A 56646-nucleotide genomic window follows, 5' to 3' on the forward strand; every position below is an offset into this window, starting at 1 on the left:
GCGCCTGGAGCAGATCATGCGGCGGATCCACAACCGCTGCCTGGTCACCGCCGAGGAGTACGGCCAACCCGGCAACTACGTGGCAGGCGCGAACATCGCGGGGTTCATCCGGGTCGCCGACGCGATGCTGGCACTGGGCCTGGTCTGACATCGATGTGACGCGCGTCACAAACTGTCACGCCCCGGCGCCGGCCGGTGTCTAGAGGGCATGACTGATTTCAACGCACGCACAGAATCCACCGCCCACACCCGCGTCGTCGTCCTCGGCGGCGGCTACTCCGGAATCCTGGCGGCCAACCACCTGCGGATGCGCGCCGACGTCGACGTCACGGTGGTCAACCCCAGACCGAAGTTCGTCGAACGGATTCGGCTCCACCAGCTGGTGGCCGCCGGTTACGACGCCGGAGTCGACTACGGCACGCTGCTCGGCGAAGGCATCCGGCTCGTCGTCGACACCGCGACGCGCATCGACACCGCCGCGCGCACCGTGCGTCTGGCGTCCGGGCGCGAACTCGACTACGACTACGTCATCTACGCCGTCGGCAGCACCGGCACGGTGCCGAAAACCATCCCCGGCGCGGCCGAGTTCGCCTACCCAATAGCGGAATTCGAGCAGGCACAGCGACTGCGCACCGCACTGGAGCGGTTGCATCCCGCAGCACCCGTCACCGTCGTGGGGGCAGGACTGACGGGCATCGAGACCGCCTCGGAACTCGCCGAGCAGGGCCGCAACGTGACGCTGGTCTGCGGCGGGCGCCTTGCACCGTCGCTGTCCGAACCTGGCCGGCGCTCCACCGCCAAGGCGCTTGCCAAGCTCGGCGTGACGGTCATGGAGGCCGACGTGGTCACCGAGGTACGCGCCGGCGCGGTGGTTTTCGCCGACGGAGCGGTGCGCCCGAGTGCGATCACCGTCTGGACCGCCGGGTTCGGTGTTCCTGAACTCGCGGCGGCGAGCGGACTGCGTACCGACGCGATCGGTCGCCTCATCACCGACGAGACACTGACGAGCGTGGACGACGAGCGTATCGTCGCGGCCGGTGACTGCGCGGCTCCGTCAGATCAGCCGCTGCGGATGTGCTGTGCCACGGCAACGCAACTCGCTCCGCAGGCGGCGAATACCGTGCTGAGCCGCATCGCGGGCACGACGCCCGCCGCATTCGAGTACGCGTACACCGGATCCTGCATCAGCCTGGGGCGCCGCACCGCGACGCTGCAGTTCACCCGCAAGGACGACACCACGGTGGACGTCTACCTCGCGGGTCGGGCCGTCGCCAAGTTCAAAGAGGCGGTCTGCAAGGGCACCCTGTGGGCGATGCGGCGCTCGGCGCGCAAGCCGGCCTGGACGTTCTGGCTCAAGGGCGGCCCCCGTCCCCAGCAGCCGGTTCCCGCTGCGAAGGTGGTCACGTAGAGGTGACCACCACACCGGGAGACCATGCCGAGCGGTTCACCGTCCTTCGGCCGCTGTTGTTCACGATCGCCTACGAGATCCTGGGCAGCGCAACCGAATCCGACGATGTGCTGCAGGACAGCTATCTCCGCTGGGCCGACGTCGATCTGAGCACCGTGCGCGATACGAAGTCGTATCTCGCGCAGTTGGTGACCCGCGAGGCGCTCAACGCGCTGCGCGCCAGGTCACGTCGCCGCGAGGAGTACATCGGTCCGTGGCTGCCGGAGCCGCTGTTACTCGAGTCACGCGATGCATCTTCTGATGTCGTGCTGGCCGAATCGGTGTCGATGGCGATGCTGGTGCTGCTCGAGACGCTGACCCCCGACGAGCGCGCGGTGTTCGTGCTGCGTGAGGTATTCGGCTTCGAGTACGACGAGATCGCGGGCGCGGTGGGCAGATCCGCGTCGACCGTGCGCCAGATGGCGTACCGCGCCCGTGAACACGTCCACGCGCGGCGAAACCGCTTCGGCCCGGTAGACGAACAGCGGACCGAGCAGATCACCGAACAGTTCCTGGCCGCGGCGGCCACCGGTGACATCGACGGCCTGATGTCGCTACTGTCGCCCGGGGTCACCTGGACCGCGGACCACGGCGGCAAGGCCACCGCGATTCGCAGGCCGGTCGTCGGCGCCCGCAGGGTGGCCGCGCTCATGGCACGGCTGTTCGAGGTGGCCAAACAGACACCGGAGATGCGCTTCGAGACGGCGGTCTACAACAGTGCGCCCGCATTCGTGGTCTACACCGGCGATCACCTCGAGGGACTGTTCGTGTTCGAGGTGATCGAGGACAAGATCACCAACCTCTACGCCATGCGTAACCCGGACAAGCTGGCGGGCATCACGATCCCCCGCAGCATCAGCCGTCAGTGACCTCTGCCACATTCGCCGTCGAGATGTCACACTGCGGGGATGCCCGGTGTCTCGAGGTCAGACCGGCTCTGAGCCGAACCGCCACCCCGGCGGCCGCGGCAGGCCGGATGACCCGAGGAGATCGAAGATGACCGAGCCCAGCACCCACGTCGTTGTGATCGGCGGCGGTTACGCCGGCGTGATGGCCGCCAATCGCCTCGCCCCGCACGCCCGCGTGACGCTGGTGAACCCGCGTGCCGAGTTCGTCGAACGGATCCGCCTGCACCAGTTGGTCGCCGGCAACGACGACGCTGTCGCCGACTACTCGGCCGTGCTGTCGCCCGCCGTGCAGATCGTCGTCGACGGAGCTTCACGGATCAATGCGGCCGCCCGCACCGTCACGCTGACGTCCGGTGCGTCGTTGCCCTACGACTATCTGGTGTACGCCGTCGGCAGCACGGGCACCGTTCCGGCGGCGGTGCCGGGGGCCGCCGAATTCGCCTACCCCCTCAGTGAATTGGAGCAGGCACAGCGGCTGACCGCGCGGATGGCCGACGTTCGGCAGTCGGCGCCGGTTGTCGTGGTCGGCGGCGGGTTGACCGGGATCGAGACCGCGGCAGAGCTGGCCGAGACGGGTCGCCCCGTCACGCTGGTGACAGATGTCCTCGGGCCTTCGCTGGCGGCCAGCGGGCGCCGATCGGTGGCCAAGCGGTTGGCCAAGTTGGGCGTCGTCGTCGTCGAGGGCAGCGCCGTCGCGGAAGTCACGGGCGACCGGGTCGTGGTGGCCGACGGCCGCGAGGTGCCGAGCGCGGTGACGGTGTGGACCGCCGGATTCGGCGTGCCGGGTCTGGCCGCCGCCAGCGGCCTGGCCACCGACGAGCTCGGACGGCTCCTCACCGACGAAACGCTGACCAGCGTCGACGACGTGCGCATCGTGGGCGCAGGAGATGCGGCTTCACCGTCGGACGTGCCGTGGCGCATGAGCTGCCAGGCCGCCCTTCCGCTCGGCGCGCAAGCCGCCAACACGGTGCTGGCGCGGCTCGCCGGACAGGACCCCGCCACCGTGAACCACGCGATGGCCGGGCAGTGCATCAGCCTGGGCCGCAACGCAGGTACGTTCCAGTTCGCCGACGTCGATGACACCCCACGTCGGTGGTACATCGGCGGTCGCACCGGTGCCCTGGTCAAAGAGCAGGTGTGCCGCTTGACGTTGAAGTGGATCCGCGGCGAGGCCGACAAGCCGGGCTCCTACACCTGGAAGACGAACCCGCGCCGCGAGCACGTGGTGGTGTCGGCACAGAGTGAAAAGTCGGCGATCCGATGAGCGACACGGGTGACGAACACGCCGAACGGTTCACGGTGCTGCGTCCGCTGCTGTTCACGATCGCCTACGAGATCACCGGCAGCGCAACCGAAGCCGACGACGTGCTGCAGGAGAGTTACCTGCGCTGGGCCGAGGTGGACCTCGCCAAGGTGCACGACACCAAGGCCTACCTCGCCCAGCTCGTCACCCGCCAGTCGCTCAACGCGCTGCGCGCACAGTCGCGGAGGCGCGAGGAGTACGTCGGCCCGTGGCTGCCCGAACCGCTGCTGCTCGACGCACATGACCCGTCATCGGATGTCGTTCTCGCCGAGTCGGTCTCGATGGCGATGCTGGTCGTGTTGGAGACCCTGAGCCCGGACGAGCGCGCGGTGTTCGTGTTGCGCGAGGTGTTCGGTTTCGGACACGACGAGATCGCCGAGGCGGTGGGCAAGTCGGCGGCGGCCGTGCGACAGATGGCGCACCGAGCCCGCGAACACGTGCAGTCGCGGCGGAAGCGGTTCGAGCCCGTCGATCCCAAGGTGTCGATGGAGATCACGGAGCGGTTCTTCGCGGCCGCGTCCTCCGGTGACGTCGATGCGCTGCTCGAGATGCTGACCGATGACGTCCAGTGGACCGCCGACTCGGCGGGCAAGGTCAGCGCGGCGCGGCGGCCGGTGGTCGGTGCCGACAAGGTCGCGCGGGTGCTCATCGGGCTGGTGCGGGTGGCGGGCGAGGCCGGCCGGGTGGAACCGGCGATGTACAACAACGCGCCCGCGCTCAAGCTCTACTTGGGCGACCACTTCGAGGGGCTCATCAACCTCGAGATCACCGATGGCCGGATCTCGCACTTCTACGTGATGCGCAACCCGGACAAGTTGACCGGGGTGGAGATCCCGCGGGAAGTCACGCGGAGCATCTGACAAGCTGAGTCGGTGCGCATCGACCTGCTCGGCGACCTCGGCAGCGCCCAAGCGGTTCTGCGCGCCGTCGGATACGCCGCGGCCGATCGCGGGCTGGCGCCACCTGCCGCGCTGATCGGCGAGTGGTTCGGTTCGGGCGCGGTCATCGCCCCGACGGTCGATGTCGCGCCGGTCGACGCGTCGCGTGCCTTCGACATTCCCTGCGGGTCGGGTGATGGCGAGGCGGTCGGGGGCGGCTGGTTCGGTTTTCTGTCGTATCCGGATGCGGCGGCCGACGGTCTCGGTCCGCGGATTCCCGAGGCTGCGGGCGGCTGGTCCGACTGCGTGCTGCGCCAGGACGGCGACGGGCGATGGTGGTTCGAAAGCCTCTCCGACGCAACGCTTCCCGGGTGGGTGGCCGACGCGCTGCGGGTGCCGGTCGAGCCACGGCCGTCGTACGTCGAGTGGGGCGAAGCCGATCGCGGTGCGCATCGCCGGGGGATGCTGGACTGCCTCGACGCGATCGCCGCCGGGGAGGTCTACCAGGCGTGCGTGTGCACGCAGTTCCGCGGCCGACTGGAGGGCTCGCCGCTCGACTTCTTCGCCGACGCCGTGCACCGCACGTCGCCCGCGCGTGCCGCGTACCTCGCGGGGACCTGGGGGGCGGTGGCGTCGTTGTCGCCGGAACTGTTCCTGCGCAGGCGCGGTGAGCACATCGCGTCGAGCCCGATCAAGGGCACACTGCCGCGTTCGGCCGATCCGGACGCGCTGCGCGGCTCGGTCAAGGATGTCGCCGAGAACATCATGATCGTCGACCTCGTGCGCAACGACCTGGGCCGCGTCGCCGATGTCGGCACCGTCACGGTCCCCGAGCTGCTGGTCGTGCAACCGGCGCCCGGGGTGTGGCATCTGGTGTCGACGGTGTCCGCGCGCGTGCCCGTCGACGTGCCGATGTCGACAGTGCTCGACGCGATGTTCCCACCGGCGTCGGTGACCGGGACACCCAAGACCCGGGCGCGCCAACTGCTCGAGCAGTGGGAACCGGTCAGGCGGGGAATCTATTGCGGCACAGTCGGGCTGGCGTCTCCGGTGGCAGGGTGCGAACTCAACGTGGCGATCCGGACAGTGGAGTTCGACGCGGCAGGTAATGCGGTGCTCGGCGTCGGCGGCGGTATCACCGCGGACTCGGATCCGGACCGCGAGTGGGAGGAGTGCCTGCACAAGGCGGCACCGATCATCGCATCACGTACGCGACCGCAGCACCGCGTCGTAGAGCTCACGACGTGACGGCGAGCCCGGGTTCGCCGCGACCACGTCGGCGCAGGCGTCCTTGACCCGCGCGCCGTCGTCGACCAACTTGTGGACCGCGGCCACCAGGGTCTCGAGGTCCGCTTTCGGGACGGCGCCGGCCAGCACGACGGTGATCTCGCCGAGCACCCCGTCGGCGGCCCAGTCGGAGAGCTCCTCAAGCCGGCCCCGGACGATCTCCTCGTGCGTCTTGGTCAGCTCCCGGCACACCACGGCGCGGCGGTCCGGCCCGAGCACCTCGACTGCGTCGGCGAGCGTGCCGGCCAGCCGGCGGGGCGACTCGAAGAACACACAGGTGCGCTGCTCGGTCGCCAACGTCATCAGCCACGTCTTGCGGGCGGTCTGCTTGCGGGGTGCAAACCCCTCGAAGCAGAACCTCTCGGCCGGTAGCCCCGAGACCGCCAGCGCCGTCGTCACCGCCGACGGGCCCGGCAGGCAGGTGACCGGCAGCCCTGCCTCGATGCACGCCGTGACCAGGCGATAGCCGGGGTCGCTGATCAACGGCATCCCGGCGTCGCTGACCATCAGCACCGTCGCGCCTGCCCGTATCCCGTCGAGCAGGCCCGGGATCCGCGACGCCTCGTTCTGGTCGTAGAGGCTGACCACCTTCGCGGTCAGCCTCACCTCCAGCGACTGGGCCAGCGTGCGGACCCGGCGGGTGTCCTCGGCGGCGATGACGTCGGCGCTGCCCAGCGCGCCGACCAGCCGCGCCGAGGCGTCGGAGGGCTGGCCAAGCGGCGTGGCGCCGATGAGCAGTCGTCCGGGGCTCATGCCGACAGCCTACGATCGCTCTCGTGACCGCCCCCGCCACCAAAGCGCCGCGCGCGGTCCCGGTCATCAGCCCAGCGCCGCAGGTGCCCGCCGCGGACTTCGGCCCGGTAGACCGGCTGCAGGGCTGGGTGATGACCGCCGTCATCGGCACGCTGGCCGCGGTGACGCGGTTCCTCAATCTCGGATCGCCGACCGACGCCGGCACCCCGGTCTTCGACGAGAAGCACTACGCGCCGCAGGCCTGGCAGATGCTGCACAACCACGGCGTCGAGGACAACCCGGGCTACGGCCTGGTGGTGCACCCGCCGCTCGGCAAGCAGTTGATCGCGATCGGCGAGGCGCTGTTCGGCTACAACGGGCTGGGCTGGAGGTTTTCCGGCGCCGTGTGCGGCGTGATCGTCGTGGTCCTGGTCGCGCGGATCACGCGACGCATCAGCCGTTCGACGTTGGTGGGTGGCATCGCGGGGCTGCTGGTGATCGCCGACGGGGTCAGCTTCGTCGCCTCGCGGACCGCGCTGCTCGACGGGTTCCTGGTGACGTTTGTGGTGGCCGCGTTCGGCTGCCTGATCGTCGACCGGGACCAGGTGCGCGAGCGCATGCATATCGCGCTGTTGGAGGGCCGCATCGGCGAGACGGTGTGGGGGCCGAGGCTCGGGGTCCGGTGGTGGCGGTTCGGCGCGGGGGTTCTGCTCGGATTGGCCTGCGCCACAAAGTGGTCGGGCGTGTACTTCATCGCGTTCTTCGGCGTCATGACGATGGTCTTCGACATTCTCGCGCGGCGTCAGTACCGCGTCCCGCGACCGTGGCTGGGCGCATTCCGTCGCGATCTGGGACCGTCGCTGTACGCGCTGGTGCTCATCCCGTTCGGGGTGTACCTCGCGTCGTACACGCCGTGGTTCGCCTCGGAGACGGCCATCAACCGCCATGAAGTCGGGCAGTCGATCGGCCCGGACAGCGTGTTGCCGATCCCCGATGCATTGCGCTCACTGTGGCACTACACGCATGCCGCGTACCGGTTTCACTCCGGCTTGACCAACGCCGACGGAAACCATCACCCGTGGGAATCGAAGCCGTGGACATGGCCGATGTCGTTGCGCCCGGTGCTCTATGCCATCGACAACCAGGACGTGCCCGGGTGTGGCGCGCAGTCGTGCGTGAAGGCCGTGATGCTGGTCGGCACGCCCGCGATGTGGTTCCTGGCGGTGCCGGTGCTGGGCTGGGCGGTGTGGCGGGCATTCATCAAGCGCGACTGGCGTTATGGCGTCGCGCTGGTGGGCTACAGCGCGGGCTTCCTGCCGTGGTTCGCCGACATCGACCGCCAGATGTACTTCTTCTATGCGGCGACGATGGCGCCGTTCCTGGTGATGATGATCGCGTTGATTCTCGGCGACATCTTGCACAAGCCGAACCAGAACGCCGAACGCCGAACGCTCGGGCTGATCGCGGTGAGTTGTTATATCGCGTTGGTGTTGACGAACTTCGCGTGGATGTACCCGATCCTGACCGGCATCCCGATATCGCAGAACACCTGGAACATGCAGATCTGGCTGCCGTCCTGGCGTTAGCCGTCGCCGCAGAAGCCACGCTAGTCGGCTCTCGGACACTAGTTGTTTTCGCGAAACACACACGAGGGTCGCAGTCGACGAGTTATCCACAGCCCTGGTGTAGATATCGCGAATCGTGAGTCGACTTGTCAGTGCGCGCACCCAGCATCGGCGCATGGAACGAGCATTTCTCGGCAACGAACTACTTGAGGGCGGTCTCACTCGCAGCCAGCTACGCTGGCGCTACAGGTCTGTTCACCCCCGCGTATACGTGCCACGGGCCGCCTTGCCATCGCTCCAGCTCGAGGCGCACGCGGCTTGGCTCTGGAGCAATCGGCGGGGCATCGTCGCCGGGCGAGCGGCGGCTTCACTTCATGGAGCCCAATGGGTCTCACCCGGAACGGTGATCGACTTGATTGGCCCGCGTGAGCGACTCAGATCAGGTGTGGTCGTTCGGAATGAACGGATCGATTGGGATGAGATCTGCACGATCGGTGAACTCGCAGTCACCACACCGGCTCGCACAGCGCTGGATCTGGCTCGACACCTGCACCGCGACTTAGCCGTAAGGCACCTCGACGCATTAGCGGCGGCGACCGGCGTGAAGGTGGACGACGTAGCGCCGCTCGTAGAGCGGTATCGCGGTTGGCGGGGGATGAAGCGCGCTCGCATCGCACTGGACCTGATGGACGGCGGGGCTCAGTCGCCGAAGGAGACGTGGCTGCGCCTCCTCGTCCTGGACGCAGGGTATCCACGGCCTCGCACACAGATCCGAGTGTGCGACGGTGCCGCCGAGGCTTTCCTCGACATGGGTTGGGACGAGCCGATGATCGCGTTGGACTATGACGGTGAGCAGCATCAGACCGACCGACCTCGATTCGTTCATGACATCGGACGCAACGCGATGGTCGAGAGTCAGGGTTGGCTCGACATCCATGTGGTCAAGGAGCACAGCCGCGGCTTCACGCTGCACCGGCTACGGGAAGCCGCTGAGCGTCGCGGATGGTCTCCGCTCGCGAGGCGTACACCAGGGTCGTGAGAGACGGCAAGCTGACGGCCCTGGTGTACGTCTCGCGAAACTGCAGGTGCTACAGCGGGTCGCGGCCGGCCGGGCACGACATACACCGCGGGCCGCCGCGGCCGGTGCCCAGTTCGGAGGCCTGGATCGGCAGCACCTCGATACCGGCATCCGCCAACCGAGCATTGGTTTCGACGTTGCGCTCGTAGGCGACCACCACACCCGGCGCGAGCGCCAACGTGTTGTTGCCGTCGTCCCACTGCTCACGCTCGGCCGTCACCGGATCCAACCCCGTGGCGATGACGCGTAACCGGTCGATACCCATCGCCGTCGCGGCGGCGTCGATGAACGGCACCTCGTCGTCGATACGCACTCCGCCGTTCCCGTCACGATGAATCGTGAACGCCGACAACGAGTCCACGACCGGTGGGTACATCACCACCGCGTCGACGTCGACCATCGTGCACACCGTGTCGAGATGCATCTGCGCTCGCGACTGCGCGATCGGCACCGCGAGCACGGTGTAGGCCAGGTCGTCGTCGAACAGGCTGCGCGCCAACGCTTCCGCCCCCGCCGGCGTGGTCCGCTCCCCCACCCCGACCGCCACCACACCAGGCGCGAGCAGCAGCACGTCTCCGCCCTCGACCGGCGCCGACCGCGACTCATAGGCCCGCCGAACACCGAGGAATCGCGGGTGATGCGCGTAAATCACGTCGGTCAGCGAGGTCTCGCGCACCCGCGCCGGCAGCGCCAGCGACGTGATCGCCACTCTCGGGCCGATCCAGAACGACGAGTCGCGAGTGAACAACAGATTCGGCAGCGGATCGATGACGAAGTCACCCCCGTGATGCATCCGCCGAACCAGCGACAGCTCCGCACCCGAGAGCGGCAACTCGTTGAACGTCATACCCGCCATCAGCACATGGGCCAGCGGTGCGGGCTCCAGCGCGCGAAGGTACGCCGAAAGTTCCTGCGCCAGCGGCAGACCCAGCCGTCGTGGATCGACCGCCGCAGCGATCCCGTGCATCCGCGCCGCGCCACTGTGCGACAACGCCTCGGTCAGCAGATCGGCCAGCAGCATCACCTCGACGCCCCGCTCGACCAACAACGCGGCGAACGCGTCGTGTTCGGCCTGAGCCCTGGCCACCCACGGCAACCCGTCGAACAACAGCGCATCGTTGTTGCGCGGCGTCAACCGCTGCAACTCGGCGCCGGGCCGGTGCAGGATGGCCGCAGTCAGCCGACCCACCTCGGAGTCGCAGCCCAACGTCACATCTAGCACCGTAACCCGCAACCCCACCTCAACTATGGTTGATGTTATGGAGTTGATTCACGAGCTGACTCCCGGCGAGATGTCCGCTCGCAGCGGTGTCGCGGTTTCGGCACTGCACTTCTACGAGCGCGAAGGCCTCATCCACAGCAGACGCACCTCGGGAAACCAGCGCCGCTATGCCCGAGAGACGTTGCGCCGGGTCGCGTTCATCCGGATGTCGCAGCGGCTCGGAATCCCCTTGTCCCGCATACGAGAAGCACTGGCCACCCTGCCCGACGACAGGGTGCCCACGAGTAAGGACTGGGCCAGGCTGTCGGCGGGCTGGCGCCAAGACCTCGACGACCGCATCCTGCACCTGCAACGCCTGCGCGACAATCTGACCGGCTGCATCGGCTGTGGCTGCCTGAGCCTGAAGACCTGCGCGTTGACCAACCCCGGAGACGTCCTTGCCGAACAGGGACCTGGCGCGGTGCGGCTCTGATGCATCGAACGCTTGTGCGATAGAATCGCGGCCATGGAGCTGGCGCTGCAGAGCTCGCTGTTCGAGCACGCCGAACGCCGCCATCTCGGCAACGGCGCCTGGATCGACTTTCGATCCGGGTGGTTGGACGATGCCGACTCGCTGTTCACCGAGCTCTCCGAGGTCATCCCGTGGCGTGCGGAGAGCCGGCCGATGTACGACCGCGTCGTCGACGTCCCGCGCCTGGTCAGCTTTCACAACCTGGTCGATGACCGGCCGCCGCATCCACGGCTCAAACAACTTCGTCGTCGCCTCAACGACACCTACGCGGGTGAACTCGGCGAGCCGTTCACCACCGCGGGGCTGTGCCTGTACCGCGACGGCAACGACAGCGTGGCCTGGCACGGCGACACCGTCGGTCGCAGCAGCACCGAAGACACCATGGTCGCGATCATCGGGCTGGGCGCGACCAGAACGTTCGCGCTGCGGCCACGCGGCGGGGGCAAGTCGCTACGGCTGCAGCATGCGCACGGCGACCTGCTCGTGATGGGCGGGTCGTGTCAGCGCACGTGGGAGCACGCCATCCCCAAGACGACGCGCCCCGTGGGCGTCCGGATCAGCATCCAGTTCCGTCCGCACGACGTGCGCTAGGCCCTGACCGCTTTCACCGCCGTGACCAACAGGTCGCGAGCGCGCTGCGTGTCGACCTTCGCGACGGGTTTGTCGGGCAGTACCAACGGGTTCGCGGTGACGATCACCAGGAACGGTCCGAAGCTGGCGAGGTAGTTGTAGAGCTCGCCGGTGCGCGGCTTGCCGTCCACCGTCGTCTGCACCACGCGGTGGGTTCCCAGCGTCTGCGCACCCTCGATCTGGGGCGCCTCGACGACCTCGACCAGCCCGCGCATCGCGCCACCCGCGAACCCGACCTTGCGACAGTTCTCGGCCGGCGCATTGACCGACGCGGTTTCGGACGTCTCGACGGCGATCGTGATGAACCGGTTGCCGTCGCCCTCAGCCGTCGTCGCCGCCATATTGCCCTTGGCGCCCGCCGGAACCATCTGCTGATTGGCGAACGACGCACAGTCGGCTGGCTCGAACTTCACGCCCTCGGGCAGTTCCTGGCGTGCCAACAACCGCGGATCGATACCGGTCGGCCCGACGTCGGTGACCTTGAAGTCGGGTCCGAAGCTGGTCCGAACATCCTTGACGCGCCCGATGTCAGCGCGCGACAGGTCGTCGCTCGGTGGGGCGTTCCCACACGCGGTCAGCGCAGCGGCGCACGCCACCGCGACCATGGCCCTCTTCGACATCGCCGCACAATGTACCGGGCAACGACGGCTCAGCCCCGTAACGCGGACACCGTTTCGGTCATCAGATGGGCGGCGAAATCCGAACCGAGTTGTGGATTGGGCGAACCGGGGTCGGTGACGACGGCGACGAAGGCGACATGGTCACCCAGGTAAGCCGTGACGGTTTCAGCGCGCGACAGGGTTTCGGTGCCGCCTTCCACGACGGTTCTGCTCGACGTCGCCATCGCGATCGTCGACGCCCCGTCGATGGCCGGGGCGGGTTCGAGGGTGACGGTGCCCGTCGTGCGTCCGCCCGCAATGGACCAGCGCGCGCACTCGTCGATCACCGCCGGGTCGAGCTCTCCCGGTGCGGCGGCGACGACGGCGTACACGATGCCGCCAGGCCCCGACGCGGACCAGCCGTCGGTGCGGGTTGCCCCCGCGGCGGGGTCGGCCAATGCGGCACATCGCTCGGGGTCGGTGGTCCACTGCGCACCGTATCCCCACGCGGTGATCGGGCCGACGGCGCCGACGAGGTCGGTCACCTCGTATCCGGCCGGCAGCGCAGTGCGCGCGCGATCGATTCTCGCCGGGTTGACTTGTGCGGGCTCCTCGGACGACGACTGGTCGGCAGGAGACGAACCGGGATCGGTTCCGCACGCGCCCACGCAGATCATCAGCACCGCCGCGGCCGCGACGATGCAACGATCCGCGGCCCTTCGGCGATCAACAAGTGGGGACATCGACCCTCATGATTGGAGGCTGTCATGGGTGCTCTTCGGAGTGTGGCAGCAACAGCAGCGGCGGCGGGCGCCATTGTGGTGCCCGCGGGTCTTGCGGCCGCACAACCGGTGCAACCGGGTGACGCGCCGCGCACGATCGCCGAGTTGGAGGACCAGGGCTACGACGTCGTCATCGATCGGGTCGGCAGTGGCCCGATCAACGAGTGCATCGTCACCAGTGTGCGCAACCCACAAGAAGTCACCCAGACGTTCGCGGTCGGCAAGGGTGAAGACCGCGAGTTCATCACGGTCGTGGTGAGCAGATCGATCACCGTCTCGCTCAACTGCTCCCGCTGACACGTCAGGCAGCGGCGTCCTTTGCGTCGGACTCGCCGCCCGTCTCACCGCCGGCAGGCGTGCTGTCCTTGGGCTCTGAAACCGTCTCAGTGCTGCTGGCCTCGTTGCGATCCGGCCGACTCGCGGGCGAGGGGCCCAGCCGCACCGGTTTGTCGAACGAGATCGGTCCGCGCAGCTTCGGCAACTTGGGCAGCTTCGGCAGCTTGGGAAGCGCAGGCTTGAACCCCACCCTGGGCGTCTTGCCGGTGACGGCACCGTTTCCGGTCGTCTCGGCGCTCGTACTGTCGACGCCCTCCTGGACCATTACTTGCTCGCGGAGGTTCGTCGTCGCACCTTCGTCGCCGGTCGGTGGCGGGTTCTCGACAACCTGAATCGTCGTGTCTTGAACCAGAGGAGCCTGGCCGAGTTGGTCACCCGAGGGTCCGGTGTCACCGGCGACGGGCGTTAGGCCGTCGGCGACGACGGTCTGCTCGCTTCCGTTGGCGTCTCCCGCGTGCGCCCACGACATCCTCGTCACGGTGTTGTCTTCGACCGTCGTCGCGGTGCTGTCTTCTGCTGGGTGCGTGGGCAATTCGGGTCCGCCGACACCGAAGGGGCTGGTTGTCTCCTCGGTGCCCAGCGGGCGGTCCCCGGAGACCTCCTCGATCGCGTCGTCGAGGCCCGTCGGGATGGATTTCACCAGATTGATCGCCGTGGCGATCGGGTTCCGGAACGGCAGCAGACCCACCTTCGTCGCGACACCCGGGTTCACGTCGCGGGCATAGGCTCCCTCGATCAGCACCCGAAGCGGTGCATCCAGCGCCGTCAGGATCGGCGACGGCACAAATGCTTCGAATGGCATCAGGATCGGCAGCCGTTCGGCCGGATACAGGTAGTAGTCGGTGTCGCCGTAAGAGCCTTGATAAACGGCATCGTCGAAGTTCTCGTTCTGCAGATCGCCGTGCAGATAGTAATAACTGGCCAGTGAGTTGGCGATGGCCAACACGTTGGTGAGGCTGGCGGGTGCGTCGCCTCCGAGAAGGTCGTACTGTGCCGCGGCGTCGACCGACGGCATACAGGGACCCTGATCGCAACTGTCCGTAGGTGTTGAGCCGTAGAAGGTGATGCCGATGATCGGGATCGTGAGGCCTTCCGGGCCGCGCGCAAGGATGCCGCCGTTGGGGCGCATCGGATTGGCCAGCAAAAAGAACGAGGTCTCGGGCGCCGCGTCCCCGGGATTCTCCGGATCTCTCGGATCAGCAATCAGTTCCCTTTTGACCAGCGAAGCCACCACCGCACTCTGCGAATAGCCGAAAATGACGTAATCCTCATACGCGGACGGGCCCGCGGCCACCGGTTCTTCGGAGTCGACGTCGTAACTCGCCTCTTCGTTGTAAACGCAGGCCGAGTTCCCGCGAACACACCCCTCCAGGCTCTCCACGCCTTCGGCGACCGAAGCGTCGAAGGTCTGGCTGCCGAACACCGGGAAGAACGCCGCGGGGTAGACGACCGCGTAGACATCACCGTCGACCTCGTCGATAGGCGGGATGTCGGGACTGATCGTTTCCGTGCCCGAGGCCGGGTTGATGAATCCCAGGACAGCGTTGCTCAAGTACTGGCTGATGTAGGCGGGGTCATCCGGGGGCGAGGTCAACGGGTGTTCAGTCCCGCCCATGATCAAAGCGCTCGCCGCCAGCTGAACCGCCGTTGCGGTCGTCCACGCCACCGCCACGGCGATCGCTGCGAATACCGCCAGAACCATCGCCCCCAGCGAACGCAGTGTCGTCTTCAGTCGAGCACCCTGCCCCCGCATCGCGTCTCCCTTTCACCCCTCGCCGCTGCTACGCAGACACCTCGTCACAGCTAACCACGCGGAGACGCCGTAGCAAAATATTGTTCCGAACGGCAACATTGGTGTAACCGCTGTTACGCGCGTTTTCCACTGCAAATGCCGAACGGCGGCCGTAGGCTACGGCGCAGACCGAACCGATGGAGGAGCAAATGGGCACGTCTATGAGAGCCGGCGTCATCGCGGTCGCGGCCGTGGCACTCGGCCTTGGCCTTGCCGGCTGCAGCTCTGACACCGAGGGCGAGGCGACGTCCGAGACGACGACCTCGGAGGAAGCGACCACATCGGAAACCAGTGCCTCACCCGCACCCACCACGTCTCCTCAAGCCCAAGGCGCCAATTACACGATCGTCGACTACATCCGCGAGAACGACATCACGGAGACCCCCGTCAAGCGCGGCGACCCCGCTTCGCCGACCATCGATTTGCCGATTCCGCCCGGCTGGAGCGACGCCGGACCACGCAAACCTCAATGGGCTTATGCCGCAATAGTTTCCGATGACCCGGCCATGGCACAAGACCCCCCGACCATCATCGCACTGGTGTCGAAGCTGACCGGCAACGTCGACCCGGCGAAGATCCTCGAGTTCGCGCCCGGCGAGATCATGAACCTACCCGGATACGAAGGCGCACAGGAAGGCTCGCCGTCCACGCTCTCCGATTTCGATGCGGTGCAGATCGGCGGCACATATACCAAAGACGGTGTCCTGCGGGCGATCGCCCAGAAGACCGTCGTTATCCCCGGCCAAGACGGGCTGTATGTCCTGCAGCTCAACGCCGACGGTCGAGAGGACCAGATGATGGCCCTGATGGACGCGACGTCCGTCATCGACGAACAGACCAAGATCACGCCCTGACTCAGGCGCGCGACACCGCCGACGCGGCCATCACCTGATCGGGCGTCGGCCGAACCCCGGTATAACGCTCGAACTGCTCGGCGGCCTGCAGCGCGATCACCTCAGCGCCGGTGATCACGCCGAGGCCCGCCTCGCGCGCGGCTGTGATGAGCGGTGTCTCCGACGGCATCGCGACCACATCGAAGACGGTGTGCGCGTTGGCGATGGTTTCACTGCCGAACGCCGTCCCGTTGGCCTCACGCCCACCGGCCATCCCCACCGGAGTGACGTTGACCAGTACGTCCGCGGTGTGCGCGCCGACCTCGGCGAGGTAGTCGTAGCCGAGCCGGTCGGCCAACGAACGACCGGTTTCAGGATTCCTGGCCACGATGGTGCCGTGGTCGAATCCGGCGTCGCGGAACGCGGTCCCGACCGCACTGGCCATCCCCCCGCTGCCGTAGATGAGCACGGACTGTGCCGGTTGCAAACCGTGTTCGGCGATAAGCCCCTGCACCGCAAGGTAATCGGTGTTCGAGGCGGTGAGCCGACCGTCGTCGTTGACGATTGTGTTGACGGCGCCAATGGAGCGAGCCGACTGCTCGATGTCGTCGACCAGCCCCAGCACATCCTGCTTGAACGGCATCGACACCGAGCAACCGCGGATGCCCAACGCCCGCACTCCCCCGATCGCAGCGGCGATATCCGTTGTGGTGAAAGCCTTGTAGATGAAGTCCAGGCCGAGCAGGTCGTAGAGGTAGTTGTGGAACCGGGTGCCGATGTTGCTCGGCCGACCCGCCAACGAGATGCACAGCCTGGTGTCCTTGGACAGCGGAACGCGCATCAGCCGACCGCCCGCACGACCTGAGTGACCATATCGCCGATCTGCCTGGACAGTTCCGTCGAGAACGGCGGATTGGTCGGGCGCGGCACGTCGATGGTCGTGGTGACCACTCCGAGGTCGTCTCGCTGCCAGTGTGCGCCGTGGCGGGTGAGGATGGTTCGCATGGGATAGTTCTCGGCGAGTACGCGCGCGGTAAAACGTTGTACGCCAAGGCCTTTCGCCGCGATCGCGAGCGCCCCCATGAGAAACGATCCGATACCTTTGTTCTGGTATGCATCGGCGACGGTGAACGCGACCTCGGCGACGGCCGGATCCGCTTCGTCGCGAACGAGCCGCGCATCTGCGACCACCGGTCCGTCGGGACCGTCGGTCATCACCCACACGAAGTGGTGTTCGTAGTCGACCTCGAACAGGTAGCGCATCAACGACCTGCTCGGAACGAGCATCGATTGGAAACGCCGGTACAGCGTCTCGCTGGAGAATTCGACGGGACCCCTTGATGTCCGTTCGTTGTCGCCCGGCAGCACCGGCCGCAAGAACAACTCCGTTTCGTCACGCATGCGGACCGAAACGGGGCTGACGTATGCGGCGAGGCGCTGTCGGGCAGTGCTCAGCAGCCGGTCGAGCATGCCGGGGATCTCGAGCAGGATCGCGAACGCGTCGCGCGCCCCGACCCAACCGCGCACCGGTTCGGTGGCGATCACCGTCGCGGTGCGGGTGGTGTCTCGCAGCAATGCGATCTCGCCGACGATCATGCCCGGCGTCAGTCGCGCGACGGTGTCGTGTCCATCGTCTCCGACGTGCGTGACCTCGGCAGCGCCGGAGCCGATCAACAAGAAGGACAACGCGAGTTCGCCCTGGTGCATGAGCACCTGGCCGGCGGCGGCATTGAGAGGCGTCAGCTGGGCCGCGAGCGGTACGAGATCCTCGGACCGATAGCCACGAAAGATTTCCAGCGCAGTGAGTTCGTCGGCGCGAACGCCGGTCAGGCCGGCCACCTCACGAGGCTACGGGCTGCTCCTCGCCACGAGCAAGGAACCGCGCGAGTCACCCGTCAGCGGCGCCGGTCGCACGGCAATCACCGAATCGATCGACCAGCAAATCGTCGGGGTTGGCGCGGGTCGGCCGCGGCGCTCTGCCACCCGTCGGAAGACAAGTCGCTACATGATGTGCTGCATCGATGCATTCGGCGGCCGCCCGCAACCCCAAGTTAGCACAACATCTGAACACCTAGACAGGTATTGAGGCCGCGCCTAGGCTGGCGCGGAGGCCCTTCTGCGCGACGCCGAAGCCACGTGAAATCCGGGCCAGCGCGGGTACACAGCGTCGACCCCCTTCAGAAAGGAAGTTCATGGCCGAGTACACACTGCCTGATCTTGACTACGACTACGGTGCATTGGAACCGCACATCTCGGGCCAGATCAACGAGATTCATCACAGCAAGCACCACGCCACCTATGTGAAGGGCGTCAACGACGCGATCGCCAAACTCGAAGAGGCCCGCGCCAACGGCGACCACGCCGCGATCTTCCTCAACGAGAAGAACCTCGCGTTCCACCTCGGTGGGCACGTCAACCACACGATCTGGTGGAAGAACCTCTCGCCGAACGGCGGTGACAAGCCGACCGGCGAGTTGGCTGCCGCGATCGACGACCAGTTCGGGTCGTTCGACAAGTTCCAGGCGCAGTTCGCCGCCGCCGCCAACGGCTTGCAGGGCTCCGGGTGGGGTGTGCTCGGCTACGACACCCTGGGTCAGCGGTTGCTCACCTTCCAGCTGTACGACCAGCAGGCCAACGTCCCCCTGGGCATCATCCCCCTGCTGCAGGTCGACATGTGGGAGCACGCGTACTACTTGCAGTACAAGAACGTGAAGGCCGACTACGTCAAGGCGTTCTGGAATGTAGTGAACTGGGAGGACGTCCAGAACCGGTTCGCCGCGGCCACCAGCAAGGCATCCGGGCTCATCTTCTAGTCTCTAGCGGGGCGGCCTCGCGCGCCGCCACGGCGATGATGGAGGCGCTTGTCGATGAGTGACGGTCAGTTCAGCACGCATACAGAGCTTTTCGATCTCACCGGCAAGCGCGCCGTCGTCACCGGTGGCACGAGCGGCATTGGCGTGATGATGAGCCGCGGTCTGCTGCAGGCCGGTGCCAGCGTGGTGATCAGCTCGCGAAAGGCCGACGCCTGCGAAAGGGCGCAGGGAGAATTGTCCCGTTTCGGCCAGGTGCGCGCGATACCTGCGGACCTCTCACGACACGACGAGTGCCTTCGGCTTGCCGACGAGGTGACCGGTGGCGGCGAGCCGGTGCACATCCTCGTCAACAACGCGGGTGCGACCTGGGGCGAGCCACTGGAGAGCTTCCCCGATTCCGGGTGGGACAAAATCCTCGACGTCAACGTCAAGTCGCCGTTCTGGCTCGTTCAGGCGTTCCTGCCCGCGCTTCGTGCCGCAGGCACCGCGGACGATCCGGCCCGGATCATCAACCTCGGCAGCGTCGACGGCATCCGGGTGCCCGAGCTGCCGACGTACTCCTACAGCGCCAGCAAGGCGGCCGTTCATCATCTCACCCGTGTACTCGCCCGCGAACTGGGGCCACAGCACATCACGGTCAATGCCGTTGCGCCAGGGGCGTTCCCGTCGAAGATGATGGCCGCGACCTTGGATGCGTTCGGAGATGAGATCGCAGCGTCGGCGCCGCTGCGACGGATCGGGCGCGACGACGACATGGCCGGGATCGCGGTCTACCTCGCCAGTCGCGCAGGAGCGTTCCTGACCGGGACGATCATCCCCGTCGACGGCGGACTGGCCACGACTGCGAGCAAGTGACTCGAGCGCGACGGGCAGCGAGGCAGAGCTGTCTGCTCAACAAAGAGGTTGACCCCGCTGACCGCCTCGCGGGTGGCACCGGTGCAACCCTCACCGATCGCCACCCACTGCCGCGAACTGTGCCCCACTTCGCAAGTCGGTAAACCGAGCCATAAAACGAAGGTGGGTCGTCACGCCGGCCGCGAGATTCCGGTGATCCCGGTGCAATCATCGGGCGGCGGAAAACCTCGACTCTGACCTGATCAAACTCTGTGGAGCTAAGGGGAATCGAACCCCTGACCTACTCGATGCGAACGAGTCGCGCTACCAACTGCGCCATAGCCCCTGATACCGGTAGCAGGCTACCAGTCACCGGACGGCCGCCGAAAATCGACGGCCCCGATGTTCTGCGGCGGCCTTACTGCCCCGCCGCCCGCGGCAGGTCGAAGTGCCGCGCAAACGGCGCGTAGTCCAGATGCTCGAAGATCGGATCCTCGTCGTCGATCTCCAGCACCACCGAACCCGGCCGCCGCAAGCGCGCAGGCACCACGTCGAACTCGCGGTCATCGGTGTTCTCGACGCCCAGCCGCGAGCGAGCGATACGCTGCGCACGCCTGCGACGCAGCCGCTCCTCGATCCGGGTCTGCCGCCGCAGGTAGCCCAGGTACAGCACGGTGAATCCGCTCACCGCGCCGCACAGCCACCACAACGTCGGGCTCAGCGTGAACGCCGCTGCCGCCGTCGTTACCAACAGCACGCCGAGCGCCGTCAACATCCGCTTGCGGAACCGGTACTTGCGCTCGCTGACCGCCGCCGCTGTCTTGGACTCGTGCCTGCGCCGGCGCGCCTCGGACAGCGAGTCGGCCATCCGCAGGTCCGCTTCGGACGGCGCTTCCAAGCCGGACGAGTCGTCGACGGTCTCGTACTCGTCGTCGGCGTCGACGTCCTCGGCTTCCTGCTCTTCGACGGCCGCGTCGTCGACCGCCTCTTCCGCCGGCTCGTCGAATTGCAGTGTCAGCTCTTCTTTTTCGGCTTCCGGACGGTCGGACACCCCGACGGGCAGGGCACCGGAGTCTTCGCCGATGACATCGACGTCGAGGTAGTCGGGTTCCGTCTTCTCCTCGACGGCGACCGCGGCGGCTCGCACCACCGCGCGGCTGCTGACGGGTTCGGCTTCGGGTTCGATCTCCTCGTCGAGGTCTTCTTCGGTGGGGCGCCAGTCCGGATCGCTGGCATGGCCGGCGGCCGGACCGCGTCGTTTCAGAAGCCGCGCATTGCGGCCGCTGTTGAGCACGCGTGTGGACAGCGCGACATCACTGGTCCGGCGCACGGTGTCGCGCTTGCTGATCAGCATCGGCACGAGCACGAAGAGCCAGAGAACGACGAGAGATATCCACAGAAGGGATTGGGGGATGCTTGGCATGTCGCCTGCTCCTTTCCCCTAAAGGCTAGGTCTGTGACCTGCGCATCCGTGGGCGGCGCGCCGAAGCAATTACACACCTGTAATTCGCACAAGACAAGCACCAACAGTCACAAATGTCACATTGGTAACAGCGGAGAGCGTCCGGTTTTCGCGAGACGTACACCAGGGCGGTGTTTCGTCGTCGTTCGCGACCCTGTTGTACGTCTCGCGAAATCACACGACTAAGCCCACTCGGCGCGGCCCTCCCGCACCAGCGTCGCGGCCGCGGATCCGGCGACCTCTTCGATCGTGATGGCCACCAGCAGGTGATCGCGCCAGGCGCCGTCGACATCGAGATACCTGCGCAGCAGCCCTTCCTCCCGAAAGCCGACCTTCGCCAAAACCGCACGGCTAGCAGCGTTTTCCGGGCGCACCGTCGCCTCGACCCGGTGCAGTCCCACTGGACCGAAACAATGGTCGACCCCTAACGCCAAGGCCGCTGTCGCGACGCCGCCGCCGTTCACCGCCTTGGCCACCCAGTACCCGATCCAGGCCGATCGCAGTGCCCCGTACGTGACGTTGCCGATCGTGAGCTGCCCGCAGAACTGGTCGTCCAGTTCGATCACGAAGGGCACCATCCGGCCCTTGCGAGCCTCGGACCGCAGCCCCGAACACACCGAGGGCCATGACGTGATCGCGTGTCGCGTCTCCCAGTCCACACCGGCGGCCGGTTCCCACGGTTCCAAGTGCGCGCGGTCGGCCAGCCTGATGCGGCTCCACTGGGCGCCGTCTCGCAGCCGGACCGGACGCAACCGCACGACGCCGGCGGCCACACGCAGCGGACCCGCGGACATGGGCCAACCCGGGTGTACCGAACTCGACCGCCACAGGTTCACGTCGACACCCGCGCGGATCAGCCGCGTTGTGCCAGGAAAGCGACGTCGACGATCTCGCCGGTACGGACCGATTCGGCTTCGGTGGGCACGATGACGAGACAGTTCGCCTCGGCCAGTGTGGCCAGCAAGTGCGACGCGCCAGGCGCACCGCCGAGCGCCTGGACGAGGTACTCGCCGGTGTCCTGATCCCGCATGAGTTGACCGCGCAGATATCCCGTCCGTCCCGCGACCGACTCGATCGGCGACAACGCGCGGGCCTGCACGATGCGGCGATGCGCATGCCGCTTGCCCAGCGACAACCGGATCAGTGGACGCACCATGACCTCGAACACCACCAGCGCGCTGACCGGGTTGGCGGGCAACAGGAACACCGGAACGCCGTCGCGGCCCAGTTGGCCGAACCCCTGCACCGAGCCGGGGTGCATGGCGATACGGGTCACCTCCATCTCCCCGAGCTCGGCGAGCACCGAACGCACCCCCTCGGCGGCCGCCCCGCCGACCGCCCCGGCGATGACGACCACCTCGGCGCGGTTGAGCTGACCCTCGACGACTTCGCGCAGCCGCTTGGGGTCGGTGTCGACGATGCCGACCCGGTTCACCTCGGCGCCCGCGTCACGCCCCGCGGCGGCCAGCGCGTAGGAGTTCACGTCGTACACCTGACCGTTGCCCGGTGTGCGGGAGATGTCGACGAGTTCACCGCCCACGCACATGACGGACAATCGCGGCCGCGGATGCACCAGGACCCGCTCCCTGCCGACCGCAGCCAACAGGCCGACCTGCGCGGCGCCGATGATCGTGCCCGATCGCACCGCGACGTCACCCGGTTGGACATCGTCGCCCGTTCGCCGAACGTAGGCGCCCGAGCGCACGCCACGCAGCACCCTCACCCGCGCATCGCCGCCGTCGGTCCAGCGCAGCGGGAGCACCGCGTCGGCCAGCGTCGGCATCGGGGCGCCGGTCTGGACCCGCGCGGCCTGACGCGGCTGCAGCCTGCTGGGGGTGCGGGCGCCGGCCTCGATCAGTCCCATCACCGGCAGGCTCACTTCGCCGTCGGACGGCTCCTCCCCGTCTGGCGCGTCGCCGGCCTCGCCGACGCCGAGCACGTCAACGCTGCGGACCGCGTACCCGTCGATCGCGGCCTGATCGAATCCGGGCAGCGGACGCTCGGTGACGACTTCCTCGGCGCACATCAACCCCTGCGCCTCGGCTATCGCCACCCGTACCGGCCGCGGCGCCACCGCCGCGGCCGCAACGCGTGCCTGCTGTTCCTCGACCGAACGCACTGCACCCCTATCTATGCGTCGGGGCTCATCAGCAGTCGATCAGCCCCAATCGCTCCACCAACCACCGCCGGAGTTCCGGCCCGTAGTCATCGCGCTTCAACGCAAAGTCAACCGCAGCCTTGAGGTAGCCTCCGGGATTTCCGAGGTCGTGTCGAGAGCCGCGGTGGACGACGACGTGCACCGGGTGTCCCTCGTTGATGAGCAACGCCACGGCGTCGGTCAGCTGGATCTCACCTCCCGCGCCGCGCGGAACCCGCCGCAGTGCGTCGAAGATGGCCCGGTCCAGGACGTATCGACCGGCCGCGGCGTACGGCGACGGGGCATCCTCGGCCTTCGGCTTCTCGTACATCCCCTTCACACGCAACACGTTCGGGTTGTTCGTGTCGGAGACGGGTTCGACGTCGAAGACGCCGTAAGCGCTGATTTCGTCGCGCGGCACTTCGATCGCACACAGCACCGAACCACCGCGTTTGGCCCGCACCTTCGACATGGTCTCCAGCACGCCGGTCGGCAGCACGAGGTCGTCGGGCAGCAGCACCGCGATCGCGTCCTCCTCGGGGCTCAGCTTCGGTTCCACGCAGCTGACCGCGTGGCCGAGGCCCAGCGGCTCGGCCTGCACCACCGACTCGACCTTGATGAGGGCCGGTGCGCGACGCACCTTCTCCAGCATCGACTTCTTGCCGCGGGCCTCCAAGGTGCCCTCGAGCACGAGGTCCTCGACGAAATGCGCGACGACCCCGTCCTTGCCCTCCGACGTGATGATGATCAGCCGTTCCGCGCCCGCCTCGGCCGCTTCCGCCGCGACGAGTTCGATGCCCGGTGTGTCGACGACCGGGAGCAGTTCCTTGGGGACCGTTTTGGTGGCCGGCAGGAACCGAGTGCCCAGGCCAGCCGCAGGAACCACCGCCGTGTGGGGGATCGAGACCAGAGGCCGTGTCATCGTTCACACACTAACGTCCATGGGCAGGTTGAACGTTGCGAGGTCGGGCGTGTTGAGACCGATTGGGGAAGATGACATGAGCGCGACCAAGGCGGAGCTACGGGCCTCGATTCTGGTAGCTCGCCGGGCCCTGCCCGCGCACGAGCACGACGCCGATGCATACGCGTTGACCGAGCATGTGTCGGCACTCGTCTCGACCGAAACGACTGTCTGCGCCTACGTCCCGGTCGGCTCCGAGCCCGGCTCCCCCGAGATGATCGACGCCCTTCACCGGCGTGGCGTGCGGGTGCTGCTGCCGGTCGCCAGGTACGACGTAGCGGGTACCCCGCAGCCGTTGCAGTGGGGCGAGTACGTGCCCGGCGAATTGGCGGAGGGGCGGTTCGGTCTTCGGGAACCGGAAGGGCCGCGGCTCGAACCCGAGACCATCGCGCTTGCCGCAACATTGTTGATTCCCGCGCTCGCGGTCGATCGCGGTGGTGTGCGGCTGGGCCGCGGTGCCGGCTTCTACGACCGGTCGCTGCGGTTGGCGTCGCGGTCGGCGCGGCTCGTGGCGGTCGTGCGTGACGACGAACTCGTCGACCGACTGCCCGCCGAACCGCACGACGTGTCGATGACCCACGCGCTGACACCGCGGCGCGGGTTGGTGACCCTCGGCCGGGCGACGGGGCCGGGAATGACGCACGCCACGTAGCGGTTCTAGCACTTGAGCCGGTAGAGTGCTAACAGATTTGACCACCAGGGAGGGGTCCCGTGCCTACGTATTCCTATGCGTGCACCGAGTGCGGCGACAAGTTCGACGCAGTCCAGGCGTTCAGCGACGCCTCGCTGACCACGTGCAAGAAGTGCAACGGCCGGCTGCGCAAGCTGTTCGGGAACGTAGGCGTGGTGTTCAAGGGCAGCGGCTTCTACCGCACCGACAGCCGTGAGTCCGCCAAGAGCTCGTCGAACGGCTCGAGCAACGGGTCCAGCTCGTCGGAGTCGAGTTCCTCGTCGGAGAAGACTTCGTCGTCGGAGAAGAAATCGTCGGATTCGGCGGGTTCCAGCACGTCTAGCAGTTCCTCGGGCTCGTCCGGCTCTCCGGCAGCGGCCGCCGCATCGAGCTGACGCTCGAAGTTATCCACAGGACGGCGAGTACCTCGCCCACCCTCCCGATGCGCTGCCTAACTTGGCCGCATGGGGGACTCACTCAATCCGTCGCCGCTGCGTCGGATCACCGAGATCATGCGGCCCGATTGGACGCGCACGGTGCTGGCCCGCCGCATCGCCGCGGGCGCTCTTGTGATGCTCGCCGCCGTCGCAGCGGTGCGTCCCGATCCCGATGACCAGCACGTCGACGCCGTCGTCGCCGCGCGCGACCTGAGCCCGGGAAGCGAACTGACCGCCGATGACGTTCGGCGCGAAAAGCTCGACGCCGCAACGGTTCCCGACGGTGTTCAGACTGATGCCGCCGCGGTCGTCGGCGCCACGCTGGCTGGCCCCGTCCGCCGCGGCGAGGCGCTCACCGATGTCCGCCTGCTGACGCCCCGGCTCGCCGAAGCGGCGGCGGGCGCGACCGCGCGCATCGTGCCGCTGTCGCTCGACGAGACCGCGGTGCTCGATCTGATCCGCCCGGGCGATGTGGTCGACGTGCTGGCCGCCGGCGGCGAATCCGACACCCGGCCGCGGGTGGTGGCCAGCGATGCGATCGTCGTGTTGGTGTCCGAAAAGCCCACGGGGACAGGCGCGGGCACCGACCGCGTGGTTCTGGTGGCGCTGCCCGCCCATGCCGCCAACGAGGTGGCCGCCGCGACGCTGGTGGAGACCGTGACGCTCACGCTGCACTGAAGACGGGCCGGTAGCACCCCCTCCACGTGGGGTATTCCTGCCCTGTCCGGTGGTAACGCGGCTAACGTGCGAACTGTCGACCACAAACCAGGGCAGGGAGGATCTGAGACACATGTTGAAGGGCTTCAAAGATTTCCTCGCCAGAGGCAACATCGTCGACCTCTCGGTCGCGGTGGTCATCGGTACGGCGTTCACCGGGCTGGTCACCAGGTTCACCGACAGCATCATCGAGCCGCTGATCAGCCGCATCGGCGCGGGCGGTGAATCCGACTACGGCATTCTGCGCATCGGCATCGGCGGGGGCCAGACGATCGACCTGAATGTTCTGCTGTCCGCAGCGATCAACTTCATCCTGGTTGCGGCCGTCGTGTACTTCCTCGTCGTGCTGCCCTACAACCGGCTGCGCAAGAAGGGCGAAGTCGAGCAGGCCCAGGACACCGAGCTGACCCTGCTGACCGAGATCCGCAACATCCTCGCCGAGACCAACGGTTCCTCGGGCGCACACAGCGCCGCACCCGGCACCGGTCCCGACCCCGACACCGCGAAGACCACGAGCGCCGACAAAACCTGATCGGAACGGAACAGCCCCCGGAGAGTTCCGGGGGCTGTTCGTTGCTCGGGAGAGCGTCTGTCAGTTCATGTTCCACGGTTCGCCGTAGGTGGTGACGCTGTCACCGGCCGACGAGATCAGTCGGGCGAACGGACGCAACAACACACCACCGGCAGCACCGGTGACAGTGCCGTGCGCATTGGACACCGCCACACCACCTTCCGCGCCGGCCACATCCACCGAGAAGGTCGCGACCTCCTGAATACCCGGGCCGTTACCGAGATCGGCGCTGATCGACACACCCGGGAACAGGTTCGGCGTGGTCAAGAAGCCCTGGTTCGGGTCGAGGGTCGGCGGCGCCTGGTCGAGCAGGATGTTCGGGGTGGTGTAGCTGAAGTTGATGCCCACGCCCAGCGACCACGGGAAGCCGATCTGATAGCCCAACTCCAACGTGCCCTCGAACTCGTCGGCACCCGGGCCGGCCACGATGTACTTCGCCCGGCCGCTGTGGAACCACTCACGAGTCAGCCGGTTGCGGTCAAGAGGAAACACGCCATTGAGGAAGGTGTCCCACTGCTGAATGGTCAGCGTCCGGTCCTTGCCGTCGACCAGACTCAACTCATTGTCCAGCCCCGCGTGAGAGGTGCCCGAACTCACGAACAACGACGCGAGGGCTCCAGCGATCGCCAAAACCAGCGCCATCAGCACCCGACCGAATACCTTCATGTTCTCCCTAGCTAGTCGATGCGGCCCCCCTGTGGACCCGCAACTGGTGTCAGCCGTAGCTGGCGCTAGCGCCGCACGACGCATGAGTGCCATTTGAGCAAATGAGAGACCTCATGCTGCTCTAATGTTTCGCTCATCCGTTGACACGAGGAACATAACGGCGCTGACGGAAACCGGCAACGCGAAAGCGTGAGCCTCATCCGCGAAGCCCCGGCTATTCCCGCACGGTTCATTTCGGCTCAGCGCGCGAATAAGGCCTGTCACGAGCGGATTCCGCCGCTCTTTCGCGGGTATTGTGGGACTTCAAGCTCGTCGTTTCGGCCGGGCGGGTGTCGGCGACGTGTGCTGCGGCACACCTGACCTCGATTCGAGCCATGGTCACAGTTTCGGTGCTGTAACGCGCAGTGATCAAGATCACTAGCAAAGTGCTTGTGCTATTTACCTAATGGCAACGTCCTGTTCCGCGGGCAGCCAGAAACAAGACAGCCCCCGGAGGGTTGTTCCGGGGGCTGTTCGTTGCTCGGGAGAGCGTCTGTCAGTTCATGTTCCACGGCTCGCCGTAGGTGGTGACGCTGTCCCCGGCCGACGAGATCAGCCGCGCGAACGGACGCAACAACACACCACCGGCAGCACCGGTGACAGTGCCGTGCGCATTGGACACCGCCACACCACCTTCCGCGCCGGCCACATCCACCGAGAAGGTCGCGACCTCCTGAATACCCGGGCCGTTACCGAGATCGGCGCTGATCGACACACCCGGGAACAGGTTCGGCGTGGTCAAGAAGCCCTGGTTCGGGTCGAGGGTCGGCGGCGCCTGGTCGAGCAGGATGTTCGGGGTGGTGTAGCTGAAGTTGATGCCCACGCCCAGCGACCACGGGAAGCCGATCTGATAGCCCAACTCCAACGTGCCCTCGAACTCGTCGGCACCCGGGCCGGCCACGATGTACTTCGCCCGGCCGCTGTGGAACCACTCACGAGTCAGCCGGTTGCGGTCAAGAGGAAACACGCCATTGAGGAAGGTGTCCCACTGCTGGATCGTCAGCGTCCGGTCCTTGCCGTCGACCAGACTCAACTCATTGTCCAGCCCCGCGTGAGAGGTGCCCGAACTCACGAACAACGACGCGAGGGCTCCAGCTATCGCCAAAACCAGCGCCATCAGCACCCGACCCAAAACCTTCATAATCTCCCTAGCTATGTCGGCGGTCAGCCCTCGGCTCACCGTGCTCTGCAGTTGGCGCCTGGCACACCTCTGGTCCCAGCGGCACGAAGCCTCTGCGACCAGACGAGAGATCTCACTTGTCGCTGTTACGTGCTGTTCATCGTTTGTGACACGAGGAACATAACGGTCGGGCACAAACCCGGCAACGGGAGATCGCTGTACGAATGCGGAACGTTACCGGACCTGCTGGTTTGCCGAGGAGTCAGCCGGGTACTCGCCGTCGGCCTGTCATCTGCGCGTAACGCGGACCGATCGGTGGGGTCGGGAAAGGACCAGCGCCGCTGCGCTTGAAAATGCGACAAGGCTGGTCGCGCGGTGTCGGCTCGATGAGTCAATTGTGATGCGGCGGACGATTTTCGCGTAGCCAACGCTCGCGCTCGGCGTCCTCGTCGGCCGTCGGGGCGTCGCGCTCATCGCCCGAAATTCTCGGGATGACCTCGCCGAAGAGGTCGTCGAGTGATTCGCGGTCAGGCCTCTGCCGCTCATCCACCGGGACGCCTAATTGTGATTAAGATCACATTCCGAACTTTCGGCGAGTCGGGGTCAGATGTCGAGGCTCGACAGCTGGCCGATGATCTGGACCGCGAGCGGATTGAGGGTCGCCATCCCATCGCGGACCGCCGCGCGGGAACCGGCAAGGTTGACCACCAGGGTGCTGCCCGAGATGCCGGCGAGGCCACGGGAAACACCCGCATCGATCATCCCCGCGGACAACCCCGAGGCGCGCAAGGCCTCCGAGATGCCGAGCAGTTCACGGTCGAGAATGTCGCGGGTGGCTTCGGGCGTCACGTCGCGGGGGGTGACACCCGTTCCACCGACCGACACCACGAGGTCCACCCCGCCGATGACCGCGGTGTTGAGAGCGTTGCGAATCTCGACCTCGTCGGACGACACGACGACGACCCCGTCGACGACGAACCCGGCCTCCGTGAGCAGTTCGGTGACCAGCGGACCGCTGTGGTCCTCCTCGTCGCCGTGTGCGGTGCGGTCGTCGACCACGACGACCAGTGCTCGGCCCACCAACTCCCCTGGCTGCTCCATGACTGCAACCGTATATGCGGCCCGTGACAGCGGCGCGGCCACTCTCAGGGTGCTCACGTCGGTCGGCGTCATCACTGCTGCGCCTTACCCAGCGTGACCTGGACCGACTTCGGCTTGCCCGACGGGTCGAGATACGACAGCGTGACCTTTTCCCCAGGCGCCCTGGAGCGGATGGCGGCGACCAGCGCATCGGCGCTGCCGATCACGCGGTCGTCGACCTTGGTGACCACGACCCCGCTGGGTAGCCCTGCCGCGGCAGCAGCGCCACCGTCAGTCACCTCGACGATCCGAGCGCCGTCGATCGACGCGTCGTTGCCAACCTGCACACCCAGCGACGCGTGCGCGGCGGTGCCGTTCTTGATCAATTCGTCGGCGATCCTCTTGGCCTGGTCCACCGGGATCGCGAAGCCGAGGCCGATGGAACCGCTCTGCGCTTGAGGCCCGGCGTCGGCGCCCAGTGTGGCGATGGCGGAGTTGACGCCGATCAGCTCACCGTTCATGTTGACCAGCGCGCCACCGGAGTTGCCGGGGTTGATGGCGGCATCGGTCTGGATCGCGTCCAGGACGGTGTTCTGATTACGAGCGTCGCCGCTGGCGGCGACGGGACGGTTCAGCGCGCTGATGATCCCGGTCGTGACGGTGCCCTCGAGGCCGAGCGGTGAACCGACGGCGACCACGTCCTGACCCACCTGCAGGTTGGCCGACGAACCGATGGTGATGGGGGTGAGGTCGGAGACGCCCTGAGCCTTCACCACGGCGATGTCGCTACTCGGGTCGGTGCCGATGACGGTGAACGGGGCGCTGCGACCGTTCGAGAAGGTCACCTTGGTCTGGGCCCCGCCCGGGCCCGCCGAGGGGCCACTGGGACCGCCGGGACCGCCCTGGGCCGCCGACACCACGTGGTTGTTGGTCAGGATCAATCCGTCGGAGGACAGGATGATGCCCGACCCCTCTTCGGATGCCCGCCCCATGTCCGTCTCGAGCTTGACGACGCTCGGAACCACCTTCGCCGCGACCTGCTCCACCGAACCCACCGGCAGGCTGGCAGCGGGCACACTGGGCGCCGCGCCGTCGATCGATGACGATGCCGAGGGCCGGTCGGGCTGCGCCAGCAGCGCCACCCCCCCGCCGATGCCGGCCGACACGACCGCCACGGCAAGCGCTCCAGCCGTCAATGCCCCTGCGCGGGAACGCTTTTGCGGTGGCTGACCGGGCAGCGGCTGAGCCGCGCCGCGGTAGGGATCGTAAGGCGAGCGGAACTGCTGCTGGGTCGGATGCTGATGAGCCGCTTGCTGCTGCGTCGCATAGCGCCAGTCGTAGGGCTGCTGCTGGTAAGGGCCGGGGCGCTGAACGCCGCCAGGGTAGCCGGGCGTCCCATGCTCAGCGCCCATCGGCCGACGGCCGGGCGGCGGGGGCGGCGAATACCTCGGGTGATTCGTCATGTCGCTCGGGCTCTTCCTTTTCCCTCGTTCTTTGCGTGTTTCGACCAAATGGACAACGTTCGACTCAGGTCAACAGTGCCCCGTCGGGCTGAGAATCCACTTAGAGAACGTTCGGTTGATACCCAAACTTCGTTCCCCCATTCCCGCCGCTGTCAATCATCGTTGACACTCCGGCCCGTGCCGGGCTACTCGGCAGGGGCGTGTCGGGGAACGACCCACTCGGCGGCGTGATCATGCGCGGGCCGCCCCGGCAGCACGACGTGCATCGATGTACCCGGGGGTTGCCCGCCTGCAACGGTGTCTTCGATTCGCAGCGAACCGCCGTGTTTGAGCACGACCTGCTTCACGATCGCCAATCCGAGGCCCGAGCCCGACATCGACCGGGCCGTTGTGGACCGGTAGAACCGCTCGAACACCAGCGGACGCTCCTGGGGAGGAATGCCGGGGCCGTAATCGGAGACCACCAACTCGGCGTTCATCGCGTCGATCTGCATCAGTCGAACCGTCACCAGGCCGCCGGGAGGGCTCCATTTCGCGGCGTTGTCGAGCAGGTTGAGCACGGCGCGCGCCAAGCCGGCCGAGTCACCGTAGACCAACCACGGTGTGGTCGTCGCCTCGAACTCGATGTCGTTGCGGCGGCGTCGAACTCGTTCCAGCGACCGGTCCACGATCTCGGCGACGTCGACCATCTCGTGCACGGTGACACCCGCGTCGTCGCGCGTCAGGTCCACCAGATCACCGACCAGCGTGGACAATTCCTCGATCTGGGCGATCACGTCTGCCCGCAGTTCGGCCATCTCGTCCTCCGGCAACCGCGGCGCACCGGGTGCCATCGACGCCATCAACAGTTCGACGTTCGTGCGCAACGACGTCAGCGGCGTGCGCAGCTCATGGCCGGCATCGGTCACGAGGCGGGCCTGGCGTTCGCGCGACTCCGCCAGCGCGCGCAACATCATGTTGAACGCCTCGGTGAGACGGGCGAGTTCGTCGCTGCCGAACACCGGGATGGGCCGCAGGTCATCCGTGCGCGCGACGCGCTCGGCGGCCTGGGTCAACCGCGCCACAGGACGTAGGCCCGCACGCGCGACGGCACCACCCGCGATCGCGGCAACCGCAACCCCGATCCCGCCGACGATGATCAGCACCGTGCTCAACCGTCGCAGCAGCGCGGCGGTGGGGACCATGCTCTTGGAGATCAACAGCGAGCTGTCGTTGGACAGGTGCATCGCGAGCACCCGCTGATGATCGACGGTGCGCAGCGACATGATCAGATCCCCTCGCAGGACGGCCTTTTCGGGCTCGCCCAGCGGCAGCGTCTGCCCCTGTTGGTTGGCCGTGAAAATCGCTCGGCCGGGGATCACCAGCATCGCGTTGACGTCCGAGTACGCGGTGCCTTCGATGGCCTTGCTCGGATCGGCTTGCAGCGAGCCGCTTTCCATGAGCAACCGTGCCCGGTTGCGCAGTTGATTGTCGACGTCGTCGTACAACGCGCGCGACACCACCGCCCAGACCGCAACCGTGGTCAGGACAACGACCATCGCCACCATCGACATCGCCAGCAGCATCACACGCCACCGCAGCGACACCGAACTGGTTCTCGAGGGCGGTCGAGGCGATTCGGGTTGGGGCACAGCCCCGTGATTCGGAACAGACATCAGGGAGGTGTTTCGCGCAGCACATAACCCACCCCGCGCACGGTGTGGATCAGTCGCGGCTCTCCTTCGGCTTCGGTCTTGCGGCGCAGGTAACCGACGTACACCTCGAGGGCATTACCGGACGTCGGGAAGTCGAAGCCCCACACCTCTTCGAGGATGCGACTGCGCGTCAGCACCCGGCGCGGATTGGCGATCAGCATCTCGAGAAGGGCGAATTCGGTGCGGGTCAGGCTGATTTGGCGTTGACCCCTGGTCACCTCGCGGGTGACAGGATCGAGCGTCAGATCGGAGAAGGTCATCGCGGCGGACTCCACGCCGTCGTCGGGGCCCGTGCGACGCAATAGCGCCCGCATCCGGGCCAACAACTCTTCGAGCGCGAACGGCTTGGGCAGGTAGTCGTCGGCTCCGGCGTCGAGACCCGCGACCCGTTCGGAGACGGAGTCGCGCGCCGTCAAAACCAGGATCGGCAGGTCGTCACCGGTGCTGCGGAGCTGACGGCACACCTCGAGGCCGTCCAGGCGCGGCATCATCACATCGAGCACCAGGGCATCGGGCCGATCGCTGGCGATTCGTTCCAGCGCCTCGACGCCGTCCCCGGCCAGTTCTACCGAGTATCCGTTGAACGAGAGCGAACGGCGCAGCGACTCGCGCACCGCGCGATCGTCGTCGACGACAAGTATGCGCACAGCCACAGTGTCAACCCCCTGTCTGAGAGTGACCTGAGAGGCGCGCCGGACCCGGTGCGCCCGGCGCCGGGTTAGCGGCGGTCGAGGTCGATCAGGCCGAGGCGGGCGGCCTTGAGCAGCCGGCGCGGCACCTTGTGCTGCTGACCGGCGACGTTGACGCTCACGAGTTCCGTGCGCTTGGCCTTCCACTGCGCGCGCCGGCTACGGGTGTTCGCGCGCGACATCCTGCGCTTGGGCACAGCCATGGTCGAGATCTCCTCTTGAGGGGGTAAGTCTGGCGCCGCGCGCGCGGTTAGGCGCCGGCAAGTGTCTTTCAGGATAGCCAACGACCTGCGTAGCCTCCAAAACAGCGGAAGTCGATGCCCCGAACCTTGACGCGGTACCGCTGGTCATCGTTAACCTACCGGTTGGTTGGCAGCGTCCGCGACGAAGGGAGCCCGCGTGATCTCTGCACGTGGTCCGGTCCGGATCGGTAACTGCTCGGGGTTCTACGGCGACCGGCTCGCGGCCATGCGCGAAATGCTCATCGGCGGCGATCTCGACTACCTGACCGGCGATTATCTCGCCGAGCTGACGATGCTGATCCTGGCGCGCGACCGCGCCAAGTCGGCTGAACGCGGCTACGCCAAGACGTTCCTGACCCAACTCGAGGAGTGCCTCGGCCTGGCACTCGACCGGGGTGTGCGCATCGTCACCAACGCCGGCGGGCTCAACCCCGCCGGGCTCGCCACCGCGGTGCGGGCACTCGCGGAACGGTTGGGGTTGACGGTCAACGTGGCGCACGTCGAGGGCGACGACCTGCTCGGGCGCGCGGACGAGTTCGGCTTCGGCTCGGTTCTGGCAGCCAATGCTTACCTGGGCGCCTGGGGCATCGCCGAATGCCTCGACTCCGGCGCCGACGTGGTCGTGACCGGGCGCGTGACCGACGCATCCGTGACCGTCGGGCCGGCCGCCGCACACCACGGCTGGGATCGCACCGACTACGACCGGCTGGCCGGCGCGGTCGCGGCCGGCCATGTCATCGAATGCGGCGCCCAGGCCACCGGCGGCAACTACGCGTTCTTCGCCCGCGACTTTCCCGATCTCGGCGCTTTGACCCGGCCGGGGTTTCCGCTCGCCGAGATCCACTCGGACGGTTCCTCGGTCATCACCAAACACCCGGGCACTGACGGCGCGGTCACCGTCGACACGGTCACAGCGCAACTGCTGTACGAGATCGGCGGGGCGCGTTACGCCAACCCCGACGCGACGCTGCGCGTCGACAGCATCGAGTTGTCCGGCGACGGACCGGACCGAGTTCAGATCTCCGGTGTGCGCGGTGAGCCGCCGCCGCCCGCGCTGAAGGTCTCGCTCAACAGCATCGGCGGATTCCGCAACGAGATGACGCTCGTGCTGACGGGCCTCGACATCGAGGCCAAGGCGGAATTGGTGCGGCGCCAGCTCGAGGCGGCCCTGACGGTGAAACCGGCCCAGTTCGAGTGGACCCTGGCGCGCACCGACCATCTCGACGCCGACACCGAAGAGGCCGCGAGCGCCCTGTTGCGCTGCGTGGTCCGTGACCCCGATCCCGAGAACGTGGGCCGCCAATTCTCCTCCGCGGCAGTCGAACTCGCGTTGGCAAGCTATCCGGGCTTCCACGCCACCAGCCCGCCCTCTCAAGGGCAGGTCTACGGCGTGTTCAGGCCGGCCTACGTCGCCGCCGCCGAGGTGCCCCACGTCGCCGTGCACGCCGACGGTTCCCATGTCGACATACCGCCCGCGGGGGAAACTCTGGATCTGGCGCCTGTGCCGCCGGCCGCCCTCCCCGAGCCGATTCCGTTCGGCGAGACGAGACGCGCACCTCTCGGCCTCATCGCAGGCGCCCGCAGCGGGGACAAGGGCGGCAGCGCGAACATCGGCGTATGGGTGAGGACCGACCGGCAGTGGCGGTGGCTCTCACACATGCTGACCATCGACAAGTTACGCGAACTCCTGCCCGAGACAGCGGATCTGCCGGTCTCGCGCTACGTGCTGCCCAACCTCCGCGCGGTCAACTTCGTCATCGAAGACATCCTCGGCGAGGGTGTCGCCTACCAGGCCCGGTTCGATCCGCAGGCGAAGGGGCTCGGCGAATGGCTGCGCAGCAGGGTCGTCGACATTCCTGTCGAATTGGGTGAAGACATCCCAGAGGAGCTGTTGGCGTGAGCATTTGGCACACTCCCGAACGCGAACAACTGCGCAAGACCGTGCGGACGTTCGTCGAGCGTGAGGTGCTCCCCCACGTCGACGAGTGGGAACGCGACGGCGAGCTGCCCCGCGACCTGCACCTCAAGGCCGGCCAGGCCGGGCTGTTGGGCGCGGGCTTCCCCGAAGCGGTCGGCGGGGGCGGCGGCGACGGGGCCGACGCGGTGGTGATCTGCGAGGAGATGCACTACGCCGGCTCACCCGGCGGAGTGTTCGCCTCGCTGTTCACCTCGGGAATTGCAGTGCCGCACATGATCGCTTCGGGCGACGAGCGGTTGATCGAGACGTATGTGCGGCCCACTCTGCGCGGCGAGAAGATCGGCAGCCTCGCGATCACCGAACCGGGCGGCGGCTCGGATGTCGGACACCTCACGACGAAGGCGGTGCGAGACGGCTCGGGAGATGGGGACTACATCGTCAACGGCGCCAAGACGTACATCACGTCGGGTGTGCGCGCCGACTACGTCGTGACCGCGGTGCGCACCGGCGGGCCGGGCGCGGCTGGAATCTCGTTGATTGTCGTGGACAAGGGGACTCCCGGCTTTGAAGTCACCCGCAAGCTGGACAAGATGGGCTGGCGCTCCTCGGATACCGCCGAACTGTCCTACACCGACGTTCGGGTCCCCGCCGCCAACCTCGTCGGCGCGGAGAACTCGGGCTTCCTGCAGATCGCGGCGGCGTTCGTCTCCGAACGGGTCGGACTCGCCGCGCAGGCCTACGCCGGCGCGCAGCGCTGCCTCGACCTCACCGTCGAGTGGTGCCGCAACCGGGAAACCTTCGGCCGGCCGCTGATCTCACGACAGCAGGTCCAGAACACGCTGGCCGAGATGGCGCGGCGGATCGATGTGGCACGGGTGTACACCCGCCACGTCGTCGAACGGCAGATTCATGGTGAGACCAACCTCGTCGCCGAAGTGTGCTTCGCCAAGAACACCGCCGTCGAGGCCGGCGAATGGGTGGCCAACCAGGCCGTCCAACTGTTCGGCGGCATGGGCTACATGGCCGAGTCCGAGGTCGAACGTCAGTACCGCGACATGCGGATCCTCGGGATCGGCGGCGGCACAACCGAAATACTCACCTCACTGGCCGCCAAGACGTTGGGATACCAGTCGTGACCGCTCTTCGATCCACGCTCGACACCGCATCGCCCACGTTCGGCGAGGCGGCGGCCGCGATGACCGCCAAGCTCGCCGAACTCGACACCGAACACGCCAAAGCGCTGGCCGGCGGCGGCGAGAAGTACGTGCAGCGGCACCACGACCGCGGCAAGCTGACCGCACGCGAGCGCATCGAGCTGCTGATCGACCCCGACTCACCGTTTCTGGAGCTGAGCCCGCTCGCCGCGTGGGGCAGCGACTTCACCGTCGGCGCCAGCGTGGTCACCGGCATCGGCGCGGTCGAGGGCGTCGAATGCTTGCTCGTCGCCAACGATCCCACCGTCAAGGGCGGCACGAGTAACCCGTGGACGCTGAAGAAGATCCTGCGCGCCAACCAGATTGCATTGCAGAACCGGCTGCCGCTGATCTCTCTGGTGGAGTCCGGCGGGGCGGACCTGCCGACACAGAAGGAGATCTTCATCCCCGGCGGGCAGATGTTCCGCGACCTGACCAGGTTGTCCGCGGCCGGCATTCCAACGGTCGCCCTGGTGTTCGGCAACTCGACCGCAGGTGGGGCCTACATCCCCGGCATGTCCGACCACGTCGTGATGATCAAGGAGCGGTCCAAGGTATTTTTGGCCGGGCCGCCGCTGGTGAAGATGGCCACCGGCGAAGAAGCCGACGACGAGTCTCTCGGCGGAGCCGAAATGCACGCCCGCACATCGGGTCTGGCCGACTACTTCGCGCTCGACGAGGCCGACGCCATCCGCATCGGGCGCCGCATCGTCGCCCGGCTGGACTGGCACAAGCGAGGCCCGAAGCCCGCACAGGTCGTCGAACCCCTCTACGACGCCGAAGAGCTGGTCGGCATCGTGCCCGCGGATCTGCGCATCCCGTTCGATCCGCGCGATGTGATCGCCCGCGTCGTCGACGGGTCGGAATTCGACGAGTTCAAGCCGATGTACGGCTCGTCACTGGTGACGGGGTGGGCAAGGCTCTACGGTTACCAGATCGGCATCCTGGCCAACGCACGCGGCGTCCTGTTCAGCGAGGAGTCGCAGAAGGCCACCCAGTTCATCCAGCTGGCGAACCGGTCGAACACCCCACTGTTGTTCCTGCACAACACGACCGGATACATGGTCGGCCGCAAGTACGAGGAGGGCGGCATGATCAAACACGGCTCGATGATGATCAACGCCGTCTCGAACTCGACCGTGCCACACATCTCGCTGCTGATCGGAGCCTCGTACGGCGCTGGTCACTACGGAATGTGCGGCCGCGCTTACGACCCGCGGTTCCTGTTCGCCTGGCCCAGCGCCAAATCCGCGGTGATGGGCGGAACACAGCTGGCGGGAGTGCTGTCGATCGTCAGCCGCGCCGCCGCCGAGGCCCGCGGCCAGGCCGTGGACGAGGACGCCGATGCCGCGCTGCGAGCCGCGGTGGAAGCGCAGATCGACGCCGAATCGCTTCCGATGTTCCTGTCGGGCCGGCTCTACGACGACGGAGTGATCGATCCCCGCGACACCCGCACCGTCCTCGGAATGTGTCTGTCCGCCATTGCCAATGGCCCGATCGAGGGGACGTCGAACTTCGGCGTCTTCCGGATGTGAGCGCGATGTCCTCGTCTCCCGAAACCGAACTCATGCGCGATATCTCGCGGACGTCTCGATCACCTCTTCAGACTCGGCGCGGGAGAAGCACATGATCAGTCGAGTTCTGGTCGCCAACCGCGGTGAGATCGCCCGTCGAGTGTTCGCGACATGCAGGAGACTCGGCATCGGTACGGTCGCCGTCTACACCGACCCCGACGAGCACTCCCCGCATGTCGGCGAAGCCGACGCGCGGGTACGCCTGAGCGGCCGCACCGGATACCTCGACGCCGATCAGCTGATCGCCGCGGCTGCGGCCGCAGGCGCCGACGCCGTTCATCCGGGATACGGGTTCTTGTCGGAGAACGCCGATTTCGCGCGCGCGGTAGGTGAGGCGGGCCTGACCTGGATCGGGCCGCCTCCCGCGGCGGTCGCCTCGATGGGCAGCAAGATCGAGGCGAAGAAGATGATGGCCGCCGCGGGTGTCCCCGTACTCGACGAGCTGGACCCCGACGGCGTGACCTCCGATCAACTGCCCGTGTTGATCAAGGCCTCGGCGGGCGGCGGCGGCCGCGGCATGCGCGTGGTGGGTGAGTTGTCGGAGTTGCCGGGCCAAGTCGAAGCCGCCCGCAGGGAGGCGGCATCCGCATTCGGCGACCCGACGGTGTTCTGCGAGCGCTACCTAGCCAGCGGGCACCATGTCGAGGTTCAGGTGCTCGCCGATGAACACGGCACCGTCTGGGCGGTCGGTGAACGCGAGTGCTCGATCCAGCGGCGCCACCAGAAGATCATCGAAGAGGCGCCCTCGCCGCTCGTCGAGCGCACACCGGGTATGCGCGCCAAGCTGTTCGATGCCGCGCGGCTTGCCGCGACCGCGATCGGCTACACCGGAGCCGGCACCGTGGAGTTCATGGCCGACGCGTCCGGCGACTTCTACTTCCTCGAGATGAACACCCGGCTCCAGGTCGAACACCCAGTGACCGAAGCGACCACCGGCCTGGATCTGGTTGAACTGCAACTGCTTGTCGCCGACGGGGGCAGGCTCGACGCCGAACCGCCGCCCTCACGGGGCCACGCCATCGAGGCGCGCCTCTACGCCGAAGATCCGGCGAAGGGCTGGCAGCCGCAGGCAGGCACCGTGCACCGGTTCGAGGTCCCGGAAAACGTCCGGGTGGATTCCGGGGTGGTCGACAGATCGGTGGTGTCGATCTTCTACGACCCGATGCTGGCCAAGTTGATCTCCTATTCGCCCCACCGTCGCCAGGCGGCCGCCATCCTCGCCGATGCACTGTCGCGCAGTCGCATTCACGGCGTGCGCACCAACCGCGATCTGCTGGTCAACGTGCTTCGTCATCCGGCGTTCCTCGACGGCGCCACCGACACCGCGTTCTTCGACACCCACGGGCTGGGAGCATTGTCGGCACCGCTCACCGACGACCGTACGGTCGCGTTGTCGGCAGTGGCCGCCGCCCTGGCCGATGCGGCCGAGAACCGCAGCGCTGCTACGGCATTCGCGGCCGCCCCCAGCGGTTGGCGCAATCTGGCGTCGGGGCATCAGATCAAGCGGTACGCGGACATCGGGGGCATCGAGCACGACGTCCGGTACCGGTTCACCCGCTCGGGTCTCGAGTTGCCCGACCACGACGACGTGTCGCTCCTCTCGGCATCACCGACGCGGATCGTATTGACCGTGGCAGGCGTGGACCGGCCGTTCGAGGTGGCACGCTACGGCCAGGACGTGTTCGTCGACTCACCCTCGGGCCCGGTGCATCTCACCGCCAAACCCCGGTTCGGGGACCCCGACGACGCCGTCGCTCACGGCTCGTTGTTGGCGCCGATGCCCGGCTCGGTGCTGCGCGTCGGCGCCGCGGCCGGCGACACCGTCACCGCAGGCCAACCGCTGGTGTGGTTGGAAGCCATGAAGATGGAGCACACCGTCACCGCACCCAGCGACGGTGTGCTCGCCGAACTCAACGTCGAACCCGGTCAACAAGTCGATGTCGGCTTCGTCATCGCCCGAGTCGTCGCCCGATCCGAAGGAGAACAGTGAGCAGTTTCGTCGAGACCGAAGAGCAGCAGGCGTTACGCAAGTCGGTCGCCGCGATGGCCGCGAACTTCGGCCAGGATTACTACCTGGAGAAGGCGCGCGCCGACGAACACACCGACGAGTTATGGTCGGAGGCAGGCAAACTCGGGTTCATCGGGGTGAACTTGCCCGAAGAGTACGGTGGCGGCGGCGCAGGCATGTATGAGCTGTCGATCGTGATGGAGGAGATGTCGGCGGCGGGCTGCCCGCTGTTGCTGATGGTCGTTTCGCCCGCGATCAACGGCACCATCATCGCCAAGTTCGGCACCGACGACCAGAAGAAGCGCTGGCTGCCCGGCATCGCCGACGGGTCCATCACGATGGCGTTCGCGATCACCGAACCCGACGCCGGTTCCAACAGCCACCGCATCACCACCACCGCGCGCCGCGACGGCGCCGACTGGATCCTGTCCGGCCAGAAGGTGTACATCTCCGGCGTCGATCAGGCGCAGGCGGTGCTCGTCGTCGGCCGTGCCTACAAGGAAGGGGCCCACAAATCCGAATCTCTTCGGCCGGCGCTGTTCATCGTGCCGACCGACACAAAAGGGTTGAGCGCGACCAAGATCGAGATGGAACTGGTCAGCCCGGAGAACCAATTCCAGCTCTTCCTCGACGAGGTCCGGCTGCCCGCCGACGCATTGGTCGGCTCCGAGGACGCCGCGATCGCGCAGCTGTTCGCCGGCTTGAACCCCGAGCGCATCATGGGCGCCGCGAGCGCGGTCGGCATGGGCCGGTTCGCGATCGACAAAGCCGTCGACTACGTCAAGACCCGTCAGGTCTGGAAGACACCGATCGGCGCCCACCAGGGGCTGTCACACCCGTTGGCGCAGAACCATATCGAGATCGAACTGGCGAAGCTCATGATGCAGAAGGCGGCATCGCTGTACGACGCGGGAGACGACGTCGGTGCCGCCGAGGCGGCGAACATGGCCAAGTACGCCGCAGGTGAGGCCTCGGTTCGCGCGGTCGATCAGGCGGTGCAGTCGATGGGCGGCAACGGCCTGACCAAGGAGTACGGCATCGCCGCCGCGGTGACGGCGTCGAAGCTCGCCCGTATCGCGCCGGTCAGCCGGGAGATGATCCTGAACTTCATCGCGCAGACCTCTCTCGGGCTGCCCCGTTCCTACTGATAGGGCCGTACTGATGAGCGCACTGGTCGGCTACGCGGTCGACGGGCCCGTCGCCCGACTCACCCTCGACTCACCGGACAACCGCAACGCCTTGTCGACCACGCTGGTCGAACAGCTGCACCAGGGCTTCACCGACGCCGTCGCGGATCCCGGCGTGCGGGTCGTCGTGCTGGGTCATACCGGCGGAACATTCTGTGCGGGAGCCGATCTCAGTGAATCCGCGGGGCGCGACCCGGGCGACCTGGCCGTCGACCGCGCCCGCGAGATGACCCGGCTGCTGCGCCGCATCCTCGAGCTGCCGGTCCCGGTGGTGGGCGTGATCGACGGGCACGTCCGCGCCGGCGGGCTCGGGCTGGTCGGCGCATGCGACGTCGTGGTGGCCGGCAGCAAGAGCACGTTCGCGCTGACCGAGGCCCGCATCGGTGTGGCGCCGTCGATCATCTCGTTGACCCTGCTCCCCAGGATGACCAGTCGCGCGGCGAGCCGCTACTTCGTCACCGGCGAGAAGTTCGGAGCCGCGGAGGCGGCCGACATGGGGCTGATCACGATCGCGTCCGACGATGTCGATGCCACCGTCGCCGAGTTGACCGCCGCGATCAGCAAGGCGTCGCCGCAGGGGTTGGCGACCTCGAAGGCGTTGGTCACAGCGCCCATCCTGGAATCCTTCGACCGTCGCGCCGAAGAGCTCACCGCGCAGAGCGCCCAGTTGTTCGTCTCCGAGGAGGCCCGCGAAGGCATGCTCGCTTTCCTCGAGAAGCGCCAGCCGAGGTGGGCCGGCTCCGCCGAGTCCTAGGGCACCGCCGACTGTTCGGACGATGGTGGTGGCGGATCTGACAAGCGGTTGTCGCGCTTGGCTTTCCACCGCGGCGGCAGGCGCTCGATCGCCTCGCCGGGAACGAACGCCAGATACAGCACGAACATCGCGACGCTGAAGAACGCGACGTTCAGGTTGACCATGATCGTCAGGTGCATCACCACGCCCGCCGCCAGCACCCAGTACCGCCAGCGTCTATTCCAGACGAGGATCGCCAGCGCCAGTTCGATCAACAGGGTGCCCCACGCGATGAGGTTCACCAGGATCGCGTTGGCCGCCAACCACTCCGGAGCAGGCAACAGCGCCCATCGGCCGTCGGTCCCCCATGCGTAGAAGACCGCTGAGCCGTCCACCCAGCTCTTGTTCGCCAGCTTCGCCTGGACGGTCGCCAGGTAGATGATCGACAACTGGATCTGCAGCAACCGGACCGGCCATACCGCCCTGGCCTGCGCAGACCAGAACGTACCGGCGAGCCGTCGCTGGTCCAGCGACAGCGCCGCACCGCACGACGAAAGCGCCAGAACCAGGGCGGTGACGGTGAGGATGGAATCCCCGGCGTTGAAGAAATGCTCACCGCGTCGCAGAAACGACTGCAGCAGAACGAAAACGAGGACCGCCGCCACCCGGCTGTGCCAACCGAGAGTCATCGCGACGGCGGCCACCAGTAGCACCGCCCACCCGGCGAGAAGCGCGTTGTCGCCCGGCCATATCTGGAAGACGCTCCACTGGAAGTTCACCCGGGGATGCTCGGGCTCCACCCCTTGACTACCGAAGACGCCGAGAAGATCTGGGAGCAGCGTCAGGCACCAGGCGACGATGACGAGGCCGAACCCGATCCTCACGAGACCCAGCGGGTAGGCGGGCCGAGCGGTGAAGAAGAAGGCGTTCCAGCGGTCGGCGGCGGAACCCCACGTCGACCGGACTCGATCCCCCGCGGTCATCGCGCGCCCACCAGATCCTCTTGGTAGAGGAGTTTGGAGGCGACGGGGCGCCGGGTCTCAGCCGACTCCTCACCCGGCGCCGTCAACGTCTCGGTGTGGAGCAGCATCGTGACGCCGACGGCCTTGTCGTTCGGCTGACTCACCTCTCGGACCACCCAGTGGGCCAGCTGCCGCCGGAAGTCGGAGTCCAGAAGGGCGGCATACCTGAGCAGCAGCCAACGGTCCCACCACCCGACGCCGCCGGCGCCGGGCTCGAAGGTCCACACCCGGGTCTGACCGCCAGCGAAGCGCACCTGCACCTCGACGGAGTCTTGGCGCCTGCTCGGGTTGGCATACATCGCCCAACTCTGGTCGAGCGCGGCGGGCACCGCGATCGGCTCGACGACGGGAAGCAGTTCACGCTTGATCGGCGAGTCGGGCAGGTTGCATACGATTCCGACGACCACGAAGACCACGATGCCGATACTGATGACCACCCTGCCCACGGGCGAGCTCTCGAACCGCTGTTGCAGAGTGTTCAAGCCGCCAAGGCGAGAGCTGCGCTCCTGCTGCTCCTGCTGGTCTGGCGTCACGGTTCTGGCCTCTCGTCGGGAACACCCTAATTCACCGTGTGATTCTCGCCGTGTCGCCGCGTCTGCGCAGAACTCGGCGTCTCCGAAGGGCTTGACCACGGGCATAGTGTGAGGCTGATGTCACGTACGGTTCTCGTCACCGGGGCAACGGGCACGCTGGGCCACCGCGTGGTACCGGAGGCGATCGACGCCGGCCACGATGTTCGGGCGCTGAGCCGCAAGAGCCATGTCGGATACACCGGCGTGCACTGGGCCCAGGCCGACCTGCTGACGGGTGCGGGCCTGGACGCGGCGGTCGACGGTATCGAGGTCGTGGTCAACTGCGCGACGCAACCGATCGGCGACAAGGACGTCGCGGCGATGCGCAACCTCGTCGCCTCGGCCCGCCGGGCCGGCGTCGCGCACATCGTGCACGTGTCGATCGTGGGCATCGACCGCATTCCGCTGCCGTACTACCGCACGAAGCTGCGCGCCGAACAGGTCCTCGAAGCGTCCGGCGTCGGCCACACGGTGCTGCGGGCGACACAGTTCCACGACCTGATCCGCACGATCTTCGCCCTGCAGCGGTACTGCCCCGTGATGTGGGCGTTTCGCGGGGTGCGGTTTCAGCCGATCGACACCGCCGACGTCGCGGCGCGGCTGGTGGAACTGGTCGGCGCCGAACCGGCGGGCCGGGCGCCGGACGTCGGTGGGCCCGAGGTGCACACCCACACCGAGTTGGCGCGCATGTATCTCGAGGCCACGGCGAGCCGGCGCCGGACCCTTGCGGTACCCGCGCCTGGTCGAATCGGGAAGGAGTTGCGATCGGGCGCCAACCTGGCTCCGCACAACCGGATGGGCGTGCTCGGGTTCGCCGAATTTCTGGCAGCCGGGAAATAAAGTTCGCCCATCTAGATTCTTCGCCCTCGCGAGTCAGGGCACAGTTTGGCCTACTTGCTTGCATGTGCCACGGTTCGTCGTACGCTCGTATCCGATGAGCAATCCAGCGTCGCGGAGCGGTCCGATGCGTGCTGCTGACACCGATCGAATTCAGGTGGCACAGCTGCTCACTGATGCCGCCGCCCAGGGCCGACTTCAACTCAACGAGTACGAGGACCGCCTGACCAGGGCGTACGCCGCGCAGACGTACGACGAGCTGGACCGTTTGTCGGCTGACCTGCCCGGCGCGATCACGCGGGGGCGCAGCGGCGGCCCGTGCCGGCCTGCGCCGTCGACGATGCTGCTGGCGATCATGAGCGGCTTCGAGCGCCGCGGTCGCTGGAACGTGCCGAGGCGGATGACCACGTTCGCCCTCTTCGGCGGCGGAGTGGTGGATTTGCGGTACGCCGACTTCACCTCACCGGAGGTGGAAATCCACTCGTACTCGATCTTCGGGGGCCAGACGATCCTGGTGCCGCCGGAGATCAACGTCGACCTGCGTGGCGTCGGGGTGATGGGCACCTTCGACCGGTCCGTGGAGGGTGAGGGCTCGCCTGGCGCGCCGTGCGTGTGCATCCGCGGCTTCTCCCTGTGGGGCCGAGTCGGCGTCAAGCGCAAGAAGCGCAAGGCCGCCTGATCCCACCGGCGTCAGCGTCGTCGGCGAGACCTCAAGTAGTCACCGACAACCGCGGCGCCCAACCCGTCGAGGTCGGGCACCACCACGCGGCCCTCCACCCGCCGCGCCACCTGGTCGATGAACCGCGCCAGCCCCGGATCGTTTCCCAGCCGGAAAATCGTCACCTGCGCGCCGAGCGCGGCCACCTCGTCGAAGCCCTTGACCGTGTGGGCGATCGTCCGCGGATGCGGCGGGTAGTCAAAGAACACAGCAGAAGAGCGGTCGTCGTTCACGCCGCGCTCCAGGTGTGCGGTTGGCTCACCGTCGGTGACCACGAGCACCACCGGCTGGGCGTTGGAGTGACGGCGCAGATGGCGCGCGGCCAACGAGAGCGCATGGTGCAGGTTGGTGCCCTGCTCGTACACGCCCTCCAGGCCGGTGAGCTCGGCGGCCGTCACGGTTCGGGCATAGCGTCCGAACGCGATGATCTGTAACGCGTCCGACCGGAACCGCGTGCTGACGAGATGGTTCAGCGCCAGCGCGGTGCGCTTCATCGGCAGCCACCGGTTCTCCATCACCATGGAGAACGACGTGTCGACCAGCAGCGCCACCGCCGCCTGGGTGCGCGTCTCGGTCTCGGAGATCTCGACGTCCTCGACCGTGATCTGAATGGGTGAGCCCGGGCTCGATTCCGGATTCCCGGCTTGGCGCAGCACCGCGTTGGTGAGTGTGCGCGTCACGTTCCACGGCTCGGTGTCGCCGAACGCCCACGGCCGGGTCGCGCCGGTCAGCTCGCCGGCCGCGCCCGCCCTGCGGGTGTCACGCTCACCGTGCCTACCCGAAAGCTGTTGGGCCACATCGCGCAGCGCCGTCTGCCCGAGCTGGCGCATCGCCTTGGGCGATAGCCGCCACTGGCCATCGGACCCGCGGTCGAGGAACCCCTGGTCCATCAGCGCCCGTTCCAGCTCGGCCAGCGTGCGCGCGTCGACGGCGGCGTCCTCACCCAGCTGGCGGGCCAACATGTCCAGATCGACGTCCTCCATCGTGGCGCCGGCATAACTCTGCGACAGCGCCTCGGCCAACTGCTCGAGTTCGGCGATGTCGGCCATCGCCTGAGCGCCCTCACCCATGCCGAGCGGGTTGTCCCCGGAGAAGTTGGACGAACCGCCCCAGTCCTCCCCGGGCCGGGCCGCCTGCAGATGGGAGTCGAGGCGGTTCAGCGCGTTCATCAGCGAGGGGGAACCGAATGCCTGTTGCGCCAACGCATCCAGCTCGGCGCGCTGCTCGGCGCTCAGGCTGTTGCGGAAGCGCTGGGCGGCCGCGGCCCGCTGGGCCAACGAATCCAACAGTTCGTCGACGTTGCGCGGGTTCTCGGGGAAGAACTCGCCGTGCTTGTTCATGAAGTCGTCGAAGTCTTGCTGGGAGTCCTCGCCCCTGGCGTGCTTGTCCAACAGCTCGTTGAGGTCGTCGAGCATCTCGTTGACCCGCTGGCGGTCCTCGTCGGTGGCGTTCTCCAGCGCCTGCTTCATACCCGCGAACCGCTGATCGAGCATCTCGCGGCCGAGCAGATCCTTGATCTGCTCGTACTTTTCGCGGCCCTCGGGGCTTCGCCATTCGTAGTCCGACAGCTCCTGGACGGCCTTGGCGGGCGACGGCGGCAGCGACTCGATGCGCATCTCGTTGAACCGCGCGTCGTCGTCCAGAGCACGCGCCAGCTCCTTGCGCTCGGCGAGCACCGCCTCGTCGAGGAGCTTCTTGACCTCGGCCAGTGTGCCGTCGAGGTTGTTGCGCTGCAATAACTCCCGGCGCCGACGGTTGGCCTCGGCGGCGAGTTTGTCGGCGCCGCGCATGTTCTTGGTGCCCCGGCGCAACATCTCCGACAGCGCGCGGCGCGGCGAACTGCCCTCCATCACGTCCTGGCCGATCTGCTCGAGCGCCTCGCGCAAATCGATCGGGGGCGCCAGCGGGTCGGGCCCGCCGGTGTATCGCGAATACCGCGAGACGTGTCTAGCCATAGGTCGTTTCGCCCTCGTCCGACACCTTGTCTATCCGCTTGGCCAGATACAGCGCCTCGAGTGCCAGCTCCACCGCTGCCGCTCGCTGCCCGTCGGACTTCGCGTCGAGCCGCTGTTGGATCTCGGCGATCGCGGGTACTTCCGGCACAGCGGCCAGCACCTCGCGCGCCGAGACCCGATCACCGGTGGTGACGGCCGAGCCGTTCTCGATCGCGACCACCAGCGGTCCGACATCGATGCCGCCGAGCAGCCGTTGTGCGGTGTCCGCGGTGGCCCGCCGCAGCAGGTGCTCGAGCACCGCCTGCTCGCGCCCCTCCTCACCGGACTCGAACTCGAGCTTGCCGCGCAGCACGTCGACGACCGAGCCCAGGTCGACCACGCGGGCCACCGGCTCCTGCTCCCCGAGCACCGCCGACCGGTGACGCGCGGCCGCGGCGACGGTCTCGGCCGCGGCGATCGCGAAGCGCGCCGAAACCCCTGAGCGCTGGTCGATCGACCGCGACTCGCGCAGATAACGGGCGAACCGTGCCAACACCTGGATCAGGTACTCGGGCACCTCGGCGGCCAGGTGTGCCTCCTGGGTGATGACGCCAACCTCGGCGTCGAGTTCCAGCGGGTAGTGCGTGCGGATCTCGGCGCCGAACCGGTCCTTGAGCGGGGTGATGATCCGACCGCGGTTGGTGTAGTCCTCCGGGTTGGCGCTGGCGACCACCAGAACGTCGAGGGGCAACCGCAACGTGTACCCGCGGACCTGGATGTCGCGCTCCTCCATCACGTTGAGCATCGACACCTGAATGCGCTCGGCGAGGTCGGGCAGCTCGTTGATCGCGACGATGCCCCGGTGCGCCCTCGGGATCAAGCCGAAGGCGATGGTCTCCGGGTCGCCGAGGCTGCGACCCTCGGCCACCTTGATCGGGTCGATGTCACCGACCAGGTCGGCCACGCTGGTGTCGGGGGTGGCCAGCTTCTCGGTGTAGCGCTCGCTGCGGTGCCGCCACGCGATCGGCAGGTCATCGCCCGAGTCAGCCGCGCGCCGGATGGACTCGGGGGTGATCGGGTCGTAAGGGTGCTCGCCCAACTCCGACCCGGCGATCACCGGGGTCCATTCGTCGAGCAGACCTGTCAGCGCGCGCAGCAGCCGGGTCTTGCCCTGACCGCGTTCGCCGAGCAGCACGACGTCGTGGCCGGCGATCAGCGCCCGCTCCAGCTGCGGAATGACGGTGTCTTCGAAGCCGAGGATGCCCGGCCACGCGTCGCGTCCCTCCGCCAGAGCGGCCAGTAGGTTGTCCCGGATTTCTTGCTTGACGCCCCGCTCGCGGTGGCCGGAGGCCCTCAGCTCGCCGACGGTGCGGGGTAGATCTTGGGGTTGAGTCACCACTCCAAGCTACGACTTGTCTCGCGCGCGTGCGCTCCCCGCGTCGACTCAGCCCGCCGACGGCGGCAGAAGTTGGAACCCGTCGAGGATCGTCTGGCTGTCCCGCTGATACGTCGGGTCCTCGGGAACCAGCGTCTGGACGGTCACGCTGACGGCGAAAGTCTGTCCTTCGGTGCGCATCACCGCGCCGAGCGCGACGGCCGGATGCGGCGCGACGTTGCCCATCACCGGCATCTGGTAGTCGAACATCCTGGCGGGCACCCCGCACACCGTGCCCTCGGTCTCAATAACGTCCGTGGCGCCGATGCCCGACTCGAGCGCATCGCGCATGTTGGTGAAAATCAGGCCCGGATCTTGCACACCGGGCGCGCTCTCGAGCGTCACCACGACGTTCGGCGTGAACCCCTGCGCAGTCAGGTCGTCGTTGCGCATGGCGAAGCGGATCAGTTCCGAATCCATCATCGTGGTCCGCTCCCACCCCGGCGGCGTCGGGATCCTCATCACCGGCTCGTTGTCGTTCTTCGCCGGGATCGTCGTCAAAGGATCGTCGACGGCCTCGCACTGCGACGAGTCGAGTCCGCCGGACTCGGTCGCCGCCGACAGGTCCTCACCCGCGACAGCGCGTGCGTCGTCGACGGTCCGCGTGCAGGAGACCAGCAGGAAGGTCGCCAGCAGCAGGGCGGTGGCGGCGCGCGACGCAGTGACCATGCTGTGCAACATAATCACCTCCCGCCGTCTTCGGCGGAGATCAACCAGACATCAGTGCGCGAAGTGCCGTGCACCAGTCAGGTAGAGCGAGATGCCCGCTCTGGCAGCGGCTTCGGTGACCTGCTCGTCGCGCACGGAACCGCCCGGGTGGACGATCGCCTTGACGCCGCCTTCGGTCAGCACCTCAAGCCCGTCGGGGAACGGGAAGAACGCGTCGGAGGCGGCGACCGCGCCGCGTACCCGGTCGCCGGCCCGCTGCACCGCGAGCCGGGCCGCATCGACGCGGTTCACCTGGCCCATGCCGACGCCGACCGTGGCCCCGTCCGCAGCGACGACGATCGCGTTCGACTTGACCGCCCGACACACCCGCCACGCGAACTTCAGGTCCGCCAACGTCGCCGGATCGGCGGGCTCGCCGCTGGCCAGCGTCCAATTGAGCGGGTCGTCGCCGTCAGCGGTGAACTCGTCACGCTGCTGTACCAGCAGACCACCGCTGACCTGGCGGAACTCGGTGCCGCCCGGCCGCGGTTCGGAGGCCACCAACACCCGGATGTTCTTCTTACGGGTGAGCACGTCCACCGCGCCGGCTTCGTAGGCGGGCGCGATGATCACCTCGGTGAAGATGTCGGCGACGGTTTCGGCCATCTCGACCGAGACCGCGGTGTTGGCCGCGATCACACCGCCGAACGCCGACAGCGGATCGCATTCGTGGGCTTTGCGGTGCGCGTCGGCCACCGACTGCGACGAGATCGCGATACCGCACGGGTTGGCGTGCTTGATGATCGCCACGCAGATCTCGGGGTGGTCGAAGGCGGCCCGCCAGGCAGCGTCGGCGTCGGTGTAGTTGTTGTAGGACATCTCCTTGCCGTGCAACTGCTCGGCCTGCGCCAGGCCCGGCCACCCGGCGTCGTCGCGGTAGAGCGCGGCCTGCTGATGGGGGTTCTCGCCGTAGCGCAGCACGGCACTGCGCCGCCACGTGCCGCCCACCCACGCGGGCAGCTTCTGAGCGGGCTCCTCCGGCGCGAGCACGGCACCCATCCAGGAGGCGACGGCGACGTCATACTCGGCCGTGTGCCGAAACGCCAGAGACGCCAGGATTTTTCGTTCGGCCAGCGTGAACCCGCCGGACCGCACCGCGGCGAGCACACCGTCGTAACCCAGCGGGTCGACGACCACCGCGACGCTGGGGTGGTTCTTCGCGGCGGCCCGAACCATCGACGGGCCGCCGATGTCGATCTGCTCGACGCATTCGTCGATGCTCGCGCCGGAAGCGACGGTCTCGGCGAAGGGGTAAAGGTTGACCACGACGAGTTCGAAGGCCTCGACGCCGAGATCGGCCAGCGCCGAGACGTGTTCGGGCTTGCGCTGATCGGCGAGCAGTCCGGCGTGCACCCGCGGGTGCAGTGTCTTGACCCGACCGTCGAGCACCTCGGGGAAGCCGGTGACCTCCTCCACGGGTGTCACCGGAACACCCGCGGCGGCAATGGTTTTCGCGGTCGACCCGGTGGAGACGATGCTGACCCCGGCCTCGTGCAGCCCGCGGGCCAGCTCGGCGAGGCCGGTCTTGTCGTAGACGCTGATCAGCGCCCGCCTGATCGGCCGCTTGCCCTCGGTCATCCCAATGTCGCCTTTCGTCCCGTCCAGGTCACACCGCGGACAGCCACCGCGGCCAGTATCTCGGCCAGAAGTCGCCGTTCGACGACCTTGATCCGTTCGTGCAGTGTCGCCTCGTCGTCGTCATCGAGGATGGGCACCGCCTCCTGCGCCAGCACCGGCCCCGTGTCGGTTCCCGCGTCAACCAGATGCACGCTGCAGCCGGTCACCTTGACGCCGTAGGCGAGCGCATCGGCTACCGCATGCGCGCCGGGAAAGGCGGGCAGCAGCGCCGGATGTGTGTTGATGATGTGGCCCATGAACCGCGAGAGGAAATGCGGCCCAAGGATTTTCATGAATCCAGCGGAGACGATCAGATCGGGCTCGTATGCGGCGGTCGCTTCGGTGAGTGCGGCGTCCCACGCCGCCCGGTCCGGGTAGTCGCGCAGTCGCACGGTGAAGGACGGAACCGAGGCGGCCGCAGCGATGTCGACGGCAGCGCAGTCGCGGTCCACGCCGACGGCGACGATCGATGCGGGATATTCGCCCGCGGTGGCGTCCAACAGCGACTGCAGCAGCGAGCCGGTACCCGACGCCAGCACAACAACCCGCGCAGGAACCTTCGGTGGTACGCGGAGGGGTTGCTGCACGCCTGGCAGCCTAATGGGTGCCGGGCGGACCGTCGTCGTCCGCCATGAAGTGCTCTTCGGGGTCGTCGACAATGTCGTTGGCGGTGTCGTTCGGTGGGTCCGGGGGGGTGTCAGCCTGGTCCGCGGCTTCGACGCCCGCCTCGGCTTCGGATTCGGCTTCGAGGGGCTCATCGCCGACGACCTCGGGCCCGTGTTCGGGTTCGGCGTCGTCGGAATCCGGCTCGGATTGGGGCAACGCGGCTGCATCAGCCTCCACGTCGGATTCCGGGTCGACGTCGGGGTCAGGGGCGACGACCGTCTTGGGCGCCCGCGGTCTGCGGGCCACGCCGCCGGCCATCACCACCGTCAACGCGCCGATTCCGGCGAACCACAGAAACACCGCGGGCCCGAACGTCGTCTGATCGACGCCGACGTCGCCGAAGTTGCCCAGCCGCCCACCGCCGGCGTAGCCGAGCAGCGCCATGGTGAGTGCGGCCAACGCCGACGCGACGATTACTTTGCCCATCGCCGGGCCCACCGGAAGCGGACGTCGCGCGCACTGCTGCCCGACCGCCACCGCCGAGGCCGCCGCGACGATGAGCAGCGCCACCCACACCGGGCCCAGCGGCGGCGAGGGCACCGCCGCGAGCACCGGCAGTGCGGGAATGTCGCCGCCGAAGACGGTAAAGGAACTGAAGGTGGCCAGCCCGACGTGTGCGCTCGACCCGACCGCCACCGCCGCCGTTCCGATCAGCACGTTCGGGATGTACAGCACCGACAGCACAGTCAGGCTGAACTGGCCGAACATCGAGTCGGTGATCGAGTAGAGCTCGTCCATCGTCGACCAGTGCACAACCAGCGAACCCGCCATCACCACACCCGACAGGCCGACGAGCGCGAGCACACCCGCGACCGCGGCGCGGACCGCGTCCGGCAGCCAGGCAGGCAGCGAGGCACGGCCCGAGGTCGGGGCCATCAGCCGCCCCCCGATCCGGGACCCGACGCCGACCATCGCGCCGATCGCGTGTACGGCCAGCACGCCGCCGAAGGCGCGCAACGCGTGCGGGGTCTGCAGTTCGGTGAGCACCGAGGCGGCGTCGTGGACGACGGCCAGCGCGATCGCGGCGATCAGCAGCGGCCCGCCCAACGCCGAGGCCACCACCCAGCGCGTCACGAACCACGAGGCGTTGGGACTGGTCGCCGCCGCGGTGGTGCGCGCAGTGCCCCACACCATCGCCAGCGCGGGCATCAGAGGCAACACCCCGAGCTCGGCGCCGCCGATGGACACCGGCACCAGGTGCACGCCGAGCCACATGCTCGCGATCGCGCCGAGGGCGCCCGTCATGTCGCTGTTGGCGATCAGCAGTTGCAGCAACACGATCGCCGCGATGACGACAAGCGCCACCAACGACGGCCCGAACGCGACCCGAAGCAGCTCACGCGCCTGGCGTGCGCCGACTGGCCGTTGATCCACTGGTTGAGCCGCTCCTGTGTCAGGCTGCCGTGCGGCGGTGACGCACGCGCGGCTCAGACTACTGGCTCACCTCAGGAAGGCGGCGGACCCGACTGCGAGGAAGACGACGGTTGCTCCGGGGTCTGCGTCGTCGGTGAGGATGTCTGCGAAGACGACGACGGCGGTTGACCGTACGCGGGGAAACCGGTCGGCGGTGTCGCCGGACCCTGCTGCCCCTGCTGGCCCTGCTGCCCCTGCCCCTGCCCCTGGAGATGGCTCTGTTGCTGGGCTGCCGGGTAGCCGCCGGTCGACGGGCCGCCCGGATAGCCGCCCGGGTAGGTCGAGGGGTATCCCGGCCGCTGCTGCGGTCCCCCGTGATGCTGCTGGCCCTGGTGACCGTAATACGGGCCCGGTGCGCCGTACTGCTGATGCCCGTAGGACTGGTCGTACTTCGGACGCGGCGCAGGCGGCGTGATGACGCCCGACTCGAACAGCAGCGCCGCCACCGCGATGATCGCCTGGAACAGCGAGAACGCGATGATCAGGTACAGGCCCCAATCGATCGCGGCACCGCTGGGCCGGTTGATCACCTCGGCGATGATCAGGAGGAACGCCGCGACCGCCAGCACTGCGTACACCGACGTGTGGACGCCCTGCCTCGGCAGGAGCGCCGTTCCGGCGAGCAGGCCCGCGACGAGGGACGCCGCGACGGCGAGCACCAGACCGAACGAGCTTCCGCTGATGGTGCCCAGGCCCGGGAAATCCGACGCGGAAATCGTGAACAGGGGCGCAAAGCTCGCGAGGTACACCGCCAGCCCCAACAGCGCCACGGCGGCGGCCAAGTAGAGAGGCAGCTTGCTCGCGACGTCGGAAGCCGAGGATGAGCTCTCCGGCGTCCTGCCGAACTGCTGCGTCGGCGCCGAGAACTGGGTGGTCGGCTGCTGTGCTTGCGGGTATCCCGGGCTACCGGGTGGTCCTTGGGGGTACGACATGGCCTCTCCTGTGCTCGGGCGGGCTTCGAAACCACGCTAGCGCACAGCGCGTCATGCAGAGACCAGCACCGGTTCGCCCACGGTGTCCTGCTCGGCCTGTTCGATTTCGCGGACCAGCGGCAACACCTTCGCGCCGAAGTATTCGATCTCCTCCTGGAAGTGCAGGAAGCCGCCGAGGATCAGGTCGACTCCGCGTTTGCGGTACGCCGCAATGCGTTCGGCGATCCGCTCGGGTGTGCCGATCAGCTGCGTGCGGAAGCCGTCGTTGTACTGCACCAAGTCCTCGAACGTCGAATCCGCCCACATGCCGCGCTTGTCCGCGGTCGCGTTGCCGGCCTGTTGGACCGCGGCGCGAAATCCCTCCACCGCGGGTCTGTTCGCTTTGGCGACGATCTCTTTGAGCGTCTCCTTCGCCTCCTTCTCGGTGTCGCGGGCGATGATGAAGCCGTTGAGCCCGAACCGCACCTCGCGGCCGACCGTGCGGGCGTGCCCGCGAACGTCGACGATCTGCTCGGTCACCCCGTCGTAGTCCTTGCCGTTGGAGAAGTACCAATCCGCATAGAGACCGCCGTTGCGCCGCGCGGCCGTGGAGTTACCACCTTGGAACAGTTCGGGATTGGGCCGCTCGGGGGTGTTGAGCGGTTTGGGTTTCAGCGTGAAGTCGTGAATGCGGTAGAAGTCGCCGCGGAAGTCAACGTCGTCCTCGGTCCAGATCTTGCGCAGCACTTGGAGGAACTCCGCGCTGCGCCGGTAGCGCTCGTCGTGCTCGAGCCACGGCTCACCGAGGTGGGTGAACTCGTCTTTGAACCATCCCGACACGACGTTGACCGCGAACCGGCCGCCGCTGAGGTGATCGGCGGTGGCGCCGAGCTTGGCCAGCACCGCGGGCTGCCACAGCCCCGGATGTACGGCCGCGATCACCTTCAGTTTCTGCGTGGCCAGCAACAGCGCCAACGAGAAACTGGTCGACTCGTGCTGGTACTCCGCGCCGTAGCTGGCCTCGTAGCGGACCTGGGACAGGGCGTACTCGAAGCCGTTGTTCTCCGCGGTCCTGGCGAGCTTGGCGTTGTAGTCGTAGTTCCAGTCGGTGCGCTGTTCGATGTCGCTGGTCACCAGTCCGCCGCTGACGTTGGGCACCCAGTAGGCGAACTTGACGTGCTCGGCGATGCGTTCGGTCGTCATGGTCTGACATGACAACAGTCACCGGCTCTCCCGTCGCCGGTATCGCTCGCTGTGAGCCAAACCCGCGCTTGCCCCCTAGACTGAAACACGTTCTAATTCTGGGCATGGATTACGGGCTCGTTCTGTTCACCAGCGACCGCGGTATCACGCCCGCGGCGGCGGCCAAGCTGGCCGATGACCACGGTTTCACCACCTTCTACGTGCCCGAACACACCCACATCCCGATCAAGCGGCAGGCCGCGCATCCGACGACCGGCGACGAGTCGCTGCCCGACGACCGCTACATGCGCACGCTCGATCCCTGGGTCAGCCTCGGCACCGCGGCGGCGGTGACCTCGCGCGTCCGGTTGTCGACCGCGGTGGCGCTGCCGGTGGAGCACGACCCGATCACGCTCGCGAAGTCGATCGCCACGCTGGACCACCTGTCCGGTGGCCGCGTGAGCCTCGGGGTCGGGTTCGGCTGGAACACCGACGAACTCGCCGACCACAATGTGCCGCCCGGTCGCCGGCGCACCATGCTGCGCGAATACCTCGAGGCGATGCGGGCGCTGTGGACCCAGGAGGAGGCATCCTACGAGGGCGAGTTCGTCAACTTCGGACCCAGCTGGGCGTGGCCCAAACCGATCCAACCGCACATCCCCGTCCTCGTCGGCGCGGCGGGCACCGAGAAGAACTTCAAGTGGATCGCCCGATCCGCCGACGGCTGGATCACCACACCGCGCGACTTCGACATCGACGAGCCGGTCAAGCTACTGCAGGACACCTGGGCGGGCGCGGGCCGGGACGGAGCACCGCAGATCGTCGCCCTCGACTTCAAACCCGACCCCGAGAAGCTCGCCCGCTGGGCCGATCTCGGTGTCACCGAAGTGCTGTTCGGCCTTCCCGACAAGTCCGAAGACGACGTCGCCGCGTACGTCGAACGGCTGGCGGGCAAGCTGGCCGCCCTGGTCTGATCAGGGTTTACCGAAGCCGGCCGCGCCCATTACCCGCTGTCCCGCCTCGCCCGTCACCGCGTCGACGAAGGCCCGGGCAAGGTCGCGTTGCGACGAATCTTTCAGCGTCGCAATCGGATAGACGTTGACCACATCGGCGGCCTCCTGTACGAGCACCACGGTGACGCGGGCTCCTGCATCTCGGGCATCGGTGACATAGACGATTCCGGCGTCGGCCTGACCGCTCGTCACCTTGTTCAGCACGTCGGTGACCGATGATTCCTCGCTGACGGGCGAGAGGTCCAGTCCCGCAGCCACTTCGATCTTCCGTGTCGCCGACCCACACGGGACCTGAGGGGCACAGACCACGACGCCGATCCCGGGTCGGGTGAGATCACGTATCGTCTTGACCCCCTTGGGATTCCCCGCCGCTACCACGATCAACATGGTGTTGGACGCGAACTTCACTGGGTCACCCGCGAGCAGTCCGGCGTCGGCGACCTTGTCCATGTTCACGGTATCGGCGGAGGCGAACACGTCGGCGCGCGCGCCCTGCGTCAACTGCGT

57 protein-coding genes and 1 tRNA gene (2 of these 58 running past the window's edge) are annotated in these 56646 nt (G+C 67.4%); 27 read left to right on the forward strand and 31 right to left on the reverse strand.

Annotated elements, in window-relative coordinates; all coding sequences use genetic code 11:
• From gdhA to CEX87_RS09155, 6 genes are all read left to right on the forward strand, one after another.
• Nucleotides 1–148 carry the end of an NADP-specific glutamate dehydrogenase gene (gene gdhA, locus CEX87_RS09130; RefSeq protein ID WP_064399548.1) on the forward strand. 1202 nt of this gene lie to the left of the window's left edge, so the window shows 148 of its 1350 coding nt (coding positions 1203–1350); its start codon lies off the left edge, out of view; the stop codon is at nt 146–148.
• Between the two features lie 60 nt (nt 149–208).
• Entirely contained in the window at nt 209–1408 is a 1200-nt protein-coding gene (locus CEX87_RS09135; RefSeq protein ID WP_064419043.1) for an NAD(P)/FAD-dependent oxidoreductase, read from the forward strand.
• 2 nt (nt 1409–1410) lie between these two features.
• Nucleotides 1411–2316, forward strand: coding sequence for an RNA polymerase sigma factor SigJ (gene sigJ, locus CEX87_RS09140; RefSeq protein WP_094286818.1), 906 nt, complete (start codon nt 1411–1413; stop codon nt 2314–2316).
• Between the two features lie 127 nt (nt 2317–2443).
• On the forward strand, nt 2444–3619 hold the full coding sequence (locus CEX87_RS09145) for an NAD(P)/FAD-dependent oxidoreductase (protein WP_094286820.1): 1176 nt from the start codon (nt 2444–2446) through the stop codon (nt 3617–3619).
• A complete protein-coding gene (locus CEX87_RS09150; RefSeq protein ID WP_064419040.1) occupies nt 3616–4518 on the forward strand; it encodes an RNA polymerase sigma-70 factor in 903 nt (300 codons plus the stop codon). Before CEX87_RS09145 ends, CEX87_RS09150 begins: the two co-directional genes overlap by 4 nt.
• A gap of 12 nt (nt 4519–4530) precedes the next feature.
• A complete protein-coding gene (locus CEX87_RS09155) occupies nt 4531–5784 on the forward strand; it encodes an aminodeoxychorismate synthase component I (protein ID WP_094286822.1) in 1254 nt (417 codons plus the stop codon).
• Here the strand turns inward: CEX87_RS09155 and rsmI are convergent.
• The gene (rsmI, locus tag CEX87_RS09160) at nt 5740–6576 is read right to left on the reverse strand and encodes a 16S rRNA (cytidine(1402)-2'-O)-methyltransferase (protein WP_064426377.1); all 837 of its coding nucleotides are present in this window, start codon (nt 6574–6576) and stop codon (nt 5740–5742) included. The two genes, CEX87_RS09155 and rsmI, sit on opposite strands and share 45 nt — an antisense overlap.
• 23 nt (nt 6577–6599) lie before the next feature.
• Here rsmI and CEX87_RS09165 point away from each other — a divergent pair, with 23 nt between their 5' ends.
• Together CEX87_RS09165 and CEX87_RS09170 are read left to right on the forward strand one after the other, a co-directional pair.
• Nucleotides 6600–8141 (forward strand): dolichyl-phosphate-mannose--protein mannosyltransferase, encoded by a 1542-nt coding sequence (locus tag CEX87_RS09165; protein WP_094286824.1) that lies wholly within the window; start codon nt 6600–6602, stop codon nt 8139–8141.
• A 154-nt stretch (nt 8142–8295) separates the two neighbouring features.
• Complete coding sequence (locus CEX87_RS09170; protein WP_064426379.1) at nt 8296–9159, forward strand: type IV toxin-antitoxin system AbiEi family antitoxin; 864 nt, start codon at nt 8296–8298, stop codon at nt 9157–9159.
• 49 nt (nt 9160–9208) lie between these two features.
• Here the strand turns inward: CEX87_RS09170 and arcA are convergent, their stop codons facing one another.
• The gene (gene arcA / locus CEX87_RS09175; protein ID WP_094286826.1) at nt 9209–10420 is read right to left on the reverse strand and encodes an arginine deiminase; all 1212 of its coding nucleotides are present in this window, start codon (nt 10418–10420) and stop codon (nt 9209–9211) included.
• A gap of 37 nt (nt 10421–10457) precedes the next feature.
• On the opposite strand from arcA, the gene soxR reads away from it, so the two are divergent.
• Nucleotides 10458–10892, forward strand: a complete 435-nt coding sequence (soxR, locus tag CEX87_RS09180; protein WP_064399538.1) for a redox-sensitive transcriptional activator SoxR — start codon at nt 10458–10460, stop codon at nt 10890–10892.
• Nucleotides 10893–10925: 33 nt separating this feature from the next.
• Nucleotides 10926–11522, forward strand: coding sequence for an alpha-ketoglutarate-dependent dioxygenase AlkB (locus CEX87_RS09185; RefSeq protein WP_064399537.1), 597 nt, complete (start codon nt 10926–10928; stop codon nt 11520–11522).
• Here the strand turns inward: CEX87_RS09185 and CEX87_RS09190 are convergent.
• Nucleotides 11519–12181, reverse strand: a complete 663-nt coding sequence (locus CEX87_RS09190; protein WP_094286828.1) for a DUF5642 family protein — start codon at nt 12179–12181, stop codon at nt 11519–11521. The two genes, CEX87_RS09185 and CEX87_RS09190, sit on opposite strands and share 4 nt — an antisense overlap.
• 29 nt (nt 12182–12210) lie before the next feature.
• Complete coding sequence (locus CEX87_RS09195) at nt 12211–12903, reverse strand: DUF5642 family protein (protein WP_094286830.1); 693 nt, start codon at nt 12901–12903, stop codon at nt 12211–12213.
• Nucleotides 12904–12927: 24 nt separating this feature from the next.
• Between CEX87_RS09195 and CEX87_RS09200 the strand changes: the two genes are divergently transcribed.
• Nucleotides 12928–13239 (forward strand): hypothetical protein, encoded by a 312-nt coding sequence (locus tag CEX87_RS09200; protein WP_064399535.1) that lies wholly within the window; start codon nt 12928–12930, stop codon nt 13237–13239.
• A gap of 4 nt (nt 13240–13243) precedes the next feature.
• On the opposite strand, the gene CEX87_RS09205 is transcribed toward CEX87_RS09200, so the two are convergent.
• Nucleotides 13244–15031: a PE-PPE domain-containing protein gene (locus CEX87_RS09205; protein ID WP_233151322.1), complete on the reverse strand. Its 1788-nt coding sequence runs from the start codon at nt 15029–15031 to the stop codon at nt 13244–13246.
• Between the two features lie 188 nt (nt 15032–15219).
• Here CEX87_RS09205 and lpqN point away from each other — a divergent pair, with 188 nt between their 5' ends.
• Nucleotides 15220–15924, forward strand: coding sequence for an envelope biogenesis lipoprotein LpqN (gene lpqN, locus CEX87_RS09210; RefSeq protein WP_064419032.1), 705 nt, complete (start codon nt 15220–15222; stop codon nt 15922–15924).
• Between the two features lies 1 nt (nt 15925).
• On the opposite strand, the gene CEX87_RS09215 is transcribed toward lpqN, so the two are convergent.
• Nucleotides 15926–16744 (reverse strand): shikimate 5-dehydrogenase, encoded by an 819-nt coding sequence (locus tag CEX87_RS09215; RefSeq protein ID WP_174522796.1) that lies wholly within the window; start codon nt 16742–16744, stop codon nt 15926–15928.
• Nucleotides 16744–17742, reverse strand: coding sequence for a GNAT family N-acetyltransferase (locus CEX87_RS09220; protein ID WP_064426382.1), 999 nt, complete (start codon nt 17740–17742; stop codon nt 16744–16746). The genes CEX87_RS09215 and CEX87_RS09220 overlap by 1 nt, the downstream gene beginning before the upstream one ends.
• Before the next feature lie 353 nt (nt 17743–18095).
• Between CEX87_RS09220 and CEX87_RS09225 the strand changes: the two genes are divergently transcribed.
• Together CEX87_RS09225 and CEX87_RS09230 are read left to right on the forward strand one after the other, a co-directional pair.
• Nucleotides 18096–18716 (forward strand): superoxide dismutase, encoded by a 621-nt coding sequence (locus CEX87_RS09225; protein WP_064426383.1) that lies wholly within the window; start codon nt 18096–18098, stop codon nt 18714–18716.
• A 54-nt stretch (nt 18717–18770) separates the two neighbouring features.
• Nucleotides 18771–19571 (forward strand): SDR family oxidoreductase, encoded by an 801-nt coding sequence (locus CEX87_RS09230; protein WP_094286832.1) that lies wholly within the window; start codon nt 18771–18773, stop codon nt 19569–19571.
• 252 nt (nt 19572–19823) lie between these two features.
• On the opposite strand, the gene CEX87_RS09235 is transcribed toward CEX87_RS09230, so the two are convergent.
• The 5 genes from CEX87_RS09235 to CEX87_RS09255 form a co-directional block, all read right to left on the reverse strand.
• A tRNA-Ala gene (locus tag CEX87_RS09235) sits at nt 19824–19896 on the reverse strand.
• 72 nt (nt 19897–19968) lie between these two features.
• A complete protein-coding gene (gene sepX, locus CEX87_RS09240) occupies nt 19969–20973 on the reverse strand; it encodes a divisome protein SepX/GlpR (protein WP_094286834.1) in 1005 nt (334 codons plus the stop codon).
• A 221-nt stretch (nt 20974–21194) separates the two neighbouring features.
• The gene (locus CEX87_RS09245) at nt 21195–21848 is read right to left on the reverse strand and encodes a GNAT family N-acetyltransferase (protein WP_064399527.1); all 654 of its coding nucleotides are present in this window, start codon (nt 21846–21848) and stop codon (nt 21195–21197) included.
• 17 nt (nt 21849–21865) lie between these two features.
• Complete coding sequence (gene glp / locus CEX87_RS09250; RefSeq protein ID WP_064426386.1) at nt 21866–23131, reverse strand: molybdotransferase-like divisome protein Glp; 1266 nt, start codon at nt 23129–23131, stop codon at nt 21866–21868.
• Between the two features lie 28 nt (nt 23132–23159).
• Nucleotides 23160–24071 carry a UTP--glucose-1-phosphate uridylyltransferase gene (locus tag CEX87_RS09255; RefSeq protein WP_064399525.1) on the reverse strand — a complete coding sequence of 304 codons (912 nt, stop codon included), beginning with the start codon at nt 24069–24071 and terminating at the stop codon, nt 23160–23162.
• Nucleotides 24072–24147: 76 nt separating this feature from the next.
• Here CEX87_RS09255 and CEX87_RS09260 point away from each other — a divergent pair, with 76 nt between their 5' ends.
• The 4 genes from CEX87_RS09260 (at nt 24148) to mscL (ending at nt 26466) form a co-directional block, all read left to right on the forward strand.
• Complete coding sequence (locus tag CEX87_RS09260; protein ID WP_094286836.1) at nt 24148–24762, forward strand: 5-formyltetrahydrofolate cyclo-ligase; 615 nt, start codon at nt 24148–24150, stop codon at nt 24760–24762.
• Nucleotides 24763–24821: 59 nt separating this feature from the next.
• Complete coding sequence (locus CEX87_RS09265; RefSeq protein WP_094286838.1) at nt 24822–25175, forward strand: FmdB family zinc ribbon protein; 354 nt, start codon at nt 24822–24824, stop codon at nt 25173–25175.
• A 69-nt stretch (nt 25176–25244) separates the two neighbouring features.
• Nucleotides 25245–25895 carry an SAF domain-containing protein gene (locus CEX87_RS09270; protein ID WP_094286840.1) on the forward strand — a complete coding sequence of 217 codons (651 nt, stop codon included), beginning with the start codon at nt 25245–25247 and terminating at the stop codon, nt 25893–25895.
• Between the two features lie 112 nt (nt 25896–26007).
• On the forward strand, nt 26008–26466 hold the full coding sequence (mscL, locus tag CEX87_RS09275) for a large-conductance mechanosensitive channel protein MscL (RefSeq protein WP_094286842.1): 459 nt from the start codon (nt 26008–26010) through the stop codon (nt 26464–26466).
• Nucleotides 26467–26526: 60 nt separating this feature from the next.
• Here the strand turns inward: mscL and CEX87_RS09280 are convergent, their stop codons facing one another.
• The 8 genes from CEX87_RS09280 to rpmF all read right to left on the reverse strand — a co-directional run bounded on the left by CEX87_RS09280 (nt 26527) and on the right by rpmF (nt 33459).
• The gene (locus CEX87_RS09280; protein WP_094286844.1) at nt 26527–27171 is read right to left on the reverse strand and encodes an MspA family porin; all 645 of its coding nucleotides are present in this window, start codon (nt 27169–27171) and stop codon (nt 26527–26529) included.
• 535 nt (nt 27172–27706) lie between these two features.
• Nucleotides 27707–28351: an MspA family porin gene (locus CEX87_RS09285; protein ID WP_094286846.1), complete on the reverse strand. Its 645-nt coding sequence runs from the start codon at nt 28349–28351 to the stop codon at nt 27707–27709.
• A gap of 370 nt (nt 28352–28721) precedes the next feature.
• A complete protein-coding gene (locus tag CEX87_RS27350) occupies nt 28722–28880 on the reverse strand; it encodes a hypothetical protein (protein ID WP_099459188.1) in 159 nt (52 codons plus the stop codon).
• Nucleotides 28881–28933: 53 nt separating this feature from the next.
• Nucleotides 28934–29479 (reverse strand): MogA/MoaB family molybdenum cofactor biosynthesis protein, encoded by a 546-nt coding sequence (locus CEX87_RS09290; RefSeq protein WP_094286979.1) that lies wholly within the window; start codon nt 29477–29479, stop codon nt 28934–28936.
• 23 nt (nt 29480–29502) lie between these two features.
• Nucleotides 29503–30873: a trypsin-like peptidase domain-containing protein gene (locus CEX87_RS09295; protein WP_094286848.1), complete on the reverse strand. Its 1371-nt coding sequence runs from the start codon at nt 30871–30873 to the stop codon at nt 29503–29505.
• Between the two features lie 185 nt (nt 30874–31058).
• Nucleotides 31059–32528: a HAMP domain-containing sensor histidine kinase gene (locus tag CEX87_RS09300; protein ID WP_064426390.1), complete on the reverse strand. Its 1470-nt coding sequence runs from the start codon at nt 32526–32528 to the stop codon at nt 31059–31061.
• A complete protein-coding gene (locus tag CEX87_RS09305; RefSeq protein WP_064399516.1) occupies nt 32528–33214 on the reverse strand; it encodes a response regulator transcription factor in 687 nt (228 codons plus the stop codon). Before CEX87_RS09305 ends, CEX87_RS09300 begins: the two co-directional genes overlap by 1 nt.
• Nucleotides 33215–33285: 71 nt before the next feature.
• On the reverse strand, nt 33286–33459 hold the full coding sequence (gene rpmF, locus CEX87_RS09310) for a 50S ribosomal protein L32 (protein ID WP_059098102.1): 174 nt from the start codon (nt 33457–33459) through the stop codon (nt 33286–33288).
• A 199-nt stretch (nt 33460–33658) separates the two neighbouring features.
• Here rpmF and CEX87_RS09315 point away from each other — a divergent pair, with 199 nt between their 5' ends.
• The 6 genes from CEX87_RS09315 to CEX87_RS09340 all read left to right on the forward strand — a co-directional run bounded on the left by CEX87_RS09315 (nt 33659) and on the right by CEX87_RS09340 (nt 42132).
• Nucleotides 33659–35398 (forward strand): acyclic terpene utilization AtuA family protein, encoded by a 1740-nt coding sequence (locus CEX87_RS09315; protein WP_269845536.1) that lies wholly within the window; start codon nt 33659–33661, stop codon nt 35396–35398.
• Nucleotides 35395–36552 (forward strand): acyl-CoA dehydrogenase family protein, encoded by a 1158-nt coding sequence (locus CEX87_RS09320; RefSeq protein ID WP_094286852.1) that lies wholly within the window; start codon nt 35395–35397, stop codon nt 36550–36552. Before CEX87_RS09315 ends, CEX87_RS09320 begins: the two co-directional genes overlap by 4 nt.
• Nucleotides 36549–38144: an acyl-CoA carboxylase subunit beta gene (locus CEX87_RS09325; RefSeq protein ID WP_094286854.1), complete on the forward strand. Its 1596-nt coding sequence runs from the start codon at nt 36549–36551 to the stop codon at nt 38142–38144. Before CEX87_RS09320 ends, CEX87_RS09325 begins: the two co-directional genes overlap by 4 nt.
• Nucleotides 38145–38235: 91 nt before the next feature.
• The gene (locus tag CEX87_RS09330; protein ID WP_094286855.1) at nt 38236–40173 is read left to right on the forward strand and encodes an acetyl/propionyl/methylcrotonyl-CoA carboxylase subunit alpha; all 1938 of its coding nucleotides are present in this window, start codon (nt 38236–38238) and stop codon (nt 40171–40173) included.
• Nucleotides 40155–41339, forward strand: coding sequence for an acyl-CoA dehydrogenase family protein (locus CEX87_RS09335; RefSeq protein ID WP_269845537.1), 1185 nt, complete (start codon nt 40155–40157; stop codon nt 41337–41339). Before CEX87_RS09330 ends, CEX87_RS09335 begins: the two co-directional genes overlap by 19 nt.
• A 13-nt stretch (nt 41340–41352) precedes the next feature.
• Nucleotides 41353–42132: an enoyl-CoA hydratase family protein gene (locus CEX87_RS09340; protein ID WP_094286857.1), complete on the forward strand. Its 780-nt coding sequence runs from the start codon at nt 41353–41355 to the stop codon at nt 42130–42132.
• Here the strand turns inward: CEX87_RS09340 and CEX87_RS09345 are convergent.
• Both CEX87_RS09345 and CEX87_RS09350 read right to left on the reverse strand, forming a co-directional pair.
• Nucleotides 42129–43094, reverse strand: a complete 966-nt coding sequence (locus CEX87_RS09345) for an HTTM domain-containing protein (protein WP_094286858.1) — start codon at nt 43092–43094, stop codon at nt 42129–42131. The genes CEX87_RS09340 and CEX87_RS09345 overlap by 4 nt on opposite strands.
• On the reverse strand, nt 43091–43666 hold the full coding sequence (locus tag CEX87_RS09350) for a hypothetical protein (RefSeq protein WP_064419016.1): 576 nt from the start codon (nt 43664–43666) through the stop codon (nt 43091–43093). Before CEX87_RS09350 ends, CEX87_RS09345 begins: the two co-directional genes overlap by 4 nt.
• A 117-nt stretch (nt 43667–43783) precedes the next feature.
• Here CEX87_RS09350 and CEX87_RS09355 point away from each other — a divergent pair, with 117 nt between their 5' ends.
• Together CEX87_RS09355 and CEX87_RS09360 are read left to right on the forward strand one after the other, a co-directional pair.
• Complete coding sequence (locus CEX87_RS09355; protein WP_094286859.1) at nt 43784–44545, forward strand: SDR family oxidoreductase; 762 nt, start codon at nt 43784–43786, stop codon at nt 44543–44545.
• Nucleotides 44546–44639: 94 nt separating this feature from the next.
• Entirely contained in the window at nt 44640–45221 is a 582-nt protein-coding gene (locus CEX87_RS09360; RefSeq protein WP_094286860.1) for a DUF1707 SHOCT-like domain-containing protein, read from the forward strand.
• An 11-nt stretch (nt 45222–45232) separates the two neighbouring features.
• On the opposite strand, the gene CEX87_RS09365 is transcribed toward CEX87_RS09360, so the two are convergent.
• The 8 genes from CEX87_RS09365 to sfnG form a co-directional block, all read right to left on the reverse strand.
• Complete coding sequence (locus tag CEX87_RS09365) at nt 45233–47215, reverse strand: VWA domain-containing protein (protein WP_064399506.1); 1983 nt, start codon at nt 47213–47215, stop codon at nt 45233–45235.
• A complete protein-coding gene (locus CEX87_RS09370) occupies nt 47208–48590 on the reverse strand; it encodes an ATP-binding protein (protein ID WP_198957190.1) in 1383 nt (460 codons plus the stop codon). The genes CEX87_RS09365 and CEX87_RS09370 overlap by 8 nt, the downstream gene beginning before the upstream one ends.
• Before the next feature lie 48 nt (nt 48591–48638).
• Nucleotides 48639–49298 (reverse strand): hypothetical protein, encoded by a 660-nt coding sequence (locus CEX87_RS09375; protein ID WP_094286981.1) that lies wholly within the window; start codon nt 49296–49298, stop codon nt 48639–48641.
• Nucleotides 49299–49349: 51 nt separating this feature from the next.
• Nucleotides 49350–50915 (reverse strand): bifunctional phosphoribosylaminoimidazolecarboxamide formyltransferase/IMP cyclohydrolase, encoded by a 1566-nt coding sequence (purH, locus tag CEX87_RS09380; protein WP_064426395.1) that lies wholly within the window; start codon nt 50913–50915, stop codon nt 49350–49352.
• Nucleotides 50912–51541 carry a phosphoribosylglycinamide formyltransferase gene (gene purN, locus CEX87_RS09385; protein WP_064399504.1) on the reverse strand — a complete coding sequence of 210 codons (630 nt, stop codon included), beginning with the start codon at nt 51539–51541 and terminating at the stop codon, nt 50912–50914. The genes purH and purN overlap by 4 nt, the downstream gene beginning before the upstream one ends.
• Nucleotides 51542–51551: 10 nt before the next feature.
• Entirely contained in the window at nt 51552–52994 is a 1443-nt protein-coding gene (locus tag CEX87_RS09390; protein ID WP_064426396.1) for a cell division protein PerM, read from the reverse strand.
• Nucleotides 52995–53065: 71 nt separating this feature from the next.
• Nucleotides 53066–53965: a DUF5336 domain-containing protein gene (locus tag CEX87_RS09395; RefSeq protein WP_064399502.1), complete on the reverse strand. Its 900-nt coding sequence runs from the start codon at nt 53963–53965 to the stop codon at nt 53066–53068.
• Between the two features lie 51 nt (nt 53966–54016).
• Nucleotides 54017–55147: a dimethylsulfone monooxygenase SfnG gene (gene sfnG / locus CEX87_RS09400; protein ID WP_066807850.1), complete on the reverse strand. Its 1131-nt coding sequence runs from the start codon at nt 55145–55147 to the stop codon at nt 54017–54019.
• Nucleotides 55148–55251: 104 nt separating this feature from the next.
• Between sfnG and CEX87_RS09405 the strand changes: the two genes are divergently transcribed.
• Entirely contained in the window at nt 55252–56100 is an 849-nt protein-coding gene (locus CEX87_RS09405) for an LLM class F420-dependent oxidoreductase (RefSeq protein WP_064399500.1), read from the forward strand.
• On the opposite strand, the gene modA is transcribed toward CEX87_RS09405, so the two are convergent.
• A protein-coding gene (gene modA / locus CEX87_RS09410) for a molybdate ABC transporter substrate-binding protein (protein WP_094286983.1) crosses the window boundary here: on the reverse strand, nt 56101–56646 show its 3' portion. It continues 117 nt past the right edge of the window; the window shows 546 of its 663 coding nt (coding positions 118–663); its start codon lies off the right edge, out of view; the stop codon is at nt 56101–56103.

This window comes from Mycobacterium lehmannii, from assembly GCF_002245535.1.
Lineage (GTDB): Bacteria > Actinomycetota > Actinomycetes > Mycobacteriales > Mycobacteriaceae > Mycobacterium > Mycobacterium lehmannii.

Coding starts and splice junctions, on each gene's coding strand:
- CEX87_RS09300 (WP_064426390.1), bottom strand. CDS start 32,528: ATGTCTGTTCCGAATCACGGGGCTGTGCCCCAACCCGAATCGCCTCGA.
- CEX87_RS09195 (WP_094286830.1), bottom strand. CDS start 12,903: ATGTCCCCACTTGTTGATCGCCGAAGGGCCGCGGATCGTTGCATCGTC.
- rpmF (WP_059098102.1), bottom strand. CDS start 33,459: ATGGCTGTGCCCAAGCGCAGGATGTCGCGCGCGAACACCCGTAGCCGG.
- CEX87_RS09365 (WP_064399506.1), bottom strand. CDS start 47,215: ATGGCTAGACACGTCTCGCGGTATTCGCGATACACCGGCGGGCCCGAC.
- CEX87_RS09345 (WP_094286858.1), bottom strand. CDS start 43,094: ATGACCGCGGGGGATCGAGTCCGGTCGACGTGGGGTTCCGCCGCCGAC.
- CEX87_RS09200 (WP_064399535.1), top strand. CDS start 12,928: ATGGGTGCTCTTCGGAGTGTGGCAGCAACAGCAGCGGCGGCGGGCGCC.
- CEX87_RS09395 (WP_064399502.1), bottom strand. CDS start 53,965: ATGTCGTACCCCCAAGGACCACCCGGTAGCCCGGGATACCCGCAAGCA.
- CEX87_RS09145 (WP_094286820.1), top strand. CDS start 2,444: ATGACCGAGCCCAGCACCCACGTCGTTGTGATCGGCGGCGGTTACGCC.
- CEX87_RS09230 (WP_094286832.1), top strand. CDS start 18,771: ATGAGTGACGGTCAGTTCAGCACGCATACAGAGCTTTTCGATCTCACC.
- soxR (WP_064399538.1), top strand. CDS start 10,458: ATGGAGTTGATTCACGAGCTGACTCCCGGCGAGATGTCCGCTCGCAGC.
- CEX87_RS09280 (WP_094286844.1), bottom strand. CDS start 27,171: ATGAAGGTATTCGGTCGGGTGCTGATGGCGCTGGTTTTGGCGATCGCT.
- CEX87_RS09185 (WP_064399537.1), top strand. CDS start 10,926: ATGGAGCTGGCGCTGCAGAGCTCGCTGTTCGAGCACGCCGAACGCCGC.
- CEX87_RS09170 (WP_064426379.1), top strand. CDS start 8,296: ATGGAACGAGCATTTCTCGGCAACGAACTACTTGAGGGCGGTCTCACT.
- CEX87_RS09295 (WP_094286848.1), bottom strand. CDS start 30,873: ATGACGAATCACCCGAGGTATTCGCCGCCCCCGCCGCCCGGCCGTCGG.
- CEX87_RS09405 (WP_064399500.1), top strand. CDS start 55,252: ATGGATTACGGGCTCGTTCTGTTCACCAGCGACCGCGGTATCACGCCC.
- CEX87_RS09375 (WP_094286981.1), bottom strand. CDS start 49,298: ATGGTCACTGCGTCGCGCGCCGCCACCGCCCTGCTGCTGGCGACCTTC.
- CEX87_RS09355 (WP_094286859.1), top strand. CDS start 43,784: ATGTCACGTACGGTTCTCGTCACCGGGGCAACGGGCACGCTGGGCCAC.
- CEX87_RS09225 (WP_064426383.1), top strand. CDS start 18,096: ATGGCCGAGTACACACTGCCTGATCTTGACTACGACTACGGTGCATTG.
- CEX87_RS09135 (WP_064419043.1), top strand. CDS start 209: ATGACTGATTTCAACGCACGCACAGAATCCACCGCCCACACCCGCGTC.
- mscL (WP_094286842.1), top strand. CDS start 26,008: ATGTTGAAGGGCTTCAAAGATTTCCTCGCCAGAGGCAACATCGTCGAC.
- CEX87_RS09255 (WP_064399525.1), bottom strand. CDS start 24,071: ATGACACGGCCTCTGGTCTCGATCCCCCACACGGCGGTGGTTCCTGCG.
- lpqN (WP_064419032.1), top strand. CDS start 15,220: ATGGGCACGTCTATGAGAGCCGGCGTCATCGCGGTCGCGGCCGTGGCA.
- CEX87_RS09190 (WP_094286828.1), bottom strand. CDS start 12,181: ATGTCGAAGAGGGCCATGGTCGCGGTGGCGTGCGCCGCTGCGCTGACC.
- sfnG (WP_066807850.1), bottom strand. CDS start 55,147: ATGACGACCGAACGCATCGCCGAGCACGTCAAGTTCGCCTACTGGGTG.
- rsmI (WP_064426377.1), bottom strand. CDS start 6,576: ATGAGCCCCGGACGACTGCTCATCGGCGCCACGCCGCTTGGCCAGCCC.
- CEX87_RS09260 (WP_094286836.1), top strand. CDS start 24,148: ATGAGCGCGACCAAGGCGGAGCTACGGGCCTCGATTCTGGTAGCTCGC.
- purH (WP_064426395.1), bottom strand. CDS start 50,915: ATGACCGAGGGCAAGCGGCCGATCAGGCGGGCGCTGATCAGCGTCTAC.
- CEX87_RS09340 (WP_094286857.1), top strand. CDS start 41,353: ATGAGCGCACTGGTCGGCTACGCGGTCGACGGGCCCGTCGCCCGACTC.
- CEX87_RS09360 (WP_094286860.1), top strand. CDS start 44,640: ATGAGCAATCCAGCGTCGCGGAGCGGTCCGATGCGTGCTGCTGACACC.
- CEX87_RS09215 (WP_174522796.1), bottom strand. CDS start 16,744: ATGCGCGTTCCGCTGTCCAAGGACACCAGGCTGTGCATCTCGTTGGCG.
- sepX (WP_094286834.1), bottom strand. CDS start 20,973: ATGCCAAGCATCCCCCAATCCCTTCTGTGGATATCTCTCGTCGTTCTC.
- CEX87_RS09205 (WP_233151322.1), bottom strand. CDS start 15,031: ATGCGGGGGCAGGGTGCTCGACTGAAGACGACACTGCGTTCGCTGGGG.
- CEX87_RS09270 (WP_094286840.1), top strand. CDS start 25,245: ATGGGGGACTCACTCAATCCGTCGCCGCTGCGTCGGATCACCGAGATC.
- CEX87_RS09330 (WP_094286855.1), top strand. CDS start 38,236: ATGATCAGTCGAGTTCTGGTCGCCAACCGCGGTGAGATCGCCCGTCGA.
- CEX87_RS09150 (WP_064419040.1), top strand. CDS start 3,616: ATGAGCGACACGGGTGACGAACACGCCGAACGGTTCACGGTGCTGCGT.
- CEX87_RS09285 (WP_094286846.1), bottom strand. CDS start 28,351: ATGAAGGTTTTGGGTCGGGTGCTGATGGCGCTGGTTTTGGCGATAGCT.